The sequence below is a fragment of the Streptomyces sp. NPDC002306 genome, from assembly GCF_053593435.1.
Genome location: NZ_JBSFCK010000029.1, coordinates 1 through 55,319, shown reverse-complemented (window position 1 = coordinate 55,319; position 55,319 = coordinate 1). Strand labels below are relative to the sequence as shown.

Sequence of the window (55,319 nt, the reverse complement as noted above, 5' to 3'; positions counted from 1 at the left end):
ATCTCGGGAGCGGTGTGGTGGTCGAGTTCCCCGGCCATCTCGATGACGGGACCGGCGGGAGTGGTGCGGGTGGTGACGTTCAGTCGGGTCACTGCTGCTCTTCACGGTCGGTTGCGGGCACGCTGACGGCCAGGACCGCGGTGTCGTCGTCCACCCCGGTGCCCAGGGTGTCCAGGAGTTCGCGGACGGCGGCGACGGCGCGTGACGCGGTGGTGGGGGCCAGGTCGCGGGCGAAGCCGAGGAGGGCCTCGTCGCCGTAACGGTCGCCGCGGTGGGCGGTGTGCGCCTCGGTGAGCCCGTCGGTGTGCAGCAGGAGGGTGTCACCTGGTTCGAGGCGGACGGTGGTGGTGGCGATGTGGGCGTCGGGCAGTACGCCGATGAGCTGTCCGCCGGGGGTGGGCAGCGGGCAGGCGGTGCCGTCGGCCCGGATCAGGAGCGCCGGGGGGTGTCCGCCGCCGGCCAGGGTGACGCGGAAGCCGCCGTGGTCGTTGTCGGGGGTGAGCAGACCGAAGACGACGGTGCAGAACCGCGGGTCGTGGCCGTTGTATTCGTGGTTGAGGACCGTGTTGAGGTTGCCCAGGACCGCGGCCGGGTCGGGGTCGTAGACGGCGGCGGCGCGCAGGGTGTAGCGGGCCAGGGAGGTGACGGCCGCCGCCGCGGCGCCTTTGCCGCACACGTCGCCCAGGAACAGTCCCCAGGTGCCGCCGGCGAGGGGGAACAGGTCGTAGAAGTCGCCGCCCACCTCGTCGGCGGAGGCGATGTGGTAGTGCGCGGCCACCTCCAGGCCCGGGACGTCGGCCAGGGCGGGCGGCAGGAGGGTCGCCTGGAGTGTGGCGGCGAGCTGCTGCAGGCGCCGGCGTTCGCGTTCCGATTCCTGGCGGGCGCGCAGCAGTTCCTGCTCGTAGGCGCGGCGGTCGCGGGCGTCGAAGACGGTGGTGCGGATCAGCAGCGGCTGCCCGTCGCTGCCGGTCTTGACGGTCGACGTCACCAGGACCGGCAGCCGGCTGCCGTCGGCCGCCTTCATCTCCAGGGCGATGCCGCTGATCTCGCCCTGCATGCGCAGCAGGGGCGCGAAATGGGTCTCGTGGTAGAGCCGTCCCCCGACCGTCAGGAGGTCGGAGAACTTCCTGCGGCCCACCAGGTCCTCGCGCCGGTGGCCCAGCCACGTCAGCAGCGTCGTGTTGATCTTGGCGATCTGTCCGTCCAGCAGGGTGGACAGATAGCCGCACGGGGCGTTCTCGTACAGATCCTCGGTGCTGTCCTCCAGCAGGGCGGAGAACTGCGTGCGGTCGTCGCCCGGGGGGTGTCCGGCATCCGGGTCGCCTTCCTCCCGGCACATCACCCGAGCGCCCGGGTGAAGGCGCTGATCGCCTCGGCGGTCTCTTCGGGGGCGCTCAGCTGGGGGCAGTGCCCGGTGGCGTTCAGGGTGACGAGTTCGCTGCCCTTGATCTGGGCGTGGACGAAGGCGCCGACCTCCGGTGGGGCGATGGCGTCGCTGGAGCACTGGGCGACCAGGCTGGGCACCGTCACCCGGGACAGGTCGCCGCGGTTGTCGGACAGGAAGGTCACGCGGGCGAAGACCCGGGCGATGTCCGGATCGGTGGCGCAGAAGCTGGTGGTCAGTTCCTCGCCCAGTTCGGGACGTTCGGGGTTGCCCATGATGACCGGGGCCATCGCGCCCGACCAGCCCAGATAGTTCGAGTCCAGCGACTGGAGCAGTTCCTCGATGTCCTCGGCGCTGAAGCCGCCCCGGTATCCGGTGGCGGGATCGTCGATGAAGCACGGCGAGGGCGCGAGCAGCACCAGGCCCGCGAAGTACTCGGGATGTTGCGCGGCGGCCAGGACGCCCATCATCGCGCTGACCGAGTGCCCCACGAACGTCACCGGCCCCAGATCCAGCTCGCGGCAGATCTCCAGCACGTCCTCGGCGTAGCCGTCGAGGCTCGAGTACCGTTCCTCGCTCCACGCCGACAGATCCGAACGGCCCGCTCCCACATGGTCGAAGAGCACCACCGTGAAGTCGCGCTCCAGTGCCGGGACCACCAGCCGCCACAGGTTCTGATCGCACCCGAACCCGTGCGCCAGCATCACCACCGGCCCACCGGCACGGCCGGACACGCTTACTCGGTTCCTGCCCCGCACACTCATGCGGCACATCCTGGCAGACCGGCCGCACGGCGCCGCCCGCTGCCGGCCGCCGGCCCTCGTGGTCCGATCCGGCCCGGCCGCGAAGAGCCGCCGACATCATGGGCATGCTGGCGCCCGCAGCGGGTAAGCGCTCGGTGCCGGGCTCCAGCAGCCGGCGTCAGACGGGGGGCTGGAAAACGTGGGAGGGGCCTGACATGACGATCGTGACCGAGACGAGCGATGCACGGATAGCCGAGCTGCCCGAGATCGCCGACCCGTCGCGGATCTCCCCCAAGGACGCCCGGCAGCTGACGCGGCTCTTCCTCGACCGGCTGGCCGTCCTGGAGGAGGGCACGCCCGAGTACCAGTACGCGCGCAACACGCTCATCGAAATGAACATCTCGCTCGTCCAGTTCGCCGCGGCCCGCTTCCGCAACCGCGGCGCGGGCGAGATGGAAGACATCGTCCAGGTCGGCACGATCGGGCTCATCAAGGCCATCGACCGGTTCGACCTCACCCGCGAAGTCGAGTTCACCTCCTTCGCCATCCCCTACATCGTCGGCGAGATCAAGCGGTTCTTCCGCGACACCTCCTGGTCCGTCCACGTCCCGCGCCGCCTGCAGGAAGCCCGCATCGAGCTCGCCAAGGCCACCGAGGAACTGCGCAGCCGGCTCGGCCGCACCCCCACGGTCAAGGAACTGTCCCAGCTGATGTCCCTGACCGAGGAAGAGGTCAACGAGGCCCGCATCGCCTCCAACGGCTACGCCTCCACCTCGCTCGACGCCGCCATCAGCACCAGCGACGACGGCGAGACCGCGCTCGCCGACTTCATCGGCGCCGACGACTCGGCGCTCGAACTCGTCGAGGACTTCAACGCCCTGGCCCCGCTGATCGCCGGGCTGGACGAGCGCGAACGGCGCATCATCCACATGCGGTTCGTCGAGGAACTCACCCAGGCCCAGATCGGCGAACACCTCGGCGTCTCCCAGATGCACGTCTCCCGGCTCCTGTCCCGCACCCTCGCCCGGCTGCGTCAGGGCATGCTCACCACCCAGTGAACCCGGACCACCCTGGAATCCCGGAGCACGAGGCCGGCCGGTCGCGCTGCGGCCGGCATCTCCAGACGCCGTGCAACGCCGAACGAGCCGATCCGCGGGCCGGCTTTCTGCGCGGCACCATCGTGCGCTGACCGGCCGGTGCCGCACCGAGCGGCGTCGGCCCTGCCCGTTGCGGGGCCGGACACGTGTCGGGTGGGCGCCGGGTTCCACTTCGCCGGGCGGTGGGGCGGATGCATCGTTGCAAGTCAGGAGCACTCTCCGTGCAGGGACGGGACTTGGCGGCGGCGCTCAGACCGCCCCGGGTATCACGAGCCCCGACTCGTACGCCACTATCACCAGCTGCGCCCGGTCACGTGCCCCCAACTTGCCCATGATCCGGCTGACATGGGTCTTCGCGGTGAGCGGGCTGAGCCCCAGCGCTTCGGCGATCTCGGTGTTGTTGAACCCGCGCGCGACCAGGGTGAGCACCTGCCGCTCCCGCTCGGACAGCCCGTCCGGGCCGCCCACCGCTGACATCGCCGTGTCGGGTGCGCGCAGGAAACGGGCGATGAGCCGTGAGGTGGGTCCTGGCGAGAGCAGGGAGTCCCCGGTGGCCACGGTCCGGATGGCATCGAGAAGTTCGGCCGGCCGGATGTCCTTCACCAGGAAGCCGGACGCCCCGGCCCGCAGCGCATCGACGATGTACTCGTCGGTGTCGTATGTCGTCAGGACGAGCACCTTCACGCCCGCCAAGTCCTCGTCGGCAGCGATGAGCCGGGTCGCCTCGATGCCGTCCAGGTCGGGCATGCGGATGTCCATCACGACGAGGTCGGCCCTCGCGGAACGGGCGAGGTCCACGGCCTGCCGCCCGGTGCCCGCCTCGGCGACGACCTCCATGTCCCCGGCGGACGCGACGAGCATCGCGAACGAGGCCCGTACGAGGGTCTGGTCGTCGGCGAGCAGTACGCGGATCGGCATCGGGGCCGTCACGAGGGTTCCTCCCGGGGCAGCGGCAGTTCGGCAATCACTTCGAAGCCCACGGTGGGGCCCGGTCCGGCGTCCAGTGTGCCGCCCACGCTACGGGCCCGCTCACGCATCCCGACGAGCCCGAACCCCGGCGCGCCGCCGACGGCTCCCTGTCCGTGCCCCACCCCGTGGCCCGTCCCCTGGCCCGTCCCGTCGTCGGTGACGGTCACCCGCAGGGTCCCCTCCGCCGCTCGCAGTCCCACCCGGACGGTCAGGTCGTCGCGGCCCCCGTGGCGTACGGCGTTGGTGAGCGCCTCCTGCACGATCCGGTAGGCGGCGGCGCCCACCGAGGGTGGTATGCCGTCCGCGTGGACGGACAGTTCGACCTCGGCCCCGGCCTCCCTGGCCGCCTCCGCGAGCGCGCCCAGCCCGTCGAGTCCGGGCAGCGGCCCGCGCCCGTCCGGAGAACCGAGTCCGGAACCTGGACTCGATCCGGAGCCGGGTTCGGCCACCCGCTCCCGTTCCCCTGCGACACTCACGCTCGTCTCGTTCGCCCGCAGCACCTCCAGCGTCGTACGCAACTCGCCCCGGGCCGTCCGGCAGGTCTCCGCGATGTCGTCGAGCGCCTGGGCGACCGCCTTGTGGTCGAGCCGGTCCGGATCCGCGGTGAGGACGTGGGCCGCCACGGACGTCCGCACACCGATCAGGGTGATGCTGTGCGCGAGCAGGTCGTGCAGGTCGCGGGCGATCCGCAGCCGCTCCTCGACGACCCGGCGCCGCGCCTCCTCCTCGCGGGTCCGTTCGGCCCGCTCGGCCCGCTCGACGATGGAGGCGACGTACTGGCGGTAGAAGCGGGCGTCGACGCCGAAGAACAGGACCGCGATGATCCAGCCGGAGATCCGCAGGAGCTCCAGTGCCCCGTCCGGGTTGGTGAAGCTGTTGATGATCAGCGTCGGGCCGAGGACGACGACAGCGGTGAGCAGCGAGCGGCGTACCGTGCCGGTCGCCGCGACCGTGTAGAGCGCCAGGAGGGTCGCGGGGATCGGTACGGCGTGGTTGTAGTCGAGGGCGTGGTACGGGGTGACGCAGGCCGCCACCGCGAGCAGCACGAGCAGCGGACGGCTGCGCCGCCACACGAGCGGCACATGGGCGCCGGCCAGCAGGGCCCAGCCGGGCGGCCCGAGCGGGAGTCCGTCGTCGATGAGCAACGCGAAGACGACGGCCAGCACGGCGACGCCGACGGCGAGGAACGCGTCGTTGCGGGTGCGGTGCGGCGCGGTGAGCGGGTCCCGGTTGACGGCCGCCATGACGCGCTCGATCCGGCGGCGCCGCGCGTCACCCCGTACGGTGGTGGTTCTCAGGTCCCCTGCGGCTGAGGTCGCTCCCCGATCTTGCACGACTCCATCTTCCGTCACGGGGGCGCCCCTCCGGTCAGAAGGCGGGAGAGGCGCCCGGCCGGCTGTGGTGAGCCCGGCAGGTCAGGGTGCGCCGACCTGTTCCGGCTGCCGCGGCGGCTCGGTCGGTTCGCACGGCCCGGCGCCGGGAGCGGGTTCGCGCGAGAGGCGGCCCGGCCACCACATCTTCCGGCGCAGGGCGACGCTGGCACTGGTCACCAGGTACGTCCGTACGAGGAAGGTGTCGAGGAGTACGCCGACGGCGATCACGAAGCCGAGTTCGACGAGTTGCACGAGCCCCATGTTCATCAGCACGGCGAAGGTCGCGGCGAGGACCAGGCCTGCCGAGGCGATGACGGCGCCTGTGCTCCGCAGGGCGGTGAGCGCGGCGGCGGCCGGTTCCGCGCCGGCCAGGGACTCCTCCCGCATCCGGTGCATGAGGAAGATGCCGTAGTCGACGCCGAGGGCGACGAGGAACACGAAGGACAGCAGCCCGAGCCCGGGATCGGTTCCCTTGATGCCGAGGACCGGCCCGAAGACCAGCCCGCCGATCCCGAGGGCCGCGCCCCAGACAGCGACCACGGCGGCCACCAGGATGAGCGACGCGACGAGACTGCGCAGCAGGACGAACAGGATGAGCAGCACCGAGACGAGGACCAGGGGTACGACGATCTTCGTGTCCCGGCTGTTGGTGTCCTCCAGGTCGATCTGCTGGGCGCTGTCCCCGCCGACGTAGGAGCCTTTCAGCTTGCCGCGCAGGGACTTGATGGTGGCGGTCTCTCCCGCCGACTGGGGTGTGTCCTTCGCGATGACGGAGATCTCGGCCCAGCCGTCTGCGGTACGGCCCTTCTCGGCGCTCTCGACTCCCCGGGTGTCCCGGATCGCCGCGAGGGTCCGGTCGGCGCGGTCCGCCGGGGTGATCACGTCGATGGGCTGGGTGCCGCGCTCGGGGTAGGCCCTGGCGAGGGTCTCCATGGCGGTGACGGCCTCCGGCTTGGTGACGAAGGAGTCCTCCTGCTTGACCGGTCCCGGCAGGTTGAGCGTGCCGAGGGCGAGTGCGCCGAGCAGGACGACTCCGCTCGCGAGCACGGTCAGCGGCCTGCGTCCGGCGGAGTCGCCCATCGCGGCGAAGAGGCTCCGCCGCTGTTTGGGTTCGCTGCCGTAGGCCGGTACGAGCGGCCAGAAGACCCGCCGCCCGACGAGTACGAGGACGGCGGGGAGCAGTGTCAGCATCGCGATCAGCGCGCACAGCACACCGATTGTGCCGAGCGGGCCCATGCCGCGGCTGCTGTTGAGATCGGCGGCGAGCAGGCACAGCAGGCCGGCGGCGACGGTGCCGGAAGAGGCGAGCACGGCGGGCCCGCAGCCGCGCAGGGCGGCGACCATGGCCTCGTACGGGCGCTCGATGCGCCGCAGTTCCTCCCGGTAGCGGGAGACGAGGAGCAGTGCGTAGTCGGTGCCCGCGCCGAACACGAGGATCGTCATCACGCCGGAGCTCTGGCCCGTGACGGTGGTACCGAAGGCCTGGTTGAGCCCGTACGCGACGCCCATCGACGTGTAGTCGGCGATGCCGGCGACGACGAGCGGCACGAGCCACAGCACCGGGCTGCGGTAGATCAGGATCAGCAGGAGGGCGACGACGGCGACGGTGGTGTAGAGCAGTGGCCCGCCGAGTGAGTCGTAGACCTTCCCGGCGTCGGTGCCGAGCGCTCCGGTGCCGCCCACCTCGACGCTCAGCCCGTCCTGGCCGCGGGCGATGCCCCGGACGTCCTCGACGAGCGCGTCCCGCAGCTTCTCGTCGCTTCCGGGCTCGTTGCTGACGACGGGGTACATGAGGGTCGTACCGTCGTCGGACGGAATCCCCTTGGGCGCCCCGCCGACCAGCTCATGCGCTTCGGCGATCTCCTCGACCTGCCCGGCCGCCACCCGCCGGTCCTCGGAGCTCAGCCCGCCGCCCCGGTGATACACGATCACCATCTCGGTGCTCTCGCCCCCGGGCAGCGCGTCCTGTATCCGGGCCACTTGGGTCGAGTCGGCGCTGGAGGGCAGGTAGTCGGTGGCCCGGTCGTGCTGCACGTCGGCGAGCTTCGCCGCGAACGGGCCGACCAGCGCGAGCACGGCCACCCATAGCCCGAGCAGCGCCCAGGGCACGGCCCGCCTCCGTCCCATGCCCTTCGTGGTTGTCTTCCCGACCGTCATGAGCAGATCTCCCTCGCTACGGCGACTACCGTTTCAGCTGTCAGCCTTCCGGCACGGGGAGGGGGTTACGTCGGACGGGAGGGGGAGCCTGCGGGTACTGCCTGGGGTGACTGGGGGTGCGGATTACTCCCCCGGGAGTAAGGGGAGCCGCGGCGCTGTCGTCCGGACCGCTCGTGGAAGGTCCGGGGCCGGGGTGGTCAGTCGACGGTCACGACCACCGAATGCCAACCGCTGGCGCCGTCGGGGATGGTGCGGGTGCGCTTGTCCGTCTGCACCGTGCCGGTCCGGTCGGTGGCGCGCACCGTCAGCGTGTGGCTGCCCGGGGTGGCCTGCCAGGCGTGGGACCACTGGCGCCAGGTGTCCCGGGTGTCCTGGGCAGCCAACTGGGCGGGCTCCCAGGGGCCGTCGTCGACGCGGACCTCGACCTTGTCGATGCCGCGGTGCTGGGCCCAGGCGACCCCGGCGATCATGACGGTGCCGGCCCGGGGACGGGCGAACGGCTTGGGGGTGTCGATGCGGGACCCGGTCTTGATCGGCGCCCTGCGGGCCCAGCCGCGTCTGACCCAGTAGGGGTCGTAGGAAGCGAAGGTGGTGAGCTCGATGTCCTCAATCCATTTGCAGGCCGAGACGAAGCCGTACAGGCCCGGCACCACCATCCGTACCGGGAAGCCGTGTTCGAAGGGCAGTGGCTCGCCGTTCATGCCGAGGGCGAGCAGCGCGTCGCGGCCGTCCATGATGTCCTCGACGGGGCTTCCGATCGTCATCCCGTCCACCGAGCGGGCCACCAGCTGGTCGGCCGCGCCGCCCCGGGACGGGGGCTTGACCCCGCACTCGGTGAGCAGGTCGGCCAGCCGTACGCCGGTCCAGCGGGCGTTTCCCATGTACGAGCCGCCGACCTCGTTGGAGACGCAGGTCAAGGTGATGTTCCGTTCGACGAGTTCCCTGCGCAGCAGGTCGTCGTAGGAATAGGTCGCCGGGCGGCGTACTGCCGTGCCGTGGATCCGCAGCCGCCAGCCGGTGGCGTCGATCCTGGGCACGACCAGGGCGGTGTCGACGCGGTAGAAGTCCTTGTTCGGGGTGATGAGGGGGCTGAGGCCGGCGATCCGCAGGGCGGCCCTCTTCGGTGTGGGTCGCGCGGGTGATCCGGGGCGGGGCAGGGTGACCTGCTCGCGGGAGGCGATCGCGTCCTGGCCGCGCGCGTTGTTCAGTGAGCGGCCGGCCGTGCCCAGGACCGCGGACGCGGCCGCGGCGGAGGCGGCCGCGATGACGAATCCCCGGCGGTCCCATTCGCCGGGAGCGGCTGCCACGGACGCGGCCTCGGGCTCGGACTCGGTTTCGGGCTTGGGCTCGGTGTGGGGTGTGGCCGTCCGGGGCCGGGCGGGCGCCGTGAGGCGTCCTGCCAGGAAGTGGAGAAGCAGCGCTCCGGCGACGGCGCCCACGACGGCGGGCAGCGCGTCGGTGAGGCTGTCGGAGTCGGGGCGGGTGGTCGCCGCCCATGCTCCGACGGCTCCGAAGAGCAGGACGCCTGCTGCTCCGGCCCTGCGGTGGCGTACCGCCAGGGCGCCCAGCACCAGTGCCAGAAGCGCCAGTACCGCGAGGATCCCGAGTTGCAGGACCAGTTTGTCGTTGGTGCCGAACTGGCGGATCGCCCAGTCCTTGACCGGGGCGGGAGTCGCGTCGATGGACGCACCGCCCACGGCGATGACCGGGCTGGATTGCGGACGCACCGCCGCCGCCACCAGTTCGGCCACCGCCAGTGAGGCGAAGCCGGCCAGCAGGCCGCTCAGCGCACCCAGCGCTGTGCGCGTCAGGTTCGGCCGTGCTCGTGCGTTGCTCTCTTCTTTCCTCACACGGGGAATCCGGTGCCGCCTGCGGTGCGGATTGGCGCTCACCCCGGATCAGGTGACAACACTCTTCGCACCAGGCCCGCTCGCCTTCGGCTACGGATTACGGGGTTGACCCTGGCCCGGTGCCGCCCGGTCTCGCGGCCTCCCCCGCAGGAACATGACACGGTAGGTGCCGCGTAGTCTTCACCGACATCTCCCGGACGGAGAAGGTACTTCCCGCAGGGGTGAAGAAGTGGCGATGCCGATCAGGTACGCGCGGGTGACCGGCGGCGTCGCCGCCCTCGTCGCCGCTCTGTCCGGGTGCGCCGACGTGGAAGCCTGCCCCGGGGTCGGCGTGGTGTCCCAGGTCGGTGTGTACGTCGTGCAGGACGGCTACGACGATCTCGCGGGCGCTTCCTGGGAGTTGTGCACGCGCGGCAGGTGCGTCAAGGGCGAGTTCGAGCAGGAGGCGGTCACCGACGCGAGCCTCGCGCTGCCGGACGGCGTCGACCCCGATACCGCCCCGGTCCGCTTCCGCGTCACCCGCGCCGGCGCGGCCAGGCCCTTCATCGACGACTCCGTCGACGTGAGACTCCTTCACCAGTCCGACAACTGTGGTGGCGGCGGCTACGCCCGGGGGCTGGCCTACACCAAGGAGGACGGCCTGCTGCCGAGCGTCCCGGAGAAGGTCTGGGCTGCCTGGCTCGAACAACACGATTTCGTGGCCACCGCGGAGCCCGGCTCCCCGGCGTCCTCCTGATCCGGTGCGTCGCCCGTGGTGGCACCGGCTCACCGGTTGACCTTGTCAGCGGGCACAAAGCTGGCAGAGCGAGCAGCCGGCAGTCTCCACCTGATGTGCAGCAGGCTGATGAACACCTGCCTCGCCGAGACGGGTTCGGCGGCTCGGGCTGTCCGGCGGGCGGGCACTTCACGGCGCTCGCCCGCGGCGGAGCCGAGTTCGCGCTGAACCGCGGGCCGGCCGCCTGAGCCGGCGGGTGTCCGCCGCCGAGGCCGCGTGCACCCCGCACCCGTGCCGAGCGGATCGGTTACTGGGACGCGGCGAGTGTGATGGCCGTGGCCACCGCGACGAGGACGAACAGGACCGGGACCACGGCGGCGGAGCGAGAGGCGGTGTCATCGTAGTCGCCCCACTTCACGTGGTAGCCGATCGCCCCGAGGAGCAGGACGGCCATCCCGACGGCGGCCGCGATGCCCAGCGGCTGCCACCAGATGCCCGCCACGAGCCCGGCCGCCGCGGCCACCTCGGCGAGGCCGATGAGACGGACCAGCGCGGAGCTGAGTCCCTTCGCGACGAGACCGTCCGGGACGTCACCCTTGAGCTGCGCCTTCGGCGCACCTGCGGCAAGGGAGACAAGGGCGAGGAGAACACTGAGGATGACAGCAGCGATGTACACGAGGGTCCTTGAGAGGAGAGGAGAAAGAGAGGGATGGGTGTGCGGGGCCGCACCGGTCCGCCGCCGTGGATGCCGCGGGGGCAGGGGGCAGGGGATTCGGTGGTGTGCAGCCCCTGTGGATGCGCGCCACCCGTTGGTACGGCGACGGTGACCGCCGGGGCCGGGCTGTGCCGGATACGGGTGCGTCGGCGCGGGTGACGCGCTTGACGGTGCTCGCGGACGGATGTGTTGCGAACCCCTGGACCTGTTTCAGCCGCAGGGATCGTGGCCGTGCCGCGCGTCAGGTGCCGATGGTGCGCAGAGCCGCCGCGAGCTTGCCGAGGTCGAGCCCCGTCAGATGGTCCAGGAAGTTGTGCCGGACGGAGGCCAGGTGGGTCGGCCAGGCCGTCCGCAGCCGGGTGAGGCCCTCGTCGGTGAGGACGGCGTTCCAGCCGCGGGCGTCCTGAGCCGACTTGACCCGCTGGATGAGCCCCTCTTTCGCCAACCGGTCCGCCAGGCGCGACATACCGCTGCCCGACATCTCGACCGCGGCGGCGAGGTCGCCCATGCGCATCTGCTGGTCCGGAGCTTCGGAGAGGAAGGCCAGGGCCAGGTATTCGATCAGGGAGAGCCTCTGCTCACGGAGCATGTCGGCGTCGACTGCGCGCGGCAGGGCGTAGATGACACGAGCGAGCGACCTCACGACGGCCTCTTCGTCCGCGGTGAGGGGCTGTGGCACGGGCACGGTGGAATCCGGCTGCCCCTCGTCGCTCGACACGAGGTCATGATAGTTGGCCGCCAAGGGAACCCGCCAAGCTTGCCCGGCTGAGAGCCGAGCCGAGCTCAGGTCGCCACGGCGGGCTCTCACCGGCCGCGGACCGCGCCGTGGCGGTCCGTCACGGCGCGTGCGGGCGGTGGCCGGACGGGCCCTCCTGCCGGCCCGCCGCCGTGTGTCCTGTCGGGCAGGGGCGACCGGCGGGCTCCCGCGGCGCCGTCCACGCTGTCGGCAGGGAGCCGTCCGATCGCACCTGTGTGGCGTGGGCCCGCCGCGGGCTCCGCGGCCGTCCTGGGGAGGCCGCGGATGCGGGGACGTTACGCGGCGCGCAGCGGGGCGAGCGCCTTGCTCCAGGCCAGCACCTGGTCCAGCGTGGTGTTCAGGGCCTCGAGCTGGAACTCGCCGGGCTTGAACACGCTGAAGTTCTCGAAGTCGTGGAACAGCGACAGCGACACCTGCGAACGCACGTCCGCCATCTGCAGCTCACCCGCGATCAGGCGCAGGTGCTCCACGGCGCGGGCGCCGCCCAGGCTGCCGTAGCCGACGAAGGCGACGGCCTTGTTGTTCCATTCCGCGTAGAGGTAGTCGATGGCGTTCTTCAGGGCGCCGGACGTCGAGTGGTTGTATTCGGGCGTCACCATGACGAAGCCGTCGAACGAGGCGATCTTGCTCGCCCACTCCTGCGTGTGCGGCTGGGAGTACTGGCCCAGCGACGGCGGAAGCGCCTCGTCCAGGTGCGGGAGCTTGTAGTCGAGGAGGTCGACCAGCTCGAACTCCGCGTCGGTGCGCTTGGAGGCGATGTCGTGCACCCAGCGGGCGACAGCCTCGCCGTTGCGTCCCGGACGGGTGCTGCCGAGGATGATTCCGATCTTGGTCACGTCAAATCCTTCATGATGGTGGCCCCGTGCCCGTGCGGGCGTGCAGGTAGCCCTGGCAACCGGATGGGGATATAGTTGCTTCGACAAGCAATCTAATGGGAAGAGATTGTTTCGTCAAATAAATGGATCGCCCTCGCGACGGGTCCGGGATGTGCCCGCCTCGCCCCACGGGGCCCGGCCGGCCCTCCCTCGACCGGCGGCCGCCGGCCAGGTCCGCTGCGGCCGAAGGAGGTCATCACCGCAGGTCCGGATCGATCCGGTTCACACGGAGAGGTCGACCGGCTGACGTATTTTTCACCGCACACACACGAGGTATGCCCCGATGACACGCAAGCCCGCCCCACCCGCAGAAGCACTGCAACCGCTCACTCCCGAGGAGGAAGCCGTCGTCCGGGCCCTCCCCTCCCTCCTCTACGCCCTGCCACGCGCCATCGACGCCCAGATGTCGCGGGAGCAGGGGCTGTCGAACACGGAGTATCTGACCCTGATGCACCTGTCGGAGGCGCCCGATCGGCAACTGCGCATGCACGAACTCGCCCGCAACCTCGAGATGTCGCTCAGCGGTACGACCCGCATCGTGAACCGGCTGGAGAGCGAGGGCTACATCCAGCGGCTGCGGTGCGACTCGGACGGCCGCAGCTGGTACGCCTCCCTGACCGACGCCGGCCTCGCCCGCCTGGAAGAGGCCTGGCCGACCAATCTGTCCGCGATACGCCGACACTTCCTCGCCCACCTGACGGAGCTGGACCTCAAGAAGCTCGCGGCCGCCCTGCGTAACGTCGCCACCTGAGGCATCGCCGCAGACGGCCACGACACGACCGCGCCCGGCACCGGGCACCCGGCGGCCGGCGGCCGGCCGGCCATGAGCCTGCGGTCGGCAGTCCGTCGGCGGTGCGCCGCCGGCCAGTGGTCAGCGGCCAGCGACCGCGCGTCCGGTTGGGCGTGATCGGCGGTCGCGGGCGAAGGAGTCGCCTGCGCGACCCCGGGCACACCCCTCGTCCGTCATGGCCGCAACGCGGCACGACGCGGACCGCTCCCCTTCGGGTGTGACGCAAGGTACAGCTCCCCGACATCTGCAACCGCTCGCGACTCTGATTATATTTGCTTCGCGTAGCAATTAAGTCGCCTGTGCGTCCGACCGCGCCGCCACCTCATGGTGCGCGCCGAACGGATCCGAACCGATCCACTCGGGCAACCGTCACTCGTCGCATGCCGCGCGGCCGACCTCCGATTCCGCGAGTCGGCACACGACCGACTCTGGAGAAGGAACCCATGACTGTCACCATCGCCAACGCGCGGACCGGCTTCTCCCTGCCCGGGAGGACCGTCGACGGGACGGGCTCCGGGCGGCACCGGGGCATGCGTGCCGATGAGGACGGCTGGTCACCGGAAGGCGACTTCGCGGGACACGGCCGGCACCGCGGCCTGGACGGCACCGCATGGCTGCCGTCGGCGGACACCCCCGGCGACACCCGCCACGACGCCGCCGGCCCGACCGCCCGGGACGAGAGCGCGGGCCCGGACCGGGAGCACCGCGTCGCCGACGGCCTCGCGGCTCTCGCGGCTCTCGAAGCCCTGATCCTGCGGGAGAAGGCCCTGGGGACCGACCGCGCGCACGATCTCTGACCAGCGCTCGGCGTATCGCTCAACAGCGGGACACACGGCCCTCCGCGCACCGAAAGGCTCTCTCCGCCTCTTCGCCGACGACAACGGCGGACTCCACCATCGCCCCAGACCCAGCGATCCAGACCCAGACTGAGCGAACAGGACGTAAAGGATGCACTTCGGAATCTTCGGCGGCGACGGAGGACCGGGGCGGCGCCGGGGACTCCGAGGGGTCGCTCCTGCGACGCATCGCGCGCGCCGCTCGGGAGCTCGCCGTCGAGGTGCACCGCAGGGAGCGGACGGCCGTCGCGGATCCGTATCAGGATCCCGTGCCCTTCGAGCAGTTGCTGGGCGGCATGTGAGCCGGCCCGGCGCCGGACACGGACGGCGCCGGGGCCATGCCACGCACGCACGAGCCGCCCACACACGCCTGTACGGAGGCGTGTGTGCGTGCGCGTGGGCGGGTGGGTGCGTGGGCGGGTGGGTGCGTGCGTGGGCGGGTGTGCACACGCCCGGTGATCGCCCGGATGCGTCGAGCAGCGTGCGATGCACCTCACGCCTCTCCACCTCGCAACCATTAGACAGATCTGTCTAATGTGGGGGCGTCCGCTTCGCCCTCTTCCGAAAAGTGATCCATGAGCCGCGCATCCATCACGCCTCACCCGGCCTCTCCGGGCACCCCGGTCAAGCGGTCCCCCGCGCACGCCGCACCGCGCCGGCGGGCTCTGGCCCTGGGGCCCAAGGCCTCCATCGGCGTACTGGCCTCGATCCTCATATCGCTGCTGGCGGCGTCCAGCGCTCCGACCCCCCTCTACGCGATCTACCAGCAGCACTGGGGCTTCTCCCCCATCACCGTCACCGTCGTCTTCGGCGTGTACGCGGTGGCCGTGCTGGTCTCGCTCCTGATCTTCGGGAGGATCTCCGACCAGGTGGGCCGGCGCCCGGTGCTCCTGACGGCCCTGATCGTGCAGGCGCTGGCGATGGCGGTGTTCATCACCGCGGGTGATGTGGGCGCGCTGCTGACCGCACGCGTCCTCCAGGGGCTGAGCACCGGGGCGGCGGTCGGCGCGCTCGGCGCCGGAATGCTCGACATCGACGCGCGCAGGGGCGGTTTCCTCAACTCCTTCGCGCCGACGCTGGGCACCGCGAGCGGCGCCCTCGCCTCCGGACTGATCGTGCAGTACCTGCCGGCCCCCACCCATCTCGTCTACGCGGTGCTGCTCGGTGTCTTCGTCGTGCAGGCGCTGGCCGTACTCGCCCTGAACGAGACGGTGAGCCGTAAGCGGGGCGCTCTGGCCAGCATGGTCCCCGAGTTCAACCTGCCCAGGTCGGCCCGCGCGTCGGTGGCCATCGCCGCGCCCGTCATGTTCGCGGTGTGGGCGCTGACCGGCCTGTACGGCGCGCTGGGCCCGGCCATCACGCGGACCCTGGTGCACTCCACCTCCGTGGTGTGGGGAGGGCTTCCCCTGTTCGTGCTCGCGGGCGCCGCCGGTCTGGCCGTCGTGGTGCTGCGCGGTGCCGGGACGCGGACCATGATGCTGACCAGCGTCGGCACCCTGGTCGTCGGCGTGGTGATCACCTTGGTGTCCATCGCCTCGGGCACCGGCGGTACGCCCCACGTGATCGGGTTCTTCGTGGGCGGCGCGATCTCCGGCTTCGGCTTCGGCAGCGGGTTCCAGGGCGGGATCAGGCTGGTCGTGCCGCAGGTCAAGCCGCATGAGCGGGCCGGTGTCCTGTCCCTGCTCTACGTCGTGTGCTACGTGGGCCTGGGTGTGCCGGCCGTGATCGCCGGTGTGCTGGTCGTGCACGGCGGCGGCCTGATCCAGACGTCCAGGGAGTACGGCATCGCCGTCATCGTGCTGGCCCTCGCCGCCCTGGCCGGGCTGCTGCGCGGCGGCCGCCAGGCGGAGCGGGTGTCGGTGATCCGGTCGGAGAACACCCTCTTTGAGTCCGCGCCGGTGGCGCAGGTCTCAGAGGTCTGACGGATCTTCCGGCGTTAGAATGAACAGGTCTGTCTGAGAGGGTGAGGGCCATGGCGACCAAGAGCGCGACAAAGGCGTCCGCGCGTGAGCGGCTGCTCGACGCTGCCAACGAGTTGTTCTACGGCGAAGGCGTGCAGACCGTCGGCATCGACCGGGTCATCGAACACGCCGGAGTGGCCAAGGCGTCCCTCTACAACACCTTCGGCAGCAAGGAAGGCCTGGTCTGCGCCTACCTCGAACTGCGCTACGTACGCATGAAGGACCGCATCGGCCGGACCCTGACCCGCTTCCGTACTCCGCGTGAGAAGCTGCTGGGCGTCTTCGACGCGCTGGGTGAGGCGTTCACCGATCCCGAGTACAACGGCTGTGCCTTCGTGCGGGCCACCGCCGAGACGGCCGAGGACAGCACGATCCGCCAGGTCGCCGAGCAATACCGGCTCTGGGTGCGCGGCCTGTTCACCGAACTGGCCACGGCGGCCGGGTACGCCGCCCCCGAAGCGCTGGCCCGCCAGCTCCATCTGCTGTACGACGGCGCGGGACAGTCCGCGCGGATGGACCGTGACCCCTCCGCCGCCACGACCGCCCGCGCGGCCGCGGCGTCCCTCCTGGACACGGCACCGCTCACGACCGACGCGACCGGGGCCTGACCTTCCCGGATCGGCTTCAGCCCGCGACGGCGCCCGACCGTGGCCGGTGCCCGCAACGGCCGCGGTGCCGTGGGCCGTGCGGTCGGTGACGGCCGCGAGGAGGAAGGCGTTCAGTTCGCCCCGGCCGGCGATCGCGGAGGCGAGGAGGACGGCCGCCTCACCGGGCACCAGGAGCCCGACGAAGGCGCTCGTCTCACCGGCCGTCAGGAGGAACATCACGGCGTACGACCACCAACCGGCCGCCTCGATCACACCGTTGAGGTGCATGGCGGTCAGCCCGCCCGTCCCCACCGCACGGTGTCGGGGGCGTGGGCGTGGGTCGGTGCCCCGGCCGTCCGGCCCCGGGGCGGGGACTGGCCGTCGTGTCGCAGCTCGGCGTGCGGCCGCAGCGGCACGACCCGTCCTTCCGGCTCCCAGGCGTCGGCGGGGCCCGGACCGCGGACGTCCTTGCGCGGCAGGCGCCCCGCGGCGAACCAGGCCAGAAGCGGTACGACCGCGCCCAGTACCCCGGCGGAGGCCGGGTGAGGGGAGGCCAGGACGGACGTCGTCACACCAAACACCGCGGTCACCGCGAGGGCGATGCGTGCGCGGACCGAGGCGATGGCGGTGATCACGGCCGAAGCCAGCAGCAGGTACCAGCCGGTGAGCGCACCGGGCATCGTCAGGTACTCCCGGAAGAGCGAACTCTCGTGCGCCGGGAGGTGTTCGAGGGGGACCGACCAGGTGTAGGCCAGGCCGGTCGCGCTGGACAGCAGCAGCGCGACGGCGGCACGGGTGTAGGCGGCCGGCCGTTGGTGCGCCAGCCAGAGCAGGATCAGAGCCGTCAAGGGCCAGGGGGCCAGCGCGCAGACGGAGGCCATCACCCGCGTCGTGTCCGTCCAGGCGAGGTCGGGATAGAGGTCGGCACCGGAGGAGAGACCGAGCAGCGCGGCGTGCAGCATCGCGATCGCCGCCGCGCCCGTCGCCACGTGCCGCAAGGTCGTGCGGACGAGCGCCTGTCGCGTTTGTCGCACGTGTCGCGTCTGTCGGGTGTCGCGGGGACGGCTTCCGGTCGGCCTGCCGGACGCCAGGACGGCGGCGTGCGGCATCTGCGTGGCATGGGCCACGACTGGTCACCTCACTTGGTTGATGAATCGAACGTGTGTTCCGCGATGGGCTCGCCTGGAGCGCGGCCGGCACGGCCTCGCGGCACGGGTGGCGGCCCTGTACGGACGCGAGGCGCCGGGGATCCGGCGACGGGCGACCGGGCGACGCCCCACCCGCATCCCGTCCCGGGCGCCCCGCCTCCCTGATTGACACGTCAAGCATGCAGGGAAGATACTTGTTTCGTCAATCAATAACTCCGGGCGGCCGACGCCTGCGCGACCACCGGTGGAGGAGCCCATGACGCCCCAGACCTTCGAAATAGGCCTCAACTCGTTCGGGGAGGTCGCCACGGACGACGGCCGGACGCTCAGCGACGCCGAGACCGTCCGCCTCCTCGTCCAGGAGGCGGCACTCGCCGAATCCTCGGGGCTGGACGTCTTCAGCGTCGGCGAGCACTACCGGGCGGGCCACGTCGACAGCGCCGCGCCCGTACTGCTCTCGGCGATCGCCACCGCCACAGAACGCATCCGCCTCGGCACCTCGGTGACCGTACTGAGCACCAACGATCCCGTACGGCTGTACCACGACTTCTCGACCCTGGACGCGGTGTCGAACGGCCGGGCCCAGCTCGTCCTCGGGCGGGCGTCGGCCACGGAGTCCTTCCCCCTGTTCGGCTACGACCTCGCCGACTACGAGGAGTTGTTCGAGGAGAAGCTCGAACTCTTCATGCGTCTGCAGCGGGAGGAGACGGTGACGTGGTCCGGCGCGCAGCGGACACCGCTCGTCGAACAGCGACTGCACCCCCGGATGCCCCCAGGGGGCATCCCCACCTGGATCGGCGTGGGCGGCAGCCCTCACTCCGTGGTGCGTGCCGCCCGCTACGGACTGCCCCTGATGATGGCCATCATCGGCGGACGCCCGCAGCGGTTCGAGGGCCACGTCAAGCTCTACCGGCAGGCACTCCAGCAGGCCGGGCACGAGCCGCGACCGATCGGCCAGCACTCCCTGGGGCTCGTCGCCGACACCGATGAGGAAGCCGTCGAGACCTGGTGGCGGTACTGGCAGCCGGTCGTGGCCCAGGTCGCCGAGGAGCGGGGGTTCTACAAGCCGACCCGCGAACGGTACGAGGCGGAGATCGAGCAGGGGGCACTCTTCGTCGGCTCCCCGGAGACCGTCGCCCACAAGATCGCCCAGACGGCGCGCGACCTGCACCTGAACCGCTTCGACCTCAAGTACGACATCATGCACCTGCCCCGCCAGGCCCGCGCCCGCACGATCGAACTGCTGGGCCGCGAAGTCGCCCCCCGGGTCAGGGAACTGCTCACCAAGGAGTCCACCCATGGATGACCTCGTTTTCGGCCTGGACACCTTCGGGGACCTGCCCCAGGACGACTCGGGCGTCCTGGTCTCCCACGCCAGGGCGATCCGGCAGGTCGTCGACGAAGCCGTCCTCGCGGACGACATCGGCGTCGACGTCATCGCGCTCGGCGAACACCACCGCCCCGAGTACTCGATCTCGTCCCCCGAGACCGTGCTCGCTGGCATCGCCACCGCCACGAAGCGCATCCGCCTGTCCTCCGGCGTGACGGTGCTCAGTTCCGACGATCCCGTCCGGGTGTTCCAGCGCTTCGCGACGGTCGACGCCCTCTCCGGCGGCCGGGCCGAGATCATCCTCGGCCGCGGCTCCTTCACCGAGTCGTTCCCCCTGTTCGGCTACGACCTCAACGACTACGACGCGTTGTTCGAGGAGAAGCTGGAGCTGTTCGTGAAGCTCCTGGAGGAGAAGCCCGTCACGTGGTCGGGCACCCTGCGCGCGCCCCTCGAGAACGCCGAGGTCTTCCCGACCACCGAGTCGGGGCACCTGACCACCTGGGTCGGCGTCGGAGGCTCACCCCAGTCGGTCATCCGCACCGCCCGCCACGGACTTCCGCTCATGCTCGCCGTCATCGGCGGCTCCCCCGAACGCTTCCTGCCGTACACGGACCTCTACCGCCGCGCCGCGGCCCAGTTCGGCACCACGGCGCATCCGGTGGGCATGCACTCCCCCGGATTCATCGCCGACACCGACGAAGAGGCCCGGGAACTGTTCTGGCCGGGCTACCGGCTCATGCGCGACCGCATCGGCGCGCTGCGGGGCTGGCCGCCGGTACGCCGGAAGGAGTTCGAGGCCGAGATCGAGCACGGCTCCATGTACATCGGCTCGCCGCAGACGGTCGCCCGCAGGATCGCCACAGCGGTACGCGGACTCGGCGTCGGCAGGTTCGACCTCATATACAACGCGGGCGCGCAACCGGTCAGCGCCCGCCTGCGCGCGGTCGAGCTCTACGGCACGAAGGTGATCCCCATGGTCCGCGACATCCTCGCCGGTTGATGCCGCGGAAGGAAAGGCGATGAACATGCAGGACATCCGCACCATAGGCATCCTGGGCGCCGGAAAAGTAGGCACCGTGCTGGGCCGGCTGGCCGTGTCGGCGGGCTTTCACGTGCTGATCGCGGGCTCGGGCGCGCCCGAGGACATCGCGCTGACCGTCGAGGTCCTCACGCCCGGCGCGAGCGCGGTCACCGCGGCGGAGGCTGCGGCCCGGGCCGATGTCGCGATCCTGGCCCTGCCCCTGGGCAAGTACCGCACCATCCCGGCCGACGCGCTGCACGGCAGACTGGTCGTCGACGCGATGAACTACTGGTGGGAGGTCGACGGTGTACGCGACGACCTGACCGACCCGCGCACCTCCACCAGCGAGACCGTCCAGACGTTCCTCCCGCGCTCCCGCGTGGTCAAGGCGTTCAACCACATGGGCTACCACGACCTGGAGGACGAGGCGCGGCCCGCAGGGGCGCCCGGCCGCAAGGCGATCGCCATCGCCGGCGACAGCCCGGAGGACCGGGCCACGACCGCACACCTCGTCGACGCTCTCGGCTTCGACCCCGTCATCGTCGGCCCGCTCGCCGACGGCGTACGGCTCGAACCGGGGACCGAACCCTTCGGGGCCGATGTCAGCGCCGGCGAGCTGCGCGCCATGCTCGACCGCTTCCCCTCCTCGGAGCGCGGCCGGGCGGTCCTGCGGGCCCGCACGGCCGCCGCGGCCCGGCCCGCCGACGCGGCGTAGGGGCCGCCTGTGCCGAGGTCTCGGCACGGGGACGGGACCCGGCCCGAAGGAACCGGGTCCCGATCCGAAGTGGCCTGGCCCGCCGGGGACTTGCCCAAGCCACGGGATCCGTCCGGGCGCGCGGGCGATCCGGGCCGTCTCCGCGCACGGCGTGGTGGCGAGGGCCGTTGGCTGCTCCCCTCACTGAAGGGAGGGGATTCCTGGCTCAGGCCGCCTTCCGGAGCGGCGCTCTGGTAGGTCTTGTGCCATCAACGCCGGCCGGGCTCAGACCTGCCCGGACGAGCATCGCGTGTGACAGGGTCCTGCCAAATCGGTGCTCCCCTCCCGGATTCCTCTCCACCGCGCCAGCTCTGCGCGCGAGCGGCCTGGGTGCGTGGCCCTCAGGTGGTCGTGCTGGTCGACAGGCAGTCGGCATCATTGAGTCATGCTGTATTCGACTCCGCGACTCACGACCCTTGACCAGCAGGTTCTCGGTGAGGTCGACGACATGCGGCGCAGTCTGCAGCGGATCGTGCAGCAACTCCCCATGAAGTGGGCGGCTGCTCTGCGGCGGTCGTTGACCGCTTCGGCCATTGCGGCGTCGAACAGCATCGAGGGGTACCGCGTGGACCCGGTCGATGTGGCAGACCTGCTCGACGGTGAACGGGAAGCCGTGGATGCGAGCGAGGAGGACAAGAAGGAGACCCTCGCCTACCAGCAGGCAAGGACGTACATCCAGTCGCTGTGGGATGCGCGGGACTTCGAGTACTCCAAGGGGCTGCTCAATGCCCTGCACTGGATGCTGCAGGGCCGGCATCACCCGCACCGGCCGGCCGGCCGGTGGCGGAGCAGGCCCATCGTCATCACGGCGGGGGGCCGCACGAGGACGAGATCCCGCGTCTGATGGGTGAGCTGGTCACCTGGCTGAACCAGGGCGACCTCGATGCCGACCCGTTGGTGCGCGCGGCGATGGCCCACCTGAATCTGGTGAAGATCCACCCGTGGACCGACGGCAACGGCCGTATGTCGCGCAGTCTGCAGACTCTCCTGATCGCCCGGGAAGGTGTGCTGGCCCCGGAGTTCTCCTCCATCGAGGAATGGCTCGGCCTGCCCGGCAACACCTGGGAGTACTACAAAGTGCTGCGGGAGGTGGGAGGCCCGGTGTATTCGCCCGACCGCGACACGCTGCCCTGGGTCCGCTTCAGCCTGCGCGCCTGTCACGAGCAGTCCCAGCGTGTGCAGCACCGCGTGCAGCGCTCCACGGACTGCTGGGTGGCTCTCGCTGATCTGACTGAGCGCTTTCATCTCGCCGAACGCCAGATCACCGCACTGCACGAGGTCGCGATGACCGGCCGCGTGCGCCGCTCCCGCTACGAAAAGGCTGAAGCCCTCAGCGATCAGCAGGCCGTCCGCGACCTTCAGGGCCTGACCAGGGCCCGTCTGCTCACCCCCGTGGGCAACACCAAAGCCCGCTACTACACCGCCGGACCCGGCTTCCCGCCCGCTGTACTGGAGTCGGCGCACCGGCGCCACACCATCACCGACCCTTACGCGTCCCGGCGCTGAGGCCGAACCGCCGCAGTCCGGGGAGCTCGACGGCTTCCCGGACTGCGGCGGTTCGTGTGGTGGTGTGCTGTTCGTGGTGAGGCCCGGGTGGGTTTTAGAGCATGTTCAGTGCCGTGCGCAGGGCGAGGGGGGTTGCTGCGGCCCAGGCCTGGGGGGAGCAGGAGTGGGGGTAGGGCACCGGGCGGGCGGTGGCCGTGCGGTCGTAGCCGGCCAGGACTTCGGGCAGGCGGTAGTCGTGGTGGGCGGCTGCCGCGATCAGGCCGTCGGTGACGGTGCGGGCCTGTTCCGCGAGGCCGTAGCGGGCCAGGCCCAGGACGATGACCGCGTTGTCGTGCGGCCAGGCGCTGCCGCGGTGGTAGGACAGCGGGTGGTAGGGCTTCTGGCCGGCGGCGAGGGTGCGGATCGCCCAGCCGGAGAAGAAGTCGGGTTCCAGCAGGCGCTGTCCGACCCGCTGGGCGCGGTCCTGGTCGAGGATGCCGGACCACAGCAGGTGGCCGGCGTCGGAGGCCAGGGCGTCGACCTGGCGTCCCTGGCCGTCCAGGGCGAGCGCGGGGAAGTCGGCGTCCGTCATCCAGAAGTCGGTGGCGAAGCGGGTGCGCAGTGCGGCGGCGGCCTGGCGCAGGCGGTGGGCGTAGGGCTCGTCCTGCCAGACGGCGGAGGCCAGTTCGGCGGTGCGGGTCAGGGCGTCGTAGGCGTAGCCCTGGGCTTCGCAGACGGCGATGGGGCCCTGTGCCTGGGTGCCGTCGGTGAAGCAGATGGCGCCTGCGGAGTCTTTCCAGTTCTGGTTGACGAGGCCGTTCGGGTCGGGCTGGTAGGTGAGGTAGCCGTGTTCGTCGAGGCCGCCGTCGGTGAACATCCAGTCGACGGCGCGCCGGGCGTGCTGTTCGAGGCGGGCGGCGAGGGTGTGTTCGCCGGTGGTCTCGTAGTGGGCGTGCAGCAGTACCAGGAAGAGGGGGGTGGCGTCGACGGCGCCGTAGTAGCGGCCGTAGGGGATCTGCCGGAAGTGGGCGAGTTCGCCGTGGCGGGTCTCGTGGACGATGCGTCCGGGCTGTTCGCCGCTGGTGGGGTCGTGGTCCTGGCCTTGGGTGGCGGCCAGGGCGCTGAGGGTGGCGGCGGCTGTGCGGGGCTGGTAGGGCAGCAGGAAGTAGGAGGTCAGCAGGGAGTCGCGGCCGAACAGGGTGAGGAACCAGGGGATGCCGGCGGCGGGGACGGCGGCTTGTTCGCCGTCGACGCCGGTGACCGCGATGGTCAGCAGGTCGATGTCGGCCAGGCCTCGTTCGCAGGTGCGGTCCAGGTCGTCGGCGGCGGTTGCGGCCGGCCGGTGGGGGCGGGCGGTGGTGGGGATCTGGTCCGGCAGGCCGTGCGGGCGGGCGTGGACGGTGAGGTGGAGGTCGGCGTGGCCGTGGGCGGCCAGGGGCAGTTCCCAGCTCAGGGTGCGGGCGGTGGGGGTGTCCGGGGCGGTGTCCAGGCCGGTGGGGGCGGGGCGGGCGGCGATGGTGGTGCGGGAGTGCCAGTCGGCCCGGTGGTAGTCGAAGACGAGTCCGTCGTCGGTGCGGCGGCTGTCGTGGCGGGCGCCGGGTTTGTCGTAGTGGCGGCCGTCGGAGCGCAGTTCGAACAGGTCGGCGAAGTCGGCGTCGACGGTGATCTCGACGCGGGCGGTCACCGGGTCGGGGCGGTTGCTGACCAGGCGCAGGTGTTCGCTGAGGCGTCCGGCGCTGATGCTCTGTTCGCGGAAGAGCGTGTAGGCGGGCGGTTCGTCGCGGGTGCCGCGCGGGGTCAGGACGGACAGCGCCGTGTCGTCGGTGGCGGCGGTGGCGGGCACCAGGGCGAGGGGTGCGGTGCCGTCGACGGTGAGGTGCCAGCGGCTGAGGTGGCGGGCGTCGCGCAGGAACAGTCCGTCGGGTGCGGCGCCGCGGGTGCCGGTGATGGCGCCGGCGCTGTCCACGCGGGCGAAGGTGGCGTCGCGTACGAGCTGGACGCGGTCGTCGGCCGACGTCATGGGGTGGTCTCCTCGGGGTCGGCGCGCAGGAGGTCGAGCGTGAGGGCGGCGGTCCAGGAGAAGTTCCGGGCGCCTCTGGCGTCTCCGGTGGTGGGGTCGATGTACTCGGCGAAGCCGGAGTGTGCGGCTTCCTCGATGAAGCCGCGGCGCAGGTGTTCGGCCTGCTGGTCCTGGCCGTGGGTGCGCAGTCCGCGGTGGATGAGCCAGGCGGTGTTGAACCAGGCGGGGCCGCGCCAGTAGCGCTGGGCGTCGAAGGCGTGGCCGGTCAGGGCGTAGCTGGGCACGAGGCGGGTGGCCGGGGCGGCGAAGTGCGGGCCGGTGAGCGTCTCGAGGAGGCGGCTGACGACGGGCTGGGGCAGGTGCGGGACGAGGAGCGGGGTGAGGCCGCTGACGCTGTTCTCCTCGACGAGGGTGTCGGTGATCAGGTCGCGGACGCGGAACAGGCCCGCGTTCTCGTCCCAGAGCCGGGTCACCAGGTGCCGGGTGAGGGCGTCGGCGCGGGCGGTGTGGGCCGCGGCGTCGGTGTCGGCGCCGCTGTCCTGGGCCATGGCGGCCAGGGCCCGTTCGCTGACGATGAGCAGGGCGTTGAAGCAGGGGTCTTCGACCGCGAAGGAGTGCTGTGCGGCGCGGTCGTCGTAGCCGGCTTCGCGGTAGTCGCTGACCAGGCGGACGTAGCGGCCGTAGTCGAGGTCGGTGGGCCGGTCGGCGGGGTGGCCGTGGTCGAGGTCGGCGCGCTGGAAGTCCTGGGGTGCGGCGGGGACGACGCGTTGCAGGGCCCGGTCCCAGCAGGGGCTGTTGTCCATGCCGGGTTCCCAGGGGTGGACGACGGCGGACAGTTTGCCGCCGCCGAGGTCGCGGCGGTCCAGGAGGTAGTCGTGCCAGGCGGCGAGGCGGGGGCGGACCCGGGCGAGGAAGCCGCGGCGGCGGGATTCCTCGGGGTCGGCGCGGTGGACGAGCCAGGCTGCCAGTGCGTGTACCGGGGGCTGGACGATGCCGGAGGTCTCGGTGGCGGCCGGTGCGCCCGCGGCGTGGCCGGCGGTGGAGGAGCGCCAGAAGTCGGGGCTGGGGAAGTAGGCGTTGTCGGGTACAGCGGAGTTGAAGACGATGTGCGGTATGCGTCCGTCGGCCCACTGGGCGGACAGCAGTGATTCCAGTTCCTGCTGGGCGCGGCGTACCGACAGGTGGCGCAGGCCGATGGCGATGAAGGCGGAGTCCCAGCTCCACTGGTGGGGGTAGAGGGTGCGGGAGGGGACGGTGGAGGTGCCGGTCCAGTTGTCGAGCAGGACCCGTGCCGCGCCGCGCCGCACTGTCAGGGGTGCGGCGGCGGCGGGCGCGGGCCGGTCCAGGAGGGACTTCACGCGCCGGACCTCTTGAGGAAGGCGGGCACGGAGCGGACGGCGTCGGCGGGGTCACCGGTCAGCCGGCATTCGAGGGCGAGGTGGCCGTCGTAGCCGATGGTGTGCAGGGCGCCGAGCCAGGCGGGCCAGTCGAGGTGGCCGGCTCCGGGCTGGAAGCGGTTGGAGTCGGAGACCTGGGCGTGTCCGATGACGTCGGCGTGGGCGAGGATCGCGGCCGCGGGGTCGCTCTCCTCGATGTTCATGTGGTAGCTGTCGATGCCGATGCGGACGGAGTCCAGGCCGATGGCGCGGATCAGGTCGGCGGCCTGTTCCAGCCGGTTGACCATGTGGTCCTCGTAGCGGTTGAGCGGCTCCAGGAAGAGCGTGACGCCTTCCTTGCGGGCGTGCTCGCCGAGCTCGCCGAGGCCGTCCAGGAGGACCTCGAGGTCCTCGGCCTCGCTGCGCGGGGGCTCGAAGGGGGGCAGGCGGCGGGAGAACATGCCGTAGGAGGCCGGGCTCTGGGCGCCGACGCCGCCGATCTCGGCGATCACGGTGAGCTGGGACTTCATCTGGGCGATGGCGTCGCGGCGCAGTTCGGCGTCGAAGGCGCCGAGGAAGTGCAGCATGTCGACGCACACGGTGGGCATGACCACACCGTCCTTGCGGGCCTGCTTGAGTTCGTCGAGGCGGGCGGCGAAGTGCAGGTCGCCCTTGCCGCGCAGTTCGATGGCGTCGTAGCCCGCCTGCTGGGCGAACTCCCACTTGGCCTGCAGGGTGTCTCCGGGCAGGAGCTGTTCCTGTGCCGCGGTCTTGAGCATGATGAGGGGGCCTTTCGAGACGTTCAGAATTCCAGTACGACCTGCAGCGCCTCGGCGGGGCGCTGGTCCAGCAGCTCGTAGGCGTCGGCGGCGTCGGCGGCCGGGACGACGTGGCTGACGAGGGAGGTGACGTCCACCTGTCCTTCGGCGACCAGCCGCAGGAAGGTCTGCTGGAGGCGTTCCACGCTCCAGCGGTGGGACAGCTGGGGCGGGACGCCGCCGATCTGTGAGCAGATGAGCTGGACGCGGTTGTGGTGGAACTCGTCCCCCAGGCGCAGTCCGATGCCGTCGCCCTGGTAGAAGCCGGAGGCGACCACGCGGCCGCCGACGGCGACCGAGCGCAGTGCGTCGTGCAGGGCGGGGTAGACGCCGCTGATCTCGATGGCGAGGTCGGCGCCGAGGCCGCCGGTGGCCTCGCGGACGCGTTCGGCGACGGCGTCGGTGCGGGCGTTGAGGGTGTGGTGTGCGCCATACTGCCGGGCGGTCTGCAGGCGGCCGTCGAGGGCGTCGACGGCGGTGACGCGGGCACCGTTGAGCTGGGCGAGGCGGGTGGTGAGCAGCCCGATGACGCCCTGGCCGAAGACGGCGACGTCCTCGCCGAGGTGGATGTCGCCGGCCAGGACGGCGTTGTAGGCGATGGCGCCGACCCGGGCGAAGGCGCCGGCCAGCGGTTCGAGGCCGGCGGGCAGGGTGTGGCCGATCATGCGCTCGGCGGGGACGATGCCCTCGCTGCGGTGGCCCCAGATGCCCCACACCAGATCGCCCGGGACGGGCAGGCCCGGGGTGCCGGCGAGGTCGGGGGCGACCTCGACGACCTCGCCGACCTCGGAGTAGCCCCAGCCGGCCACGGGGTATTCGATGCCGGCCGCGCCTTCGCGGAACAGCCGTGCCTGCGGGTCCCAGGTCCGTGTCAGGTACGGGTTGGTGCCGCGGTAGGCGGTGAGCTCGGTGCCGGCCGAGATGCCCGAGTAGCGGGTGCGGACCCTCAGGTGTCCGGCGGGAAGTTCGGCTCTGGCCTGCTCGGTCACCTCGACCTGAAGGGGGCCGGTGAATTGGACGACGCGTTCCACGGAGGGCTCCGGAGGGGGTTGCTGATGCGGTTGCGTCGACAATAACCCTGTCTTATGTCTTGTCAACCAGCAAAAGTGATGCTGTGATGCGTCTTCAGTAGACGTAAGTCGGAACGAGGACAGGCAATGCGCACCAAAAGCCGGCGATCGATGGCGATCGCGGTGGGCATCACGGCAGCCTTGGGTCTGGGGCTGCTCACGGGCTGCGCCAGCAGCACGGGGCCCGCGAAGCCCGACCGTGAGATCACGGTCTGGTCACAGGAGAATCTCCCGGACCGCGTCGCCGCGACGCAGAAGATCATCAAGGGGTTCGAGCAGAAGACCGGCATCAAGGTCCATCTCGTCGGGGTCGACGAGGGCCAGATGCCGCAGCTGATCATGTCGGGAGCCGCCTCGGGCACGCTGCCGGACGTCATCGGCGCCGCCCCCATGGGCCAGGTCTGGCAGATGTACAGCAACGGCCTGCTCAACACCGAGATACCCCGGCAGATCATCGATGAGCTGGGGAAGAAGACCTTCAACGCCAACGCGCTGAAGCTGACCTCGGACGGCGCCACCAGCCTCGGCGTGCCCTCCAGCGCCTGGCTGCAGCTGCTGGTCTACCGCAAGGACCAGCTCGAGCAGAAACACCTCGCGGCCCCGGACACCTACGCCCGGGCGCTCGCCGCGGCCAAGGCGCTGACCGCCAAGGGCCACTACGGCATCTCCGCGGCCACCGACCCCTCGGACGCGTTCACCTCGCAGAGCTTCGAGAGCCTCGCCCTCGCCGACGACTGCCAGCTGGTCGACGCCAAGCGCGAGGTCGCCCTCGAATCCCCGCAGTGCCAGACCGCGTTCAAGACCTACGACCAGCTCGCCCGCGCCTACGGCGCCCCGGGCACCCAGACCGTGGACTCCACCCGCGCCACCTACTTCGCGGGCCAGTCCTCCATGGTCATCTGGTCCTCGTTCCTGCTGGACGAACTGGCCGGCCTGCGCAAGGACGCCCTGCCCAGCTGCCCGCAGTGCAAGGACGACCCGCGCTACCTCGCGGGCAACAGCGGCATCACCACCGCGATGCAGGGCCCCGACGCCTCCGGCCCGGCCCAGTTCGGCGAGATCACCTCATGGGTGACCACCAAGACCGCCGAGACGGCGGCCTCCCGCGAGTTCATCGAGTACATGATGAACACCGGGTACGAGTCCTGGTTCGGCATGGCCCCCGAGGGCATGATCCCCGTCCGCACGGGCACCGCCGCACAGCCCGAGCGCTACCTCGACGCCTGGCGCCACAGCACCATCGGGGTCGACACCAAGAAGCCCTTCGACCAGGTCTACCCCCCGGAGCTGCTCAACCAGCTCGCGGCCGGAGTCAGCGACATGCGGCGCTGGGGCATCACCCAGGGCGAGGGCGCGCTCGTCGGCGCCACCAACGGCGAACTGCCCGTGCCGAAGGTGATCGGCGCCATGACCAGCGGCCAGATCTCGCCCTCCGAGGCGGCCCACGAAGCCGACGACGAAGTCGCCGCCCTGCAGAAGTCCCTCCAGTAGCCGCCCCCCTGCACGTCGCGAAGGTCCCCTCATGACAACAGCCCCAGCCGGTACACGACAGCGCCGTCACACCGGCGGCAAACCCCCCGAGCGGCCCGGCGAAGACGGCCGCCGCCCGATGACCGCGAGCCGCCGCGCCAACCGCGCCGGCCTCGCGTTCGTCTCCCCCACCTTCGTGGTCGTCCTCGTGGTGGTGATCCTGCCCATCCTGTGGACCATCCTGCTGGCGTTCCAGCACGCCAAGCTGGTCGACATCCAGGGCATGGGCCTGTTCAGCAACTGGACCCTGGACAACTTCGACCAGGTCTTCGCCTCGGCCGGCTTCTGGTCCAGCCTGGGCACGACCCTGCTGTACACCGTCGGCGCCACCTTCGGCTCCGTCTCCCTGGGCCTGGTCGCCGCCCTCGCCCTGCGCAGGCCGTTCCGCGGCCGCGGCCTGCTGCGCGCGGCGATGCTGCTGCCCTACGTCGCCCCCGTCGTCGCCGTCTCCTTCGTCTGGGAAGTGGCGCTCAGCCCCCAGTACGGCGTGGTCAACAACTGGGGCCAACGCCTGTTCGGCTGGGACGACCCCATCGCCTTCCTGTCCACCCGCGCCTACGAAGTCGACCTGCTGGGCCTGCACTTCGACATCCCGCTCGCACTGCTGACCGTCATCGCCTTCGAGACCTGGCGCTACTTCCCCTTCGCGTTCCTGTTCATCCTGGCCCGGCTGCAGGCGGTGCCCGACGGCCTGGAGGAGGCCGCCCTGGTGGACGGCGCGACCCCCACCCAGCGCTTCCGCCACATCCTGCTGCCCCAGCTGATGCCCGTCATCGCCCTGCTGTGCGTGCTGCGCTTCATCCTGACCTTCAACAAGTTCGACGACGTCTACCTGCTGACCGGCGGCGGCGCCGGCACCGACGTCGCGGCCGTACGGGTCTACGACTTCCTCACCGCCCGCTACGACGTGGGCGCCGCGGCCGCCCAGGCACTGGTCCTGGCCGTCGCACTCATGATCCTGATGGGTCTCTACTTCAAGTTCTTCGCCAACAAGGTCCAGGAGGAGTCGTGATGAGCCGCGCCCAGTTCGAGGAGAGGTTCTTCGGCGTCCTGCGCTGGTTCGTCATCGCGTTCCTCGCGGTGATCACGGTGGTGCCCTTCTACTACATGCTGCTGCTGTCGCTGAAGCCCATCGACGCACTGCTGCTCGACCCGGGCTCCCTGTGGGTGTCGACCAAGGACTTCACCCTGTCCACCTACCGCGACGTGCTGCGCTCCACCGACGACGGCGGCCAGGGCTTCCTCGGGTTCCTGCTCAACTCCGCGCTGGTCTCGCTGGGCACCGTCGTGCTGACGCTGGCGGCCGCGGTGCCCGGCGCCTACGCGATCAGCCGGCTGAAGTTCTTCGGCCACCGCCAGGTCAGCGCCCTCTTCCTCGCCGTCTACCTCTTCCCGGCGACCCTGCTGGCCGTCCCGCTGTTCGTCGTCTTCGCCAAACTGCACCTGTCCTCCAGCCTGGTCGGGCTCGCCATCGTCTACGTCGCCCAGACCGTGCCGGTGGCCATCTACATGCTGAAGAACTACCTCGTCACCATTCCCTACTCGATCGAGGAGGCGGCCGCCCTCGACGGCCTCAGCCGGCTGCAGACCCTGCGCAGGGTGATCCTGCCGCTGGCCCTGCCCTCCCTGATGGCGACCGGCCTGTACGTTTTCATGATCGCCTGGAACGAGTTCCTGTTCGCCCTGCTCTTCCTGGCCGCCGACCCCGGCAAGTGGACGGTGCCGCTGGGCCTGGCCCAGCTGTCCAACGGCGTCGAGGTGCCCAAGACCGTCCTGATGGCCGGTTCGGTGGTCCTGACGATCCCCGTGATAATCCTGTTCTTCGCCGCCGAGCGACTGCTGACCGAGGGCCTCACCAGCGGTGCCGACAAGAGCTGAGACCATGGGGGAACCGATGCTGACACCGACGCAGATCAGCGCGGGCGAGCTGCTGCAGCTCATCCGCGGGGGCCGCGCGAACACCCGCGCCGATCTGCAGCGGATCACCGGGCTGTCCCGCTCGACCGTCGGCCAGCGGCTGGACCTCCTCAACCAGGCGGGCTGGCTCAAGCACGTCGCCGGCTCCTCGACAGGCGGCCGCCCCTCCCAGCAAATCGTCTTCGACCCCCGGCACGCCTCGGTCATCGCCGTCGACCTCGAGATCAAGCACGCCCGGGCCGCGGTCCTCGATCTCGGCGGCACCATCCTCGCCGAGACCACCGCACCGCTGGACATCACCGAGGGACCGGAGACGGTCCTGGACCAACTGGCCCGCTGGTTCCCGGACCTGATCGCCGCCGCAGGCGTGGACGCCGCCCACGTCTGCGGGATCGGGCTGTCCGTCCCCGGCCCCGTGGAGTGGGAGACCGGCCACGTCATCGAACCCCCGATCATGCCCGGCTGGGACCGGTACCCCATCCGGGAGCGCCTGCAGCGGGCCTACGCCGAACACGTGGGCCCCAGCACGGAGGACGGGCCGGTCCCGGTGTTCGTCGACAACGACGCCAACCTCATGGCGCTGGCCGAGCACCAGGCCAACCACCGCGACTGCTCCGCCTTCGTCCTCGTGAAGGTCTCCACCGGCATAGGCGCCGGTGTCGTCGTGGACGGCAGGGTGTTCCGCGGCATCGACGGCGGCGCCGGCGACATCGGCCACATCCGTCTGCACGACCGCTCCGACGTCCTGTGCCTGTGCGGCTCCCACGGCTGCCTGGGCGCCGTGGCCAGCGGCCGGGCCCTGGCCCGGGACCTGACCGCGCTCGGCACCCACGCCGCCTCCGCCTCCGACGTCCAGCGCCTGCTCGCCGACGGCCACCCGGACGCCCTGCGAATGGCCCGCGAGGCCGGACGCCGGGCGGGCGAGGTCCTGGTGACCGTGGTCAGCCTCCTCAACCCCGGCGTCCTCATGATCGCCGGCGAGCTGTGCGGCGCCCCCTTCATGACCGGCGTCCGGGAACTGCTCTACCAGCGCGCCTTCCCCCGTGCCACCGCCAACCTCCAGGTCGTCACCTCCCGCCTGGGCGACCACGCGGGCGTCATCGGGGCGGCCGCCATGGTCGTCGAGATCCTCTACTCCCCCGAGCGCGCCGAAGCCCGCCTCAACCGCCTCGCCGCCTGAACCCGGCCCCCGCACAGCGCCGCGCCCGTCCGCGGCAGCCGACGAGGGGCGCCGAACAGCCGCTCACGCGGCCCCTCGTACAGACAGGAACACCGTGATCGTCACCACTGCCGCCCCCTGGACGCAGCGGCCCGTCGAGGTCGGCCTCGTGGGCGCCGGACCCTGGGCCCGGGCCATGCACGCCCGGATGCTCGCCGCCGGACCCGAGACCCGCCTGGCCGCGGTGTGGGCCCGGCGCACCGAAGCCGCACACGAGACCGCCGCACCGCACCACGCACACGTCGCCGCCTCCTTCGACGAACTCCTCGACCGCTGCGAGGCCGTGGCGTTCGCCGTGCCGCCCGCCGTACAGGCCGAACTCGCGCCCCTGGCCGCCCGCCGGGGCAAGGCGGTGCTGCTGGAGAAGCCGCTCGGCCCCGACCTGGCGGCCGCGCAGCGCGTCGCCGACGCCGTCCTCGACGCCGGCGTGGTCTCCCAGCTCGTTCTGACCAAGCGCTACCACCCCGTCACCGACGCCTTCCTCGAGGCGGCACGCGCCCGCGAGGTCACCGGCGCACGCTCCTGCTACCTGCACGGCGCGTTCCTCGGCGGCGACTTCGCCACCGGCTGGCGCCTCGAACACGGCGCGCTGCTCGACCTCGGCCCGCACCTGCTCGACCTGCTCGACATCGCCGTCTCCCCCATCACCGCCATCCGCTCCACCGGCGATCCCCGCCGCTGGATCGAGCTCACCCTGGAACACGCCAACGGAGCCGTCAGCCAGGCCTCCCTGTCCGGTTCCGTCACCGTGGACCGCGCGCTCACCCGCGTCGAACTCTTCGGCCCCCAAGCCCCGTTGACCTACGACACCGCCGAGATCGACCACGAGGAGTGCTGGCCGATCCTGCGCCGCACCTTCGCCACCGCCGTACGCGCCCACCAGCCGACCGACCTCGACGCCGCCCGCGGCCTGTACCTGCAACGCCTCATCGAGCAGGCGGCCCGGGCGACGCGCTGAGAGCCGGGCTGGGGCCGTCGTCCCGCACCCGTTGACGCCGGGTGAGGGCGCGTCAGCCCTGCCGGCAGGGCGCCCCCTCGCTCAGCCGTCCAGAAGAAGCCGGCTCTCCCGTGCGGCGTCGAGAAAACCCTCGTAGCGGAACTCGCCGATCCGTGCTCTGTTGCGGCTTCTCGGCGATTCCGGACGGACGATCGTGAAGGGGTGCAGGAGCCGGGCGTTGCGCACGAGTTCAGCCCCCGACGCACAGCGCTGGGCGTGCGACAGGGAGAGTCCGGCCGTCGCTCCGACGGGCGTGGCGAGAAAGGTCGGGCAGCCTATGAGCGCCTCTCCTTTGGAGACGCCCGCCGCACTGTCACTGATCACCACATCGACCCTGACTCCGGTCCGCTCGGCCAGCCGCGCGGCGAACACGTGAGCCGCGCGGTTGGGATCGGACGGCCCGAGGATGTACTCGGATTCCGCCTCGCCGCGGTCCAGCATGATCACATCACGCATGCCGGAGCCGGGAAAGGCGGTGCTCAGGGTGGCGCGAAGGGCCTCACGCCGCTCCGCCGTGCCGGTCTCGGGCGCCGCGGCCAGCCGCACGACCCGCCGCTGCCCCAGGGAAACGACCTTGGACGCCACGACGACGATATCGCCGTCCTCGCCGTCCGCCACCGCGGCCACAAGACGCCCGCCCAGCGGATCGTCCCCGGGACGGACGGGCGCGGACGCGACCGGCACCATGACACGGGTGATCCCGCTGCCCGCGCCCATGGCCGCGGCCATGCCCTTCAGGCACTGCCCCAGCATCTCAAGATCCTCGCGCTCCACCCTAGGTCAGCCCCCGGGCCTGTATGTCGACCCCGTCGCCCACGAAAGGGCGGTCCGTGATGGATCGCGTCGTGTAGTCCTGCGATGTGAAATGGCAACGGGTGCCGGATTTTTCGTCGTACGCCGAAAGGTGAAGTACGAGATGGGCGCCCGGGAATCTCGCGAGCAGTTGCTCGAGAGGGATCGGCGGATCCTGGTTCAGGCATTCGCGGACGGCGGCAGGAAGACCGCGCACCTGAAGCGGGTCGATACCGTCGGTCTTGATGGTGATCACACGGGATCTGCCGGGAGACAGCTTCGGGAGCGGCACGTCCAGCGTTCTCAGAGTGGCCAGTTTCGTATTTCCGTTGGAGCCCGCGTCAGGCAACTTCAGCAGGCATACCGCGCTGAAATCCACGGCGGCACGACGGCCCGCGTTCATGATTTTCACGCGATATTTCACGGGACCGCCGGGAAGGCGCGCCTTGCTGATGGAGGAGGACCAGACGACCTTCGGCGCCAGGCCCTTGGTGAGCCAGATCCAAAAGAGATACGACGAAGCGATGCCGGTGACGACGGCGAGCGATGAGGAGACAGCGAATTCTGTCACGGTGACCCACTGTATCGGCCCTGCCACAACGGAACGCTGAATACCTCCGGAGCGCTGTGTACGTGCCCCCAGAGGCCTCGCTCCCCGAAGGACTCGCCGTGGTCCGCGGTGACTATGAAGTCGAATTCCCCCGGAAGGATGCCGAAGAGGCCGCGCAGCTTCGCGTCCACGAGGGACAGCGCGGCCTGCTGGCATTCCCGCAATTCGATCATTAGCTGCTCGAACCGCGGGTCGCCGAAGACCGGGGCCTTGGCGTTCCTGGCGTGCGCGTACCGGCGTTGCAGCCGCAGGGTCGCGTCGGGAGCGGCGTACGGGGCATGTGTTTCCGCCGCGTTGACGAACAGGAGCCAGGGCTTCGGCGGTGCCGGGAGGGCCGAGACGAGTTCCTGAGGATGGGAGAGGGCGAAATCCGGCGCCTCCCAGGCCGGTAAATCGTTGTCCTCCGGACAGTAGGCGGGTCCCCAGTAGAAGAACTGGTCGAATCCCTGGCGGAGTTGCTCTCCCGCGAACCAGCGCACGCCTCCCGCGCCAACCGTGCGATAGCGGCATCGCCGAAGGCCGTCGACCATGTTCGCCCCTGTCGAGAACCCGCGTCCACGGCTCTTCAGCAGACCGGGCCTGCGGGCTGTCGGCAGATATCGCAGGGCGGAGGGCGACTCAAGATTTCGGCCACGGTCCACGAGCGGGAAGTAGCCCGAGAACAGCGCGATATGGGCGGGAAGCGTGAAGCTCGCATGAGCGAGGGCCGGTTTGAGGTCGGCCAAGGAGTCGAGAAAAGGAGTGGCGGCCTGCGACGCGCTGTCGTACCTGCAACTGTCCAGCGTCACGATCAGTAGCGAACGAGTTTCCTCGCGCTGCACCATTTCCCCCTCCCTGATTGGTGCTCCCGTCCCAGGCGCAGTCAGGTCCGCGCGCAACCGCTGCTCATGAGATTGTCCTCTCCCCGGCGGGGGTAAACATGCGCCACCCTCCGGAAGGGAGACCCTCCTTGTGCGACCGCCGAACCCGATTGGCGGTGTTCATGATTGCGGCCGAGCGGGGAATCGGCCGGGGACGCCGCGGTGGTACGCGCCCCGGCCACCGTTTCCCGGAGCTGACGCGTTCTCACCCGGCGAAACGTGGTGATCGCGGGTGTCCGCGACGGCACGGACGGGCCGGGACCGCCGTCACCGGCCGGGCTCTCTGCATCCCCTGTGCCTGCTCGCGGTCCTGGGCCGGGGCGGCCGACCGCCTCGGCCGGCATCGCCCGGTGCACGGCGGACACTCCCGCCGCAGCACGGACGCGGATCGGAAAACCCTGCTTCCGTGCCGGGCCGCGGTGACGGCTCCCCTCTGCCGCCGGGCCCTCGGCCCGGGTCGGCGCAGCCGCCGGCCTGTCGAAGACTGCCGCAAGGCCCGCGCGCCGGTTTTCCTCGGCCCCGGTGGTTCCTCTCGGCGGCGTTCGCCCGTTCCGGCATGCGCCCGTTCCGGCATGCGCCCGTTCCGGCATGTGTGTGGGTGGCGCGGGGGAATGCGGGGTGGCACGTGCCGTGTCGTCGGCTCCGGTTCGGGCGGGAGACGGTAGACGGTTCGGTGTGACTGTCGGGTGACGCCAGGAGGTGGCGGATGCGGGTGGGACTGCACGCGCTCGGCATCGGTGACGGTGCCCGTCCGGAGGTCGTCCGGGCGGTGGCCACGGCCGCGGAGACGCACGGCTTCGCGAGACTGTGGTGCGGGGAACACGTGGTGCTCGTGGACGAGCCCGTCTCCCGGTACCCCTATTCCGCCAACGGCCGGATCGCGGTGCCCTCGGACGCGGACTGGCTGGACCCGCTGCTCGCCCTGAGCTTCGCGGCGGCGGTCACCAGCCGGATCGGACTCGCCACCGGCGTGCTCCTGCTGCCCGAGCACCACCCGGTCGTGGTCGCCAAACAGGCCGCCACCCTCGACATGCTCTCGGCCGGGCGCTTCACCCTCGGTGTCGGCGCCGGCTGGTCGGCCGAGGAGTTCGCCGCGCTCGGCGTGCCCTTCGCCGGGCGCGGGCGGCGCACCGAGGAGTACCTCGCCGCGATGCGCACCGTCTGGGCCGAGGATCCGGCTTCCTTCGCCGGGGAGTTCACCCGCTTCGCCGCGATCCGGGTCAATCCCAAGCCGCTGCGCGGCGGACGGCTCCCGGTCGTGGTCGGCGGCAACAGCGACGCCGCCCTGCGCCGGGCGGTCGCGTCCGGCGACGGCTGGTACGGCTTCAACCTGCCGGTGGCCGACGTCCGCTCGCGCGTCGCCGTGCTCGCCGACGAGTGCGCCCGGCGCGGCCGCGCCCTCGACGAGCTGACCGTCGCCGTCTCGCTGAGCGACGGCACCCCCGAGCAGCTGCCCGACCTCGCCGCGGCCGGCGTCACCGAGGTCGTGGTCGTCGGCGCGCCGCCGCCCGATCCCGGCGCGGCGGCCGCCTGGACCGCGGAACTCGCCCGGACATGGGGCGCGCGCGAGGAGTGACCCGGCTCCGCCAGGGCCGGGGCGCCCGCTGATGGCCGGGCTGAGCCCTCGACAACGGCTTCCAGGTTCCGGTCACTGCGGAGGGACTAGGCTGTCTCTTGCGTCAGAGCGGGCCGAAACCGACTGTGGAGAGTGCGAGGCTGAGAGCCATGAGCGAAGGGCTGTCGGGCACTGCGATCCCGTCCCGCTGGGCTCCGGCCGAGGCTCAGCTGCCTCATGACCTTGCGGAACTCGTCGGACCGACCCAGGGGACTGTCAGGCTTCCGCTGCATCTGGCCTGGTCCGGGCTGCGCGTATTCGATCTCGGCGACGAGAAGCTGCTGCTGGGTATGTACCGGATCGTCCTGCTCAACGGCAGCTACGAGGACTACACCCACTACCTCGACGCCGCACAGCTGGTAGCCCGCTGGCCCGTACTGCGCAAGATGCTGGGCCGCGGTGTACGCACCACCTGGGAAAACCGCTTCACGCAGTTGCGATCGGCGTCCGCCGCGTGACTCTGTCCGGCCTGCCCGACCACCACCGCCGCCTGCTGCGCGACGCCCTCACCGCCGGACACCCCTACGGCCTCGCGCTGATGGGCGGCTATGCGGTCCAGGCGCACGGCATCGTTCACCGCCCCAGCCAGGACCTCGACTTCGCCACCGAGCACCCGGCATCCATGCGGGAGATCACCGACCAGCTCGTCCGGTCCCTCAGCAGCCGGGGCTGGCGCATCACTGTCATCGACGTGGCCCCGCTCAAGGCACGCTTCCTCGCCATCGACCCGGCCACGGAAGCCACCTGCGAAGTGGATCTCCTCAAGGAGGTCCTCTGGCGCCCTCCCGTCATGCTGGACATCGGACCGGTGCTCGCCCTGGATGACCTCATCGGCACGAAAGTACGCGCTCTCGGAGACCGCGGTCTCGCCCGCGACGCCATCGATGTCCACGCTGCCCGCCACCTCTATACCATCCCGCAGCTGGAAAACCTCGCAGCCAGACGCCCAGAAGAGTTCGACCTCCACGAACTCCACGACCGGCTGGAAAGCCTGGAGTGGATCAGCGACGCCGAATTCGAAGCCTATGGAATGGACGCCGCTCACATCGCCGAACTCCGCCACTGGGCCCAAAAGTGGCTGGAGGATCTTGCGCAGCGGCTCGCCGAGCCCTATCAAGAGTTCGACCAGTAGCAATCCGCCTCGAACACGCAAAAGCACCTGCCGCGCAAGGGGTAACTGGAGTGCTCACCTTCGCCCTTCAGCCGCGCGGGTGCCCACCGAGATTCGGCCAGACGACAGGGCCGCGACTGGAATCAGCCACACGATGGGTACGGGTACGTACCCGTGCATCGTGCCTTTCGTGTGTTCTGCCGGCTGCCGGGTCGGCGTCCCCGCGCAAGGAGTTGTCCGTGAAACCGCTGCGGCGAACCCGGTTACCGGGAACGGTCCGGCCGGTCGCGCGAGCGGTCCTGCTGACCGCTTGGGTGTGGGGAACTCCCCCGCGCTGCAACCGGAGCGAAGAACTGCTGCACAGGAGCGCGGGATACGTCATCGGCGGGCTGGTCGATCGCACTGCCGGTGTTCCCGGCGGGTGGCTGTCCCTGCGGGGAGAGGACCTGCCCGGTTCGGCGGGATGTCACGCCGTGCGCGGAGGCGGTCAACGGGGGAAGCGGGCGGTGGGGGAAGCGGCGGCGACGTTCATGTCGCGGAGCGGGCCTTGGCCGTCTTCGGCGTCACCAGCTGTGGCCTGTGGCGGTGGCGGTCGGAGTGTCTTCGTCTCGGGTGCAGTGGTCGTCCCGGTGCGGGCGCGGACCGCCGTGGAACGCGCGAGCGGGGGTCCCGGTCGGCCGGGGGTGCGGGGCGGGGGTGCCGTGTGGACAGGCGCCAGCGTCCCGGACCGTTGCGGCTCGGGGCGGGTCAGCTGTGGCTCTGGGCCCACTCGACCTGGTCCTCGTACCAGCGGGCGGCGGTGATCCCGTGCCCCGATGCCGCGGCGTCGGCGACCTGGTCCTCGTGCCACTGGACGGTGGTGACGACGTGCCCCGCCGCGGTGGCTTCGGCGACCTGGTCCTCGTGCCACTGGACGGTGGTGACGTTGTGGCGGCCGAGGTCCTCAGCGGCGGAGACGGAGACCGAGGACACGTACTGGGCGTGCTGCACGGGCATCGAGGTGGTGGCCGCCGACGCCGAGCCGCCGGTGCCGAGGAGGGCTCCGCCGGCCAGTGCCACGGAGGCGAGTGCGATCGAGAGGCGCTTGGTCATGCTGTTCATGGTCTTTCCCCTTACGAGACTGCCGCGGTTTCGCCGGGCCGGCGGTGCCGCTTCCTTATGGACCGAGATCCGGGGATCCCGGGTCAGTCGGCCTTTCCACGAGATCATCCGGAGGGGTGCCTCATGTTCGGCCTCCGCCACCGTACCCGAGGGGTGCCTCATGTTTGCGGTGACGCTCATCACAGCAGGTCGGAGCAGGCAAGATTGCGATCGAAAACGCGCGAGATCGCAATTCGAGGGGGGCCTCATGTTACCGTTTGAGCCATGAGCCACCAGCACGGTCTGCCCGCGAACGAGACACCGGTGAAGCCCCTGCGCCGGGACGCACAGCGCAACAGGGACGCGATCGTGGCCGCCGCCCGCACGGCCTTCGCCGAGCAGGGCCTCGGCGCGTCACTGGAGGGCATCGCCCGTGAGGCCGGTGTCGCGATCGGCACGCTCTACCGTCACTTCCCCACCCGGCTCGACCTGGTCGAATCGCTCTTCAACGCGAAGTACACGGAGCTGCTCACCGCCGCGGAGGAAGCCGTGGCCATGGACGACGCCTGGGAAGGGTTCTGCCGCTACCTGGAGAAGCTCTGTGAGCTGCAGGCCTGCGACCGCGCCTTCAACGACCTGATCTCGGCGCGGCTGCCTCTGCACGCGGCCGGCCGGGAGATGTACGAACGTGCCAAGGAACTCAGCAACCTGCTCCTGCACAACGCCCAGGAACAGGGCAGCCTGCGCGGTGACGTCACCGCGCAGGACATCGCCTTCGTGATCTGGTCCCAGGCGGGAATCATCCAGGCCACCCGCACCATCGCCCCCCGGGCCTGGCGCCGCCATCTCTATCTGATGCTCGACGCCTTCCGCGCCGGGTGCGCGCACGAGCTGCCCGAGCCTTCCCTGACCAGTGAGCAGGTCGACGAGACCCTCGTCAGTCTCAAGTGTCCCGACGAGGACTGCCGCGAACTGTGCTGACCGCACGCGCCTTCCCGGCGAACCCGGGAGGTGCGCCGGGGGTCAGCGGTCGAGGTGGAAGGTGAGGTGGCGCTCCGTGGTGCCGGCCGGGACGGTGTGGACGTAGCCTCCGGCCGCGCGGTAGGCGCCTGAGCCGCCGGTGACGGCCACGTCGACCGCCGAGGGGGCGGGCAGGTGCAGGAGCGCCTGGCCGGCGATCTGCCCCTGGGGCAGGGCGAAGGTGCCCACGCACTGCAGGGCGTCGGGGCCGGTGTGGATGTAGGTGCACACCACGCTGTGGTCGCCGACCTTCTTGCCGTCGCGGTACAGGTCCTCGGCGATGACGAGCTGGTCGCCGAGGCTGGTCCCCTTCTTGCCCAGGTCGACGGTCGCGGACTGGGTCTGTTTGGCGACCAGTCGGATGACTTCCGTGCGGTGGTGGCCCCGGTGGTGGGTGTCGAGGGTGTCGGCCGATGCCAGCGGGGCGCCGGCGAGGAGTGCGGCGGCGGTCACGCCGGCGGCCGGGACGAGAGTGCGGAAGCTGATCTTGCGCATGGGGAGGGATCCTTCGCGGTCTTTCGGTGGGGGGACGGCACCAGGGGGCGGCTGCGGGTCCGTGTGCGGACGCCGTGCGCGGCAGGGGCCGGTCTGCGATCACGCCACGTCGGCTCTGACGGGCTGGATACCGACAAACTACATAAACCTTGTGCACGAGTAAAGAGTGGACATTTATCTTTTGTGAAAGTCTCATGTCGCTGCCGTGTGCCGCGGGTCCCTGCGCGGCGCTCTCAGATCCCGGGTGTCGCTCCCGCCCGGGGCCGCAGGTAGACCGTCCGGGTCACGGTGAAGCAGACCGCGTACGCGGCCAGGAACGCCCAGTAGGGCGCGTCGCCGCAGGCGTCGACACGGCGACCGGGAAACACTGGCGGCATCGGGCGCCCGGGCCGCCTCAGCCGTGGGATGTCGAGCGGTCCAACGGCTCCTGCGCGCGTTCAGCGGGATCTCACCCCGCTTCCGACTCCGCCGCCACCTGCTCACCGCCCCGACCGCCGCGCCGAAACGACCGTCTGCTTCGCCGCCTGGGACCGCGTCAGCGAAGTCGTCGGCGCGGCCGCAACGGCCTGACCCAGATGGCACCCGAGCCGACCTCGCCCTGGCACGCCGTCAGGTGAAGTGTCACGGCAGTGGCCTTCTGCCACGGCCTTGAAAGGAACCGGCCGCCGCCGGACAGGACAGGTTGTGAATTCCATGACGGAACAGGAGACGCGCAGGAACCGGCAGGCGCGCTTCGAGGGACTGGCGCATGTCGTGGCGCATCCGCTGCATCAGTATCTGCTGCGACGGACGAACCCCGACGTGGTCGAGGACGTCTTGTCGGAGACGATGCTGGTGCTGTGGCGCCGCATCGACGATGTGCCCGGGCTCAATGCCGGTTCCACGCCCGATCCCGACGACGTGCTGCCGTGGTGCTACGGAGTGGCACGAGGCTGTCTGTCCAATGCCCGGCGCGCTGACGGACGCAGGCTCCGCCTGGTGGAGCGGCTGATCCGGGTGCAGCAGCCCTCTGCGGCCATGGCCGCCGATCACGGCGACCTGCATGCCGCGCTCGATGGCCTCGGTGAACTGGACCGCGAGTTGGTGCGGCTGTGGGCGTGGGAGGGTCTGGCACCGAGTCAGATCGCGGAAGTGACCCTGCTCACCCCCAACGCGGTGAGCATCCGGCTCCACCGGGCGAAGAAGAAACTCGCCGCGCGGTTGATGTCGACGCGAAAGAAGGCCGAGCGGTCCGGACACAAGACAGATGAAGGAAGGAGCAGTCAGTGAATGACGACCAGCTGCTGGCCCGGCTGAGGGCTGCGGACCCGGCACTGACCTCAAGAGCTCCGCTGCCCGACATCAACCGTCTTGTGGAGGCTGCTTTGAACACGGACACCGCTGCCCAGCCGGAGAAGACCGCGGCCGGCATCACCGCTCGCCCGGCAAAGCCCGGCACCGGACGGGGACGCCGACGTCACCTGGCACTCGCAGCGGCTGCCGGTCTGCTGATGCTCGCAGGCGGCATCGCAGGAGCGGTCATGGCGAACAGCGACAGCGGTAGCTCGTCCGCGTCCGGCCCGCTGACTCTCACCGCCGAAAGCGGTGGTGCCCAGGCCCGGTGCATCGAACCGGTCCCCGACCGGCTGCGCAAGTACCCGACGCTCTTCGAAGGAACGGTCACCTCCGTCAAGGGCTCCTCGGTCCACTTCCGTGTCGATCACTGGTTGATCGGTGGTGACGGGGACACGGTGCGGCTCGACAGGGACGCCGACGAGCCGGAGAGCCTGACGTTCCTGGTCGGAGAGCACTACATTGTGGCCGCCACCAAGGACGGCACCGTCCCGCAGTGCGGCGCGAACATGGTTTCGGACGAGACCCGGAGCACGTTCCGTAAGGCGTACGAAAAGTAGCCTCCCCGCCCCGCTCCCTGCGCTTCGGTACCAGAGGTACTATCGGTACCATGTCTCATCCCAAGGCGATGAACCTGCGCTTTCCCGATGCGGCCCAGCGCGCCGCGATCGAGGCCGCCGCGCGGCAGGAAGGTGTCAGCCTGCAGGAGTACATCCTGTCCGCTGCCTACGCTCGCGCCACTGCCGTGGAAGAGCGCTTCCTCAGCGCGTTCAGGGAATCGATGTCCCGCAGCGGCGACGCGTTCGACCAGGGAGGCGGCGCAGCCGGTTCCGGCGTGCAGCAGCGCGCCGCGGAGCTGGAGGCACGGCGCGAGCTTGAGGAGCAGCAGGAGCGGGGCCAGGCCGCGTGACGCAGGACCGTCCGCACCGCCCGCTCGACGTGGCCTTCTTGTTGCACGCCGCGGAATTGCTGCCCGGTGATCCGCAGGTTGACGACTTCGGCCCGCTCTACGCCGCGGCCGCCCGTGTCAATGCCCATGCCCTGGAGCGCGACATCTACGGCTCCCTGTATCTCAAGGCGGCCGCGCTGCTCCAGACGCTGGTGAAGCTGCCGTGTCTGGAGCACTCCAACGAGTCCTTCGCCTGGCACTCCGCGGAGGCCTACCTGGCCTTGAACGGGTGCCTGCTCGACTATCCGCCCAAGGAGGCGGTCTCCCTGGTGCGGGATGCCGCATCCGGAGTCATGGGAGTCGGTCTGATCGGTCGCCGGCTGCGTGCCTGGAGCGTTTCCTGACCCGCCGGTCACGGGGATCCGAAGGGGGGCGTTCGGCGCGCTGTCAGATCCCGGGTGTCGCTCCTGCCCGGGGGCGCAGGTAGACCGTCCAGGTCACGGTGAAGCAGATCGCGTACGCGGCCAGGAACGCCCAGTAGGCCGCGTCGCCGCTGGCGCCGGTCAGGAATGCCTGGCGGAAGGCGATGTTCACCAGTACTCCGCCGAACGCGCCGATCGCGCCGGCCAGTCCGATCAGTGCCGAGGCGCGCCGGTGGGCGTCGCGCTGCGCCGTGCGCGGGTGGGTTCCGGCTGCCACCGCGAGGTGTGCCCTGGCCTGGAAGATCGCGGGGATCATCTTGTAGGTGGAGCCGTTGCCGATCCCGCTCAGGACGAACAGGGCGATGAAGCCGGCCAGGAACAGCGCCAGGGAGTGGCGGTGGGAGGCGAGGAGCACCATGCCGGTGCCCGCGGCCATCGCGGCGAAGGTCCACAGTGTCACGGTGGCGCCGCTGTAGCGGTCCGCCATCTTCCCGCCGAGCGGGCGTACCAGGGAGCCCAGCAGGGGGCCGAGGAAGGTCAGGTATGCGGCCTTGACGGGGGTGTCGAACTGGTCGTGGAACTGGACCTGCAGGACCTGTCCGAAGGCGAAGCCGAATCCGATGAACGAGCCGAAGGTGCCGATGTAGAGCAGGGACATGACCCAGCTGTGCGGTTCGCGGGCCACGTCGCGCAGGGCGCGCCGGTCGTTCTTCAGTGGTGTCAGGTTGTCCATCTTCAGGGCCGCGCCCAGGGCTGCCAGGACGATCAGTGGGAGGTAGAGGAGGGGTATGAGCCGGGGGTGGGCCGCGCCTGCCGTCGCCAGCACCAGGAGGCCGATGAGCTGCACCACGGGAACGCCGAGGTTGCCGCCGCCGGCGTTGACGCCGAGTGCCCAGCCCTTGAGGCGCTGCGGATAGAAGGCGTTGATGTTCGCCATCGAGGAGGCGAAGTTGCCGCCGCCGACGCCTGCCACGCAGGCCACGGCCAGCAGTGTGCCGTACGGGACGCCGGGCCGCAGTACGAGGGCGGTGAGGAGGGTGGGGAGCAGCAGCAACAGGGCGCTGAACACGGTCCAGTTGCGGCCGCCGAAGCGCGCCACCGCGAAGGTGTACGGCAGGCGCAGCACGGCGCCGAGGGCGGTCGGCACCGCGGTGAGGGTGAACTTGCCCGCCGCGTCGATGTGGTACTCGGGTCCGAGGAAGAGCACCAGTACCGACCACAGGCTCCACACCGAGAAGCCGATGTGTTCGGACAGGACGGAGAAGAGCAGGTTGCGGCGTGCGATCCGGGCGCCGGTGTGTTCCCAGAACGTCTCGTCCTCGGGGCGCCAGTCGGTGATGGTGTGCGCAGGGGCGGTGTCCGCGGTCGTGCTGGTGTGGGCGGCGGTGTCTTCGGCCGCGTTGTCGGTTCCGACGGCAGTGCTCATCAGGTCTCACCCGCTGGTTCGTGAGGGGGTAGGTGGTGGCGTCCGACGTTAGGAGCGGCGGGTTTCGCGGGCCGGCGTGGTGGCGCTCGGGCGTGCTACGGCTCGCGCACGCCCGCCGCGGCCGGCTGTGAGGGGGCGCGTGTGGTCGCGCGTACTGGCCAGACCCGCAGGACGGCGGGGGTGCCGTCGGGGGCGGTGGGTTCGTCCAGGCAGCGGCCGTCGCGCAGGTCGAAGGCCTGTTTGTACATCGGTGAGGCGACCGTGGGGATGGGGCCCCGGCTGCCGAGGATGCCGCGTGAGATGACGTGGGCGCCGCTGAACGGGTCGCGGTTGCCGACCGCGTACAGGGCACCGGTCCGGTCGCGGAAGAGGGCCACCTGTTCGCCGCCGGTGCCAAGGACGGCCACGCCGCGTCCGGGGGTCAGGTCGTCGTAGGCGCAGGCGGGTGTCCACGTGGTGCCGTCGAAGATCTCCACATGCCGGTTCACGCGGTGCGCACCTCCAGTCGGGCTCCGGCGATGAGGGCCGGGGCGAGGACGGTTCCGTGTTCGTCGGGGCGGGCGGGGCGGATCTGGCCGCGTTCGGGTACGAAGGTGACGGCCGGGTCGGGTGTGCCGGGGGCGTTGACGAAGGAGACGAAGCGGCGCAGCCGTTCGGGGTCGGCGAGGACGGCGGCCCACTCGTCCTGGTAGTGCGCGACGTGGCGTTGCATCAGGGTGTCGAGTTCGGCGCACAGGCCCAGCGAGTCGTCCATGACGACGGCGCGTACGTGGTCCAGGCCGCCTTCGATGCGTTCCAGCCAGAGGGAGGTGCGTTCCAGGCGGTCGGCGGTGCGGATGTAGAACATCAGGAAGCGGTCGATGGTGCGGATGAGGGTGTCCCGGTCGAGGCCGGCGGCGAGCAGGTCGCCGTGGCGGGGGGTCATGCCGCCGTTGCCGCCGATGTGGAGGTTCCAGCCGGTGGAGGTGGCGATGATGCCGAAGTCCTTGCTCTGGGCCTCCGCGCATTCGCGGGCGCATCCGGAGACGGCGGACTTGAGTTTGTGGGGGGAGCGCAGGCCCCGGTAGCGCAGTTCGAGTTCGATGGCGAGGGCGACGGAGTCCTGGACGCCGTAGCGGCACCAGGTCTGGCCCACGCAGGATTTCACCGTGCGCAGTGACTTGCCGTAGGCGTGGCCGGATTCGAAGCCGGCGTCCACCAGGCGCCGCCAGATGGTGGGCAGTTGGTCGACGCGGGCGCCGAAGAGGTCGATGCGCTGGCCGCCGGTGATTTTGGTGTAGAGGCCGAAGTCGCGGGCGATCTCGCCGATCGTGATGAGGCCGTGGGGGGTGATCTCGCCGCCGGGGATGCGGGGCACCACCGAGTAGGAGCCGTTGCGTTGCAGGTTGGCCAGGAAGTGGTCGTTGGTGTCCTGCAGGGCGGCCTGTTCGCCGTCGAGGATGTGGCCGTTGTCGGGGCCGGCCAGGATGGAGGCGACGGCCGGTTTGCAGATGTCGCATCCTTCGCCGCTGCCGTGCCGGTCGATCAGGTCGGTGAACGAGGTGATGCCGGCGACTTGGATGATCTCGTAGAGCTCGCTGCGGGTGTGTGTGAAGTGTTCGCACAGTCCCGTGTTGACGGTGACGCCGCTCGCCTGGAGTTCGTCCGTCACGATGGTGCCCAGCAGTTTGAGGCAGCTGCCGCAGCCGGTGCCCGCCTTGGTGCATTTCTTGACCTCGGCCGCGGTGGTGCATCCCTGGTCGTGGACGGCGGCGCGGATCTGTCCCTTGCTGACGTGGTGGCAGGAGCAGACCACGGCGTCGTCGGGCAGGGTGAGCGGTTCGGCGGGGCCGAGTCCGGCCGGGAGCACCAGCTGCTCGGGGGCGGTGCGCAGGGGTTCGCCGCCGAGGGCCAGCGGGCGCAGCAGGCCGTAGGAGTCGGTGTCGCCGACCAGGACGCCGCCGAGGAGTTGTCCTTCGCGGCCGATGACGAGTTTCTTGTAGATGCCGTTGCGGCTGTCGCTGTAGAGGACGTCGAGGGCGCCTTCGGTGGTGCCGTGGGCGTCGCCGAAGCTGGCGACGTCGACGCCGAGGAGTTTGAGCCGGGTGGAGGTGTCGGCGCCGGTGAAGGCGTCCTGGTCGCGGTGGTCGCCGGCCAGGGTGCGGGCCGCGGTCTGGGCCATCGCGTAGCCGGGGGCGACCAGGCCGTAGACCCGGCCGTCCGCCGCCTGTGCGCACTCGCCGATGGCGTAGATGTGGCGGTCCATGGTGCGGCAGTGTTCGTCGACGATGATGCCGCCGCGTTCGCCGACGGGCAGGCCGCTGGCGCGGGCGAGCTGGTCGCGCGGGCGCACACCGGCCGAGAAGACGACCAGGCCGGCGGCGAGTTCGCGGCCGTCGGAGAGTGTCATGGCACGGACGCGGCCGTCGTCGCCGCGGACGATGGCCTGGGTGCCGGCTCCGGTGTGGACGCTGACTCCGAGCTCTTCGATCTTGCGGCGCAGCAGTTGTCCGCCGCCTTCGTCGATCTGCAGGGCCATGAGGCGGGGTGCGAACTCGACGACGTGGGTGTCCAGGCCGAGCGCGGTGAGGGCGCCGGCCGCCTCCAGGCCGAGGAGTCCGCCGCCGACGACCACGCCGGTGGCGGCGTGCCGCGCGTCGGCGCGGATCGCCTCCAGGTCCTCGATGGTGCGGTAGACGTGGCAGCCGGCCGCGTCGTGGCCGGGGACGGGCGGTACGAACGGGGCGGATCCGGTGGCCAGGACCAGCGTGTCGTAGTGCAGCACCTGGCCTGTGGCGGTGGTGACGGTCCGTGCGGCGCGGTCGATCGCGACGGCGGGTTCGGCCAGGCGCAGATCGATGCCGTGGCCGCTCAGGAAGCCGGCAGGTGTGAGCGACAGCGCGTCGGCGTGGGTGCCGGTGAACCAAGAGGTCAGGTGCACCCGGTCGTAGGCGGGGCGCGGTTCCTCGGCGAGGACGGTGATCCGCCAGTCTGCCGCCGCGGGCTGCTCGGTGAACGCCTCCAGGAAGCGCTGGCCGACCATGCCGTGGCCGACGAGGACGAGATCCCTGGGCGGGCCGGACATCTGGCGGTGTGTCATAGCGGAGCTCCGTGGGAGGTGAGCAGGTGCAGGGGGAGGTCGGAAAGCGGCGTATCGCGTTCGCAGGCGTGGGCGAGCTCGCCGACGGTGGCCAGGTCGCCGAGCAGGATCGCGCCGACCAGGCGCTCGCCGCGCAGCACGAGCTTCTTGTAGCTGCCGCGTGTCGCGTCGGACAGGCGCAGCACGTTCAGTTCGGGGTCCGCGGCCTGGTCCTGGGCGTCGAGGTGGGCCTGGCCGAAGGCCGCGTACTGCAGTGGCCCCGCGCTGAGCCGGGCCAGGGGGCGTGAGCCCTGGTAGAGGGCGCCGGGGTCGGTGCCGGCCAGGCGTGCGGCGAGGACGTCGGCCTGTTCCCAGGCCGGGCCGGACAGGCCGTGCACCGTGCCGCGGTGCTGGGTGCAGTCGCCGATGGCGTGGATGTGCGGTGCGGACGTGGCCAGCGTGTCGTCGACGACGATGCCGGCGGCGACGGCGAGTCCGGCGGCGTGGGCGAGCGCGGTGCGGGGGCGGACACCGCAGGCCAGGACGATCAGGTCGGTGCCCAGGCGGTAGCCGCCTGCCAGCTCGACGGCGCTGTCCCCGCTTCCGGGGCGGCCGGTCACCGCGCGGGCACGGTTGCCGGTGTAGACCTCGACGCCCATCCGGCGCAGTCCCCCGCGCAGCGCCGCGGCCGCTTCGGCGTCGAGCTGGCGCTCTATCAAATGGGGTCCCTGGTGGACGATCTCGACGGTGAGGCCGAGAGCGCCCAAGGCTCTGGCGACACTGACGCCCAGGACGCCGCCTCCGATGACGACGGCGCGCCGGGCCCCGCCGATGTCCTCGCCAAGGCGCGCGCAGTCGGCGAGGGTGCGCAGGCTGTGGACACCGTCGCGCAGTCCTGTGCCGTCGGGGCGGCGCAGTCCGCGGATCGGCGGGAGTACCGGATTGGCGCCGGTCGCAAGGACGAGTTCGTCCCAGGGTTCGCTGTCGCCGCCGGCCAGTGTCAGGGTGCGGGCGGCGGGGTCGACGGCCACGACCTCGCCGGCGGTGCGCAGTTCGGCGCTGCCGGCCGGCAGGGTCACCGCTTCCGCCGCGTAGCGTCCGGTGAGGACGTCGGCGAGCAGGACGCGGTTGTAGGGAGGATGGGGTTCGGCTCCGTAGAGGGTGAGACGGGCGCTGCCGCCGAGGGCGTGGTGGCGCTCGGCGAAGCGCGCGGCCGCCATCCCGGCTCCGACGACCGCGATGCGGCGGGCGCCGCTCATGCGCGGCTCTCCTCGCCCGCCGTGGCCGCCGCGCCGGCAACACCGGCCGCTGCTTCCACCCGCACCGCGCAGAGTTTGAACTCGGGCATCTTCGAGGTCGGGTCCAGCGCCGGGTTGGTGAGGGTGTTGGCGCGGCCCGCGCCCGGCCAGTGGAACGGCATGAACACGGTGTCGGGGCGGATCGTGTCGGTGATCCGGGCCGGTGCGACCGCCCGGCCACGCCGGGAGGTCACGGCGAGCAGATCGCCTTCCGCGACCTCCAGTTGCCGCGCCAGCAGGGGATGCAGCTCCACGAACGGTCCCGGCGCGGCGGTGTTCAGCGCGCCGACCCGGCGGGTCTGGGCCCCGCTCTGGTACTGCGCCAGGACCCGTCCCGTGGTCAGGTGCAGCGGGTAGGCGGCGTCGGGTTCCTCCGCCGCCGGGCGGTGGGTGACGGGGACGAACCGGGCGCGGCCGTCCGGTGTGGCGAAAGCGTCCAGGAACAGGCGGGGCGTGCCGGGGTGTTCGGGGGCCGGGCACGGCCAGAACACGCCGTCCTCGGCGCGGATCCGGTCGTAGCTGATGCCCGCGTAGTCCGCCGGGCCGCCGGCCGAGGCGCGGCGCAGTTCCTCGAAGACCGTCTGCGGGTCGTCGTCGAAGCCCCGCTCGACGCCGAGCCGTGCGGCGAGTTCACGCATCACCCACAGGTCGGTGCGCACCCCTGCGGGTGCGTCGAGGGCCTGCCGGCGCAGGATCACCCGGCCCTCCAGGTTCGTCATCGTGCCGCTCTCCTCCGCCCACTGGGCGGCGGGCAGGACGACGTCGGCGAGCTGCGCGGTCTCGGAGAGCACGAGGTCGCTGACGACCAGCAGGTCCAGCGAGCGCAGCCGGCGGGTCACATGGGCGGCGTGCGGGGCGGAGACGACGGGGTTGGAACCCATGAGCAGCAGGCCGCGCAGGCCCTGCGGCCCCGGCCGGCCGAGGCTGTCCAGCAGCTCGTAGGCGGAGCGGCCCGCACGGGGCAGGGCGGCCGGGTCCACGCCCCAGACACGGGCGACGTGCTCGCGGGCGGCGGGATCCTCGATCGAGCGGTAGCCGGGCAACTGGTCGGCCTTCTGGCCGTGTTCCCGGCCGCCCTGCCCGTTCCCCTGGCCGGTGAGACAGCCGTAGCCGGAGTAGGGCCGGCCCGCCTTGCCCGCCGCGAGGCACAGGTTGATCCACGCGCCGACGGTGTCGGTGCCCTTGCTGTGCTGCTCCGGTCCCCGCGCGGTCAGCACCATGGCGCCGGCGGCCCGCCCGAAACGGTGCGCCACCGCGCGCAGTTGGGCCGCCTCGATGCCGGTGATCCCCTCGACGCGCTCGGGCCAGTGCGCCATCGCGGCGGCCCGGGCCGCCCCGAAGCCGGTGGTACGGGCCTCGATGAACGCGGGGTCGGTCATCTTGTCGGCGATCAGCAGGTGCAGCAGGCCGAGCGCGAGCGCCAGGTCGCTGCCGGGCCGCGGCCGCAGATGGATGTCGGCCTGCTCGGCGGTCCTGGTGCGCCGCGGATCGACGACGATCAACGTGCCGCCCCGCTCACGCAGTTCGCGGAAATAACGCATCGCGGGCGGCATCGTCTCCGCCGGGTTGGCGCCGACCAGGATCAGGCAGTCGGTGCGGGGAATGTCCTCCAGCGGGAAAGGCAGCCCGCGGTCCAGGCCGAAGGCGATCCGGTTCGCGGCGGCCGCCGACGACATGCAGAAGCGGCCGTTGTAGTCGATGTTGGCGGTGCCGAGCGCGACACGGGCGAACTTGCCCAGCTGGTAGGCCTTCTCGTTGGTCAGACCGCCGCCGCCGAAGACGGCGACGGCATCGGCGCCGTGCGCGGCCCGGATCGCCGCGAAGCCGTCGGCGACCCGGTCCAGCGCCCTCTCCCAGCTCGCCGCCCGCAGCACACCGCGCTCGCGCACCAGCGGCGCGGCGAGCCGGCCCGCGTGCCCCAGCAGAGCGGCCGCGGACTGCCCCTTCCCGCACAACGCACCCCGGTTGACCGGGAACCCGGGCCGCTCCACGACCGCCGCCGGGACGCCGCCGCCCGCCGCGAGGCGCATGCCGCACTGCAGCGAGCAGTACGGACAGTGGGTGTCGGTCGTGGTCGTCATGCCGACGACAGTGGCCACAGTGCGTTACACCGGCTGTTCGCGCGTGTTGCGCCCTCGGTACGCGTCGCTCACGCCGCAGGCCCGGCGGGGGTGCGCCGCAGGACATGTGCCGTAACACCGTGAAGCGTTCGCCTAACCCGCGTGTGACGGCCGGGCAACCTGCCGGTAACCGCGTGCCCGGAGTCTGCGTCCATGGGCATCCCCGTCAATCCCACCCCGAGCGCCACGGCCGGCGCGCTGACCGGTTTCACCGTCGGTGTGACCGCCGCGCGCCGCCGCGACGAACTCGTCGCGCTGCTGACCCGGCGCGGCGCGCGCGTGGTCGAGGCGCCGGCCCTGCGCATCCTTCCGCTGGAGGACGACATCGCGCTGCGCCGGGCCACCGAGTCGTGCCTGACCGCGCCGCTGGACTACGTCGTGGCGACCACCGGCGTCGGCTGGCGCGGCTGGATGAGCGCGGCCGACGGCTGGGGGCGCGCCGCCGAACTGTCCGCCGTCTGCGACAACGCCCTCGTGCTGACCCGCGGCCCCAAAGCGACCGGAGCCGTCCGCGCCAGCGGGCTGGACGAGGCCTACTCCCCCGCCAGCGAGGCGACCGACGAACTGCTGACCTGGCTGCTGGCGCGACCGCTGGCCGGCCGGCGGATCGCGGTGCAGGAACACGGCCTGCCGCTGACCGCGTTCAGCGCGGCCCTGCGTGAGCGGGGCGCCGAAGTCGTCACGGTCCCCGTCTACCGCTGGGCTCCCCCGCAGGACCCGGGCCCGCTGCGGCGTCTGGTCGAGTCGACCGTCCGCCGCGAGGTGCACGCCCTGGCCTTCACCAGCGCGCCCGCGATCACCGCGTTCCTGCGCACCGCGACGGCCGACGGCCTGCGCGAGGACGTCCTGGCGGCCCTGTCCCATGACGTGCTGCCGGTCTGCGTGGGCCCCGTCTGCGCCCGGCCGCTGCTCGACGCCGCACTGCCCGTCATCTGGCCGGAACGCGGCCGGCTGGGCGCACTGGTACGCACCCTGACCGAGACCCTGCCCATGCGCGGCCGCCAGGAACTGCACGTCGCCGGCCGCGCGTTGGTGCTGCAGGGCAGCGCACTGCTGGTCGGCCAGGAAAGCTACTGGCTCTCCCCGAAGGGCGCCACACTGCTGCGCGCCCTGGCGGAGCGGCCCGGCTGGGTACTCAGCCGCGCCGAACTCCTGCGCCGCGCCTGGGCAAACTCCGACGCGGACGAGCACGCCGTGGAGGCCGCCGTCGCACGGCTGCGCGTCTCGCTCGGCCCGCACAGCGACCTGGTCAGGACCGTACCCAAGCGCGGCTACCGCCTGGCGACCGGATGAGCGCCACCGCTCCCCCGGCCCGCCCTGGCCGCCCCACCGGGCCGACCCTCCTCGCCGTCGCCCACGGCACCCGCGACGCCCAAGGGGCCGCGGTGACACGGGCACTGCTCCACCAAGTCCGCGCACTGCGCCCCGACCTGCACGTGCGAGCCTGCTTCCTCGACCTGGCCGCCCCCTGCCTGCCGCAAGCCCTGGCCCGGCTTCGCGGCGACGTCGTCCTCGTGCCGCTGCTGCTCGGCACCGGCTACCACATCCGCGTCGACATCCCCGAGGCCCTCGCCGCGGCCCCGCATCTACGCGCCCGGGTGGCCCGCGCCCTCGGCCCCGACCCCCTGCTCGCCGACGCCCTCACCGACCGTCTCACCGACGCCGGATGGCGCGCCGGAGACGGGCCCGTCGTCCTCGCGGCAGCCGGGTCCACCGACCCCGGCGCCAACGCCGACGCCGCGGCCATGGCCTCGCTGCTCCGCGACCGCCTCGCAGGCCCCGACGTCGTCGTCCCCGCCTACCTCTGCGCGGCCGGCCCCACCCCCGCCGAAGCCGTCGCCGCCCTGCGCGCCGAGGGCCACTCCCGCGTCACCGTCGCCCCCTATCTGATGAGTCCCGGCTTCTTCGCACGCCGCGCCGCCCGTTCCGGCGGCTGCCTCACCTCCGCGCCGCTCGGCACGCACGACGCGCTCGCCCGCCTCGTCGCACTGCGCTACGACGAGGCCCGCGAACGTATGCCGTCGGCGCCGGCACCCGCCGCACGGACCGGGTGACCCACCGACGCACCCACCCCGGATCGCCTACGACCGTCCCCGGCCAAAAGCCCGCCGGACACGGCCGGACAGCCGGATTCGGCGGGAACGGCCGGGGCGGCGCGCACCTTCACCTCTCCCGCCGTTCCCGCTACCTCGCCGTTCCCGCTACCTCGCCTGCCGCCCGTCGAGTTCCCGCCTGGCGGCGAGAGCCTTCGCCAACACCCTGTCCCGGTAGGGATTGGCGGGGTCAAGGGCCCTCGCCACCGTCACCGCCTCGTCCAGCAGCGCCAGCCGCTGCGCGGGCAGCTCCCGCACCAGCGCCGACGCGGCGGCCTCCACCAGGACGTACGCCAGCTTCGACCCGTACACCTCCGGCTCGACCTGTGCCAGGAGGCGGTAGATGCTCAGTCCCTCGGTGCCACGCACCACCCGCCGGTTGGCGCTGAGCAGCTTCACCCTCGCCCGCGACGCCATGTCCTGATCCATCCCTGATCTTGCGTGGGTATCCCCGGCTTCAGCCGGGGAGGGAAACGCGTCCCTGGCGCGGAGTCGCGCAGTGGCGGAGTTCTCTTCGTCTTCGTCGTGACGGTCAGAGGGGCCGCTTCTGGCCTTCGATGTACTGGCGGATCACGGTCGGTGGTGCGCCGCCGTAGGACCCCGCGAAGGAGGAGCGGGACCAGAACACCGAGCCCATGCCGGTCCGGTTGATCCGGCCGGTGTACTCGGCTCGCAGGTACCGGGAGCTGACGCCTTTGAGGGAGTTGATCAGCTTCGAAAGGGCCACCTTCGGCGGATAGTGCACCAGCAGGTGCACGTGGTCCGCTTCGCCGTTGAACTCACGTAGTTCCGTCTCGAAGCTGCCACACATCTCGCGCATGATCTCTTCGCACCGTTTGAGCATGGCGTCATCGAACACGTCGCGCCGATACTTCGTCACGAACACCAAGTGTGCGTGAAGGGTGCAGGCGACACGGGGTTTGGTTCCCAGCGTGGTGACATACTCCAAACGTAGTGAGATCACCGAACCGGCTGGGGAAGGGGGTGGGCCGGGTGATCCGTGCGTACACGTTCCTTCTGCGGCCCACCGTGGGCCAGGCGATCGCGCTGGGCGACATGCTCCGTGACCACTGCTCGCTCTACAACGGGGCCTTGCAGGAGCGTCGTGACGCCTGGCGGCACGCCTCGAAGACGAGCATCAAGTACGGGCAGCAGTCCGCGCAGCTCAAGGACATCCGGGCGTTCGACCCGGAGCGTCAGGGCCGCTGGTCCTTCTCGTCGCAGCAAGCGACCTTGCGCCGTCTCGACAAGGCGTTCGCCGCGTTCTTCCGGCGGATCAAGTCCGGTGACACTCCCGGCTATCCGCGCTTTCGCGGGGTGAACCGGTTCGACACGGTCGACTTCCCCAGGGACGGGGACGGCTGCCGGTGGGACTCCACCCCGCACGACCCCATCACCCGCGTCAGGTTCCAGGGCGTGGGGCACATCAAGGTCAACCAGCACCGGCCCGTGGCCGGCAAGGTCAAGACCGTGTCCGTCAAGCGCGAAGGCAAGCACTGGTACGTCGTTCTGACCGCCGAGCAGGAACAGCCGCAGCCGCTGCCCCCAACGGGCAGCGTGGCCGGCATCGACATGGGCATCGCGAGCTTCCTCACCACCTCCGA

General features: G+C 71.2%; 55 protein-coding genes (1 of these 55 running past the window's edge). 27 read left to right on the top strand and 28 right to left on the bottom strand.

Features of this window, described 5'->3' with window-relative positions:
* The 3 genes in view from ACWCQK_RS33535 to ACWCQK_RS33525 are tightly spaced (each overlapping or abutting the next) and all read right to left on the bottom strand, a layout consistent with a single transcriptional unit that may run on beyond the window.
* A protein-coding gene (locus tag ACWCQK_RS33535) for an STAS domain-containing protein (RefSeq protein WP_451161538.1) crosses the window boundary here: on the bottom strand, window positions 1–92 show its 5' end (the start). Its footprint begins 265 nt before the window's first position; the window shows 92 of its 357 coding nt (coding positions 1–92); it begins with the start codon at window positions 90–92; its stop codon lies off the left edge, out of view.
* A complete protein-coding gene (locus tag ACWCQK_RS33530; protein WP_451161537.1) occupies window positions 89–1,339 on the bottom strand; it encodes a PP2C family protein-serine/threonine phosphatase in 1,251 nt (416 codons plus the stop codon). The genes ACWCQK_RS33535 and ACWCQK_RS33530 overlap by 4 nt, the downstream gene beginning before the upstream one ends.
* On the bottom strand, window positions 1,339–2,148 hold the full coding sequence (locus ACWCQK_RS33525; RefSeq protein ID WP_451161535.1) for an alpha/beta fold hydrolase: 810 nt from the start codon (window positions 2,146–2,148) through the stop codon (window positions 1,339–1,341). Before ACWCQK_RS33525 ends, ACWCQK_RS33530 begins: the two co-directional genes overlap by 1 nt.
* A gap of 194 nt (window positions 2,149–2,342) precedes the next feature.
* Between ACWCQK_RS33525 and ACWCQK_RS33520 the strand changes: the two genes are divergently transcribed.
* Complete coding sequence (locus ACWCQK_RS33520; RefSeq protein ID WP_451161533.1) at window positions 2,343–3,185, top strand: RNA polymerase sigma factor SigF; 843 nt, start codon at window positions 2,343–2,345, stop codon at window positions 3,183–3,185.
* A gap of 288 nt (window positions 3,186–3,473) precedes the next feature.
* Here the strand turns inward: ACWCQK_RS33520 and ACWCQK_RS33515 are convergent, their stop codons facing one another.
* The 4 genes from ACWCQK_RS33515 to ACWCQK_RS33500 form a co-directional block, all read right to left on the bottom strand.
* Window positions 3,474–4,142, bottom strand: coding sequence for a response regulator (locus ACWCQK_RS33515; RefSeq protein WP_451161554.1), 669 nt, complete (start codon window positions 4,140–4,142; stop codon window positions 3,474–3,476).
* Between the two features lie 8 nt (window positions 4,143–4,150).
* Window positions 4,151–5,527, bottom strand: coding sequence for a sensor histidine kinase (locus ACWCQK_RS33510; RefSeq protein WP_451161531.1), 1,377 nt, complete (start codon window positions 5,525–5,527; stop codon window positions 4,151–4,153).
* An 81-nt stretch (window positions 5,528–5,608) separates the two neighbouring features.
* Complete coding sequence (locus tag ACWCQK_RS33505; protein WP_451161529.1) at window positions 5,609–7,723, bottom strand: MMPL family transporter; 2,115 nt, start codon at window positions 7,721–7,723, stop codon at window positions 5,609–5,611.
* 197 nt (window positions 7,724–7,920) lie between these two features.
* Window positions 7,921–9,573, bottom strand: a complete 1,653-nt coding sequence (locus ACWCQK_RS33500) for a sulfite oxidase (RefSeq protein WP_451161527.1) — start codon at window positions 9,571–9,573, stop codon at window positions 7,921–7,923.
* Between the two features lie 235 nt (window positions 9,574–9,808).
* Between ACWCQK_RS33500 and ACWCQK_RS33495 the strand changes: the two genes are divergently transcribed.
* Entirely contained in the window at window positions 9,809–10,309 is a 501-nt protein-coding gene (locus ACWCQK_RS33495; protein ID WP_451161525.1) for a hypothetical protein, read from the top strand.
* A gap of 286 nt (window positions 10,310–10,595) precedes the next feature.
* Here ACWCQK_RS33495 and ACWCQK_RS33490 read toward each other — a convergent pair whose 3' ends face one another.
* The 3 genes from ACWCQK_RS33490 to ACWCQK_RS33480 form a co-directional block, all read right to left on the bottom strand.
* Window positions 10,596–10,964, bottom strand: a complete 369-nt coding sequence (locus ACWCQK_RS33490) for a DoxX family protein (RefSeq protein ID WP_451161523.1) — start codon at window positions 10,962–10,964, stop codon at window positions 10,596–10,598.
* A 280-nt stretch (window positions 10,965–11,244) separates the two neighbouring features.
* Window positions 11,245–11,721, bottom strand: coding sequence for a MarR family winged helix-turn-helix transcriptional regulator (locus ACWCQK_RS33485; protein WP_451161521.1), 477 nt, complete (start codon window positions 11,719–11,721; stop codon window positions 11,245–11,247).
* Between the two features lie 314 nt (window positions 11,722–12,035).
* Complete coding sequence (locus tag ACWCQK_RS33480) at window positions 12,036–12,596, bottom strand: NADPH-dependent FMN reductase (RefSeq protein WP_451161519.1); 561 nt, start codon at window positions 12,594–12,596, stop codon at window positions 12,036–12,038.
* 322 nt (window positions 12,597–12,918) lie between these two features.
* Here ACWCQK_RS33480 and ACWCQK_RS33475 point away from each other — a divergent pair, with 322 nt between their 5' ends.
* The 4 genes from ACWCQK_RS33475 (at window position 12,919) to ACWCQK_RS33460 (ending at window position 16,830) form a co-directional block, all read left to right on the top strand.
* Window positions 12,919–13,386: a MarR family winged helix-turn-helix transcriptional regulator gene (locus ACWCQK_RS33475; protein ID WP_451161517.1), complete on the top strand. Its 468-nt coding sequence runs from the start codon at window positions 12,919–12,921 to the stop codon at window positions 13,384–13,386.
* Window positions 13,387–13,868: 482 nt separating this feature from the next.
* The gene (locus ACWCQK_RS33470) at window positions 13,869–14,222 is read left to right on the top strand and encodes a hypothetical protein (RefSeq protein WP_451161515.1); all 354 of its coding nucleotides are present in this window, start codon (window positions 13,869–13,871) and stop codon (window positions 14,220–14,222) included.
* Window positions 14,223–14,836: 614 nt separating this feature from the next.
* A complete protein-coding gene (locus tag ACWCQK_RS33465; RefSeq protein ID WP_451161513.1) occupies window positions 14,837–16,183 on the top strand; it encodes an MFS transporter in 1,347 nt (448 codons plus the stop codon).
* A 50-nt stretch (window positions 16,184–16,233) separates the two neighbouring features.
* Window positions 16,234–16,830 (top strand): TetR/AcrR family transcriptional regulator, encoded by a 597-nt coding sequence (locus ACWCQK_RS33460; protein WP_451161511.1) that lies wholly within the window; start codon window positions 16,234–16,236, stop codon window positions 16,828–16,830.
* A 272-nt stretch (window positions 16,831–17,102) separates the two neighbouring features.
* On the opposite strand, the gene ACWCQK_RS33455 is transcribed toward ACWCQK_RS33460, so the two are convergent.
* On the bottom strand, window positions 17,103–17,843 hold the full coding sequence (locus tag ACWCQK_RS33455; RefSeq protein ID WP_451161509.1) for a hypothetical protein: 741 nt from the start codon (window positions 17,841–17,843) through the stop codon (window positions 17,103–17,105).
* Window positions 17,844–18,213: 370 nt separating this feature from the next.
* Between ACWCQK_RS33455 and ACWCQK_RS33450 the strand changes: the two genes are divergently transcribed.
* The 5 genes from ACWCQK_RS33450 to ACWCQK_RS33430 all read left to right on the top strand — a co-directional run bounded on the left by ACWCQK_RS33450 (window position 18,214) and on the right by ACWCQK_RS33430 (window position 22,568).
* On the top strand, window positions 18,214–19,263 hold the full coding sequence (locus ACWCQK_RS33450) for an LLM class flavin-dependent oxidoreductase (protein ID WP_451161507.1): 1,050 nt from the start codon (window positions 18,214–18,216) through the stop codon (window positions 19,261–19,263).
* Window positions 19,256–20,287 (top strand): LLM class flavin-dependent oxidoreductase, encoded by a 1,032-nt coding sequence (locus ACWCQK_RS33445; protein WP_451161505.1) that lies wholly within the window; start codon window positions 19,256–19,258, stop codon window positions 20,285–20,287. Before ACWCQK_RS33450 ends, ACWCQK_RS33445 begins: the two co-directional genes overlap by 8 nt.
* A gap of 19 nt (window positions 20,288–20,306) precedes the next feature.
* Window positions 20,307–21,023, top strand: coding sequence for an NADPH-dependent F420 reductase (locus ACWCQK_RS33440; RefSeq protein ID WP_451161503.1), 717 nt, complete (start codon window positions 20,307–20,309; stop codon window positions 21,021–21,023).
* 424 nt (window positions 21,024–21,447) lie between these two features.
* A complete protein-coding gene (locus ACWCQK_RS33435) occupies window positions 21,448–21,906 on the top strand; it encodes a hypothetical protein (RefSeq protein WP_451161501.1) in 459 nt (152 codons plus the stop codon).
* Complete coding sequence (locus tag ACWCQK_RS33430) at window positions 21,906–22,568, top strand: Fic family protein (RefSeq protein ID WP_451161499.1); 663 nt, start codon at window positions 21,906–21,908, stop codon at window positions 22,566–22,568. The genes ACWCQK_RS33435 and ACWCQK_RS33430 overlap by 1 nt, the downstream gene beginning before the upstream one ends.
* A 94-nt stretch (window positions 22,569–22,662) precedes the next feature.
* Here the strand turns inward: ACWCQK_RS33430 and ACWCQK_RS33425 are convergent, their stop codons facing one another.
* Genes ACWCQK_RS33425 through ACWCQK_RS33410 form a run of 4 tightly spaced genes read right to left on the bottom strand, consistent with a single transcriptional unit; the run spans window position 22,663 to window position 27,792 of the window.
* Window positions 22,663–24,567, bottom strand: a complete 1,905-nt coding sequence (locus ACWCQK_RS33425) for an amylo-alpha-1,6-glucosidase (RefSeq protein ID WP_451161497.1) — start codon at window positions 24,565–24,567, stop codon at window positions 22,663–22,665.
* Window positions 24,564–25,925, bottom strand: a complete 1,362-nt coding sequence (locus ACWCQK_RS33420) for an MGH1-like glycoside hydrolase domain-containing protein (protein ID WP_451161495.1) — start codon at window positions 25,923–25,925, stop codon at window positions 24,564–24,566. Before ACWCQK_RS33420 ends, ACWCQK_RS33425 begins: the two co-directional genes overlap by 4 nt.
* Complete coding sequence (locus ACWCQK_RS33415; protein ID WP_451161493.1) at window positions 25,922–26,722, bottom strand: sugar phosphate isomerase/epimerase family protein; 801 nt, start codon at window positions 26,720–26,722, stop codon at window positions 25,922–25,924. Before ACWCQK_RS33415 ends, ACWCQK_RS33420 begins: the two co-directional genes overlap by 4 nt.
* A 23-nt stretch (window positions 26,723–26,745) precedes the next feature.
* Window positions 26,746–27,792 carry a zinc-dependent alcohol dehydrogenase gene (locus tag ACWCQK_RS33410; RefSeq protein WP_451161491.1) on the bottom strand — a complete coding sequence of 349 codons (1,047 nt, stop codon included), beginning with the start codon at window positions 27,790–27,792 and terminating at the stop codon, window positions 26,746–26,748.
* Window positions 27,793–27,918: 126 nt separating this feature from the next.
* Between ACWCQK_RS33410 and ACWCQK_RS33405 the strand changes: the two genes are divergently transcribed.
* The 5 genes from ACWCQK_RS33405 (at window position 27,919) to ACWCQK_RS33385 (ending at window position 33,455) form a co-directional block, all read left to right on the top strand.
* Window positions 27,919–29,322 carry an ABC transporter substrate-binding protein gene (locus tag ACWCQK_RS33405; protein ID WP_451161489.1) on the top strand — a complete coding sequence of 468 codons (1,404 nt, stop codon included), beginning with the start codon at window positions 27,919–27,921 and terminating at the stop codon, window positions 29,320–29,322.
* A 31-nt stretch (window positions 29,323–29,353) separates the two neighbouring features.
* Entirely contained in the window at window positions 29,354–30,373 is a 1,020-nt protein-coding gene (locus ACWCQK_RS33400) for a carbohydrate ABC transporter permease (RefSeq protein WP_451161487.1), read from the top strand.
* Window positions 30,373–31,239: a carbohydrate ABC transporter permease gene (locus tag ACWCQK_RS33395; protein WP_451161485.1), complete on the top strand. Its 867-nt coding sequence runs from the start codon at window positions 30,373–30,375 to the stop codon at window positions 31,237–31,239. Before ACWCQK_RS33400 ends, ACWCQK_RS33395 begins: the two co-directional genes overlap by 1 nt.
* Before the next feature lie 4 nt (window positions 31,240–31,243).
* Window positions 31,244–32,458: an ROK family protein gene (locus tag ACWCQK_RS33390; protein ID WP_451161483.1), complete on the top strand. Its 1,215-nt coding sequence runs from the start codon at window positions 31,244–31,246 to the stop codon at window positions 32,456–32,458.
* 97 nt (window positions 32,459–32,555) lie between these two features.
* Window positions 32,556–33,455, top strand: a complete 900-nt coding sequence (locus ACWCQK_RS33385) for a Gfo/Idh/MocA family protein (protein ID WP_451161552.1) — start codon at window positions 32,556–32,558, stop codon at window positions 33,453–33,455.
* A gap of 81 nt (window positions 33,456–33,536) precedes the next feature.
* Here ACWCQK_RS33385 and ACWCQK_RS33380 read toward each other — a convergent pair whose 3' ends face one another.
* The 3 genes from ACWCQK_RS33380 to ACWCQK_RS33370 are packed head-to-tail and all read right to left on the bottom strand — an operon-like array spanning window position 33,537 to window position 35,720.
* On the bottom strand, window positions 33,537–34,268 hold the full coding sequence (locus tag ACWCQK_RS33380) for a hypothetical protein (protein WP_451161482.1): 732 nt from the start codon (window positions 34,266–34,268) through the stop codon (window positions 33,537–33,539).
* A 1-nt stretch (window position 34,269) separates the two neighbouring features.
* On the bottom strand, window positions 34,270–34,857 hold the full coding sequence (locus ACWCQK_RS33375) for a hypothetical protein (RefSeq protein ID WP_451161480.1): 588 nt from the start codon (window positions 34,855–34,857) through the stop codon (window positions 34,270–34,272).
* The gene (locus ACWCQK_RS33370; RefSeq protein ID WP_451161478.1) at window positions 34,854–35,720 is read right to left on the bottom strand and encodes a sulfatase-like hydrolase/transferase; all 867 of its coding nucleotides are present in this window, start codon (window positions 35,718–35,720) and stop codon (window positions 34,854–34,856) included. Before ACWCQK_RS33370 ends, ACWCQK_RS33375 begins: the two co-directional genes overlap by 4 nt.
* Window positions 35,721–36,462: 742 nt before the next feature.
* Here ACWCQK_RS33370 and ACWCQK_RS33365 point away from each other — a divergent pair.
* From ACWCQK_RS33365 to ACWCQK_RS33355, 3 genes are all read left to right on the top strand, one after another.
* Window positions 36,463–37,332: an LLM class F420-dependent oxidoreductase gene (locus ACWCQK_RS33365; RefSeq protein WP_451161476.1), complete on the top strand. Its 870-nt coding sequence runs from the start codon at window positions 36,463–36,465 to the stop codon at window positions 37,330–37,332.
* Between the two features lie 149 nt (window positions 37,333–37,481).
* Window positions 37,482–37,829 (top strand): hypothetical protein, encoded by a 348-nt coding sequence (locus tag ACWCQK_RS33360; protein ID WP_451161474.1) that lies wholly within the window; start codon window positions 37,482–37,484, stop codon window positions 37,827–37,829.
* Complete coding sequence (locus ACWCQK_RS33355) at window positions 37,826–38,503, top strand: nucleotidyl transferase AbiEii/AbiGii toxin family protein (protein ID WP_451161472.1); 678 nt, start codon at window positions 37,826–37,828, stop codon at window positions 38,501–38,503. Before ACWCQK_RS33360 ends, ACWCQK_RS33355 begins: the two co-directional genes overlap by 4 nt.
* 726 nt (window positions 38,504–39,229) lie before the next feature.
* Here ACWCQK_RS33355 and ACWCQK_RS33350 read toward each other — a convergent pair.
* A complete protein-coding gene (locus tag ACWCQK_RS33350) occupies window positions 39,230–39,574 on the bottom strand; it encodes a hypothetical protein (protein WP_451161470.1) in 345 nt (114 codons plus the stop codon).
* Between the two features lie 273 nt (window positions 39,575–39,847).
* On the opposite strand from ACWCQK_RS33350, the gene ACWCQK_RS33345 reads away from it, so the two are divergent.
* Window positions 39,848–40,543, top strand: a complete 696-nt coding sequence (locus tag ACWCQK_RS33345) for a TetR/AcrR family transcriptional regulator (RefSeq protein WP_451161468.1) — start codon at window positions 39,848–39,850, stop codon at window positions 40,541–40,543.
* Window positions 40,544–40,585: 42 nt separating this feature from the next.
* On the opposite strand, the gene ACWCQK_RS33340 is transcribed toward ACWCQK_RS33345, so the two are convergent.
* Entirely contained in the window at window positions 40,586–41,077 is a 492-nt protein-coding gene (locus ACWCQK_RS33340) for an allene oxide cyclase barrel-like domain-containing protein (protein WP_451161466.1), read from the bottom strand.
* A 233-nt stretch (window positions 41,078–41,310) separates the two neighbouring features.
* On the bottom strand, window positions 41,311–41,445 hold the full coding sequence (locus tag ACWCQK_RS33335; protein ID WP_451161464.1) for a hypothetical protein: 135 nt from the start codon (window positions 41,443–41,445) through the stop codon (window positions 41,311–41,313).
* Window positions 41,446–41,770: 325 nt separating this feature from the next.
* Between ACWCQK_RS33335 and ACWCQK_RS33330 the strand changes: the two genes are divergently transcribed.
* The 4 genes from ACWCQK_RS33330 to ACWCQK_RS33315 are packed head-to-tail and all read left to right on the top strand — an operon-like array spanning window position 41,771 to window position 43,702.
* Window positions 41,771–42,346: an RNA polymerase sigma factor gene (locus ACWCQK_RS33330; protein ID WP_451161462.1), complete on the top strand. Its 576-nt coding sequence runs from the start codon at window positions 41,771–41,773 to the stop codon at window positions 42,344–42,346.
* Entirely contained in the window at window positions 42,343–42,969 is a 627-nt protein-coding gene (locus ACWCQK_RS33325) for a hypothetical protein (protein ID WP_451161460.1), read from the top strand. Before ACWCQK_RS33330 ends, ACWCQK_RS33325 begins: the two co-directional genes overlap by 4 nt.
* Window positions 42,970–43,019: 50 nt before the next feature.
* The gene (locus ACWCQK_RS33320; RefSeq protein WP_451161458.1) at window positions 43,020–43,319 is read left to right on the top strand and encodes a type II toxin -antitoxin system TacA 1-like antitoxin; all 300 of its coding nucleotides are present in this window, start codon (window positions 43,020–43,022) and stop codon (window positions 43,317–43,319) included.
* Window positions 43,316–43,702, top strand: a complete 387-nt coding sequence (locus tag ACWCQK_RS33315; protein WP_451161456.1) for a fic family toxin-antitoxin system, toxin component — start codon at window positions 43,316–43,318, stop codon at window positions 43,700–43,702. Before ACWCQK_RS33320 ends, ACWCQK_RS33315 begins: the two co-directional genes overlap by 4 nt.
* Before the next feature lie 43 nt (window positions 43,703–43,745).
* Here the strand turns inward: ACWCQK_RS33315 and ACWCQK_RS33310 are convergent, their stop codons facing one another.
* The 5 genes from ACWCQK_RS33310 to ACWCQK_RS33290 all read right to left on the bottom strand — a co-directional run bounded on the left by ACWCQK_RS33310 (window position 43,746) and on the right by ACWCQK_RS33290 (window position 51,583).
* On the bottom strand, window positions 43,746–45,146 hold the full coding sequence (locus ACWCQK_RS33310) for a nitrate/nitrite transporter (RefSeq protein ID WP_451161454.1): 1,401 nt from the start codon (window positions 45,144–45,146) through the stop codon (window positions 43,746–43,748).
* A 95-nt stretch (window positions 45,147–45,241) separates the two neighbouring features.
* Window positions 45,242–45,634, bottom strand: coding sequence for a nitrite reductase (NAD(P)H) small subunit (locus ACWCQK_RS33305; protein WP_451161452.1), 393 nt, complete (start codon window positions 45,632–45,634; stop codon window positions 45,242–45,244).
* Window positions 45,631–48,225 (bottom strand): nitrite reductase large subunit NirB, encoded by a 2,595-nt coding sequence (gene nirB, locus ACWCQK_RS33300; RefSeq protein WP_451161450.1) that lies wholly within the window; start codon window positions 48,223–48,225, stop codon window positions 45,631–45,633. Before nirB ends, ACWCQK_RS33305 begins: the two co-directional genes overlap by 4 nt.
* Window positions 48,222–49,463 carry an NAD(P)/FAD-dependent oxidoreductase gene (locus tag ACWCQK_RS33295; RefSeq protein ID WP_451161448.1) on the bottom strand — a complete coding sequence of 414 codons (1,242 nt, stop codon included), beginning with the start codon at window positions 49,461–49,463 and terminating at the stop codon, window positions 48,222–48,224. Before ACWCQK_RS33295 ends, nirB begins: the two co-directional genes overlap by 4 nt.
* Complete coding sequence (locus ACWCQK_RS33290) at window positions 49,460–51,583, bottom strand: molybdopterin oxidoreductase family protein (protein WP_451161446.1); 2,124 nt, start codon at window positions 51,581–51,583, stop codon at window positions 49,460–49,462. The genes ACWCQK_RS33295 and ACWCQK_RS33290 overlap by 4 nt, the downstream gene beginning before the upstream one ends.
* A 192-nt stretch (window positions 51,584–51,775) precedes the next feature.
* On the opposite strand from ACWCQK_RS33290, the gene ACWCQK_RS33285 reads away from it, so the two are divergent.
* A complete protein-coding gene (locus ACWCQK_RS33285; protein ID WP_451161444.1) occupies window positions 51,776–52,915 on the top strand; it encodes a uroporphyrinogen-III synthase in 1,140 nt (379 codons plus the stop codon).
* Window positions 52,912–53,676: a sirohydrochlorin chelatase gene (locus ACWCQK_RS33280; protein ID WP_451161442.1), complete on the top strand. Its 765-nt coding sequence runs from the start codon at window positions 52,912–52,914 to the stop codon at window positions 53,674–53,676. Before ACWCQK_RS33285 ends, ACWCQK_RS33280 begins: the two co-directional genes overlap by 4 nt.
* Before the next feature lie 147 nt (window positions 53,677–53,823).
* Here ACWCQK_RS33280 and ACWCQK_RS33275 read toward each other — a convergent pair whose 3' ends face one another.
* A complete protein-coding gene (locus ACWCQK_RS33275; protein ID WP_451161440.1) occupies window positions 53,824–54,132 on the bottom strand; it encodes a hypothetical protein in 309 nt (102 codons plus the stop codon).
* Window positions 54,133–54,247: 115 nt separating this feature from the next.
* Window positions 54,248–54,664: an IS200/IS605 family transposase gene (gene tnpA / locus ACWCQK_RS33270; protein WP_451161438.1), complete on the bottom strand. Its 417-nt coding sequence runs from the start codon at window positions 54,662–54,664 to the stop codon at window positions 54,248–54,250.
* A 44-nt stretch (window positions 54,665–54,708) separates the two neighbouring features.
* On the opposite strand from tnpA, the gene ACWCQK_RS33265 reads away from it, so the two are divergent.
* On the top strand, window positions 54,709–55,319 hold a 611-nt coding region (locus tag ACWCQK_RS33265; protein ID WP_451161436.1), incomplete at its 3' end, for an RNA-guided endonuclease InsQ/TnpB family protein.

Bases quoted from the DNA above. Each gene is read 5' to 3' on its own strand.
- ACWCQK_RS33440 (WP_451161503.1), top strand. From the start codon at position 20,307: ATGAACATGCAGGACATCCGCACCATAGGCATCCTGGGCGCCGGAAAA.
- ACWCQK_RS33350 (WP_451161470.1), bottom strand. From the start codon at position 39,574: ATGACCAAGCGCCTCTCGATCGCACTCGCCTCCGTGGCACTGGCCGGC.
- ACWCQK_RS33495 (WP_451161525.1), top strand. From the start codon at position 9,809: ATGCCGATCAGGTACGCGCGGGTGACCGGCGGCGTCGCCGCCCTCGTC.
- ACWCQK_RS33340 (WP_451161466.1), bottom strand. From the start codon at position 41,077: ATGCGCAAGATCAGCTTCCGCACTCTCGTCCCGGCCGCCGGCGTGACC.
- ACWCQK_RS33365 (WP_451161476.1), top strand. From the start codon at position 36,463: ATGCGGGTGGGACTGCACGCGCTCGGCATCGGTGACGGTGCCCGTCCG.
- ACWCQK_RS33345 (WP_451161468.1), top strand. From the start codon at position 39,848: ATGAGCCACCAGCACGGTCTGCCCGCGAACGAGACACCGGTGAAGCCC.
- ACWCQK_RS33395 (WP_451161485.1), top strand. From the start codon at position 30,373: ATGAGCCGCGCCCAGTTCGAGGAGAGGTTCTTCGGCGTCCTGCGCTGG.
- ACWCQK_RS33450 (WP_451161507.1), top strand. From the start codon at position 18,214: ATGACGCCCCAGACCTTCGAAATAGGCCTCAACTCGTTCGGGGAGGTC.
- ACWCQK_RS33320 (WP_451161458.1), top strand. From the start codon at position 43,020: ATGTCTCATCCCAAGGCGATGAACCTGCGCTTTCCCGATGCGGCCCAG.
- ACWCQK_RS33330 (WP_451161462.1), top strand. From the start codon at position 41,771: ATGACGGAACAGGAGACGCGCAGGAACCGGCAGGCGCGCTTCGAGGGA.
- ACWCQK_RS33415 (WP_451161493.1), bottom strand. From the start codon at position 26,722: ATGCTCAAGACCGCGGCACAGGAACAGCTCCTGCCCGGAGACACCCTG.
- ACWCQK_RS33425 (WP_451161497.1), bottom strand. From the start codon at position 24,567: ATGACGTCGGCCGACGACCGCGTCCAGCTCGTACGCGACGCCACCTTC.
- ACWCQK_RS33295 (WP_451161448.1), bottom strand. From the start codon at position 49,463: ATGAGCGGCGCCCGCCGCATCGCGGTCGTCGGAGCCGGGATGGCGGCC.
- ACWCQK_RS33290 (WP_451161446.1), bottom strand. From the start codon at position 51,583: ATGACGACCACGACCGACACCCACTGTCCGTACTGCTCGCTGCAGTGC.
- ACWCQK_RS33405 (WP_451161489.1), top strand. From the start codon at position 27,919: ATGCGCACCAAAAGCCGGCGATCGATGGCGATCGCGGTGGGCATCACG.
- ACWCQK_RS33430 (WP_451161499.1), top strand. From the start codon at position 21,906: ATGGGTGAGCTGGTCACCTGGCTGAACCAGGGCGACCTCGATGCCGAC.
- ACWCQK_RS33530 (WP_451161537.1), bottom strand. From the start codon at position 1,339: ATGTGCCGGGAGGAAGGCGACCCGGATGCCGGACACCCCCCGGGCGAC.
- ACWCQK_RS33445 (WP_451161505.1), top strand. From the start codon at position 19,256: ATGGATGACCTCGTTTTCGGCCTGGACACCTTCGGGGACCTGCCCCAG.
- ACWCQK_RS33435 (WP_451161501.1), top strand. From the start codon at position 21,448: ATGCTGTATTCGACTCCGCGACTCACGACCCTTGACCAGCAGGTTCTC.
- ACWCQK_RS33460 (WP_451161511.1), top strand. From the start codon at position 16,234: ATGGCGACCAAGAGCGCGACAAAGGCGTCCGCGCGTGAGCGGCTGCTC.
- ACWCQK_RS33280 (WP_451161442.1), top strand. From the start codon at position 52,912: ATGAGCGCCACCGCTCCCCCGGCCCGCCCTGGCCGCCCCACCGGGCCG.
- ACWCQK_RS33505 (WP_451161529.1), bottom strand. From the start codon at position 7,723: ATGACGGTCGGGAAGACAACCACGAAGGGCATGGGACGGAGGCGGGCC.
- ACWCQK_RS33470 (WP_451161515.1), top strand. From the start codon at position 13,869: ATGACTGTCACCATCGCCAACGCGCGGACCGGCTTCTCCCTGCCCGGG.
- ACWCQK_RS33465 (WP_451161513.1), top strand. From the start codon at position 14,837: ATGAGCCGCGCATCCATCACGCCTCACCCGGCCTCTCCGGGCACCCCG.
- ACWCQK_RS33520 (WP_451161533.1), top strand. From the start codon at position 2,343: ATGACGATCGTGACCGAGACGAGCGATGCACGGATAGCCGAGCTGCCC.
- ACWCQK_RS33525 (WP_451161535.1), bottom strand. From the start codon at position 2,148: ATGAGTGTGCGGGGCAGGAACCGAGTAAGCGTGTCCGGCCGTGCCGGT.
- ACWCQK_RS33275 (WP_451161440.1), bottom strand. From the start codon at position 54,132: ATGGCGTCGCGGGCGAGGGTGAAGCTGCTCAGCGCCAACCGGCGGGTG.
- nirB (WP_451161450.1), bottom strand. From the start codon at position 48,225: ATGACACACCGCCAGATGTCCGGCCCGCCCAGGGATCTCGTCCTCGTC.
- ACWCQK_RS33285 (WP_451161444.1), top strand. From the start codon at position 51,776: ATGGGCATCCCCGTCAATCCCACCCCGAGCGCCACGGCCGGCGCGCTG.
- ACWCQK_RS33390 (WP_451161483.1), top strand. From the start codon at position 31,244: ATGGGGGAACCGATGCTGACACCGACGCAGATCAGCGCGGGCGAGCTG.
- ACWCQK_RS33515 (WP_451161554.1), bottom strand. From the start codon at position 4,142: ATGCCGATCCGCGTACTGCTCGCCGACGACCAGACCCTCGTACGGGCC.
- ACWCQK_RS33475 (WP_451161517.1), top strand. From the start codon at position 12,919: ATGACACGCAAGCCCGCCCCACCCGCAGAAGCACTGCAACCGCTCACT.
- ACWCQK_RS33400 (WP_451161487.1), top strand. From the start codon at position 29,354: ATGACAACAGCCCCAGCCGGTACACGACAGCGCCGTCACACCGGCGGC.
- ACWCQK_RS33310 (WP_451161454.1), bottom strand. From the start codon at position 45,146: ATGAGCACTGCCGTCGGAACCGACAACGCGGCCGAAGACACCGCCGCC.
- ACWCQK_RS33370 (WP_451161478.1), bottom strand. From the start codon at position 35,720: ATGGTGCAGCGCGAGGAAACTCGTTCGCTACTGATCGTGACGCTGGAC.
- ACWCQK_RS33360 (WP_451161474.1), top strand. From the start codon at position 37,482: ATGAGCGAAGGGCTGTCGGGCACTGCGATCCCGTCCCGCTGGGCTCCG.